Origin of the sequence: Actinomadura sp. 7K534, assembly GCF_004348575.1 — a bacterium.
Taxonomy (GTDB): Bacteria; Actinomycetota; Actinomycetes; order Streptosporangiales; family Streptosporangiaceae; genus Spirillospora; species Spirillospora livida.
The window spans coordinates 1-46,007 of sequence record NZ_SMKB01000034.1; the positions used below are offsets into that span (position 1 = coordinate 1).

Consider the following 46,007-nt stretch of genomic DNA (forward strand, 5'->3'; position numbering starts at 1 on the left):
GCCCCCGCTACCGGACAAGGTCTGGATCAACCCGCCACCCCAACCCCAGACCGACAACAAGCCACAAACCACCCACGTGGCCTGACGTCTCATCCGGTTTGACAGGTTCCGGAGTGAGCGACGGCGGGGGCGGACGGCGCGACATCACCATCGCCGACAGAACCACCGCTCGCATTGTCGTCGCGCGTCTCCGTCAGCAGGGCGCGGATCGCCTCGGGCAGTTCAGCGCCGTGCAGCAGTTGTGCGGCGAGGTCGGCGCGGATCGCGCTCAGTGGCCGGGCGTCGCCATCGGCCTTGATGCCGTGCGCGGCGGCGGTAATCTTGTTGAAGATGGCGTGGGCATCCTCGGCGGCCAGGTCGCACAGGACCAGATCGCTGGTACCGGACGGGGTGTCCCACAGCTCCAGCCGCCGTAGCCGGGCCGCCTCCCGCCTGCGCTCTTCGACTGCTTCGGGTGCGAGGCGCTGCGCGATTCTCCTGATGCGGCGGCGCAGTTGTCCCGTGGTCTGCCCGGACGCAGTCTCCAGCGCCGCACGCTCCACCCGTCCGGCCACCTCTTCGGGAAGCCGGTCGGTGACATCGCAGATGACGCGGGCCTTGGCCATGTCGAGTCGTCCGGCGCCGAGCGCCTCTCCCGTCTCGGCCAGGGGGCCGGTCAGCCGCTCGGCGAGGTGGACCAGGTTGGCGGCGGTGTTGCTCGTAACGGTCAGTGCGGCGGCGACCTCTTCGGTGACCGACTCCCGGCCGGACAGGATCCGGTGGTCAGTGTCGTCGGAGTCCTCGTCGGCGGTGTGGCGGCGGGTGAGTTCGGCGATCGCGGCCAGCTCCCGCGCCTGCGCCCACGAGGTCTGCCGCCGGGCCGCCGCCGCGACCTGGAGCAGTTCTTCATCGGCCAGATCGTCCAGCCGGTTCTTCTCACCGGACAGGCAGATAGCCAGTTGCGGACCAGGCGGGAACCACTCGCGATCTTCCCATTCACGCCGGTCATTGGCGACCACGCCAACCGGTGCGAGCACCGTCACGAACATTCACCCCCAACCCGAATTCCGTCCCCCCATCATAAACGATTGCTCCACCAATACCGGCAGACAATTCAGACACGCCACATTACTGTCACCACCTTTTTCCAACCCTTCACCAAACACCAACGCCCCGAAAACAAAAACCCACCCCCTCGCCGAGGGCCTTCCGCGCGAAGCGCGGCCCAACCAGCCCCCCGCACGAACTCCGCAGATGAACACCACACCCAAACCACCACCGCAACCAAAGTGACAGCAACCGGCGACACACCGGAACAAGCGCACCCACCCACGGAAGGCACCTCAGCCGCCCACCACGGCCACCACACAAAACCGATAGAAAGCAGATCTCAGCCACGCACCGACCAAGACAGGAACGCAGCGACCAGCCAGCAGCGGAACCCCACCAGCAAAAGAGATCACCAATCGAAGCACCGAGGAAGGCGCTGCCTCCGAAAGCAGCGCCCACCCACGGCTTACGCAACAACCGCCCACGTATCGGATACACCCACCAAAGAATGACGCCCGCGCAGCCAGCCAGGCACCAGACCGGAAGGCACACCGAGCAGGGCCACATGCCTCAGTCAGCGACCAGGCGCGACCCCAATGACCCCCATCCCCCCGCCGCGTATTCGCGCTGCCGCCGGACGACATAGCGCCCCGGCGTACACCCAGAGGCACCATGCTCAGGATGCAGCAGATAGACAGGAGCAGACGCCTCGAAGACACCAATAGCAAGGCCACCGGCGTCCGACAAATGCGTAGTCCAGCGACAAGCGCCAGGATCGGCGACGAGCGTATGCGGATTACCGCCCGCCGCACCCCGGAGCAGTTCAACCCCTTCGGCCGGCACTTCCCTCCAGGTGGCATTCGGCCAGAACGACACGGACACCGAGACCTCAGAGAACGGAATGACGATCAGGTCGCCCTGAGCTTGGATCCCGTCGATAACGGGGATGCTCACCGATTGCTCAAGATGGTCGAGCACGGCGAGCCCAGTCTGTTGGGAAAGAGACGCGAGAGTTACAGTCATCGAAGTCACCTCAGGTTCGGCGGACGAGTCGTGAGTACTGATCACCGGACAGCCCGTACGTCCATCCGGCGGCGGCGACCGGGTCGTCGATCCCGCCCGGCACGGTCAGCCCGTACCGGCGGCGGTGCCCGTCGCGTTCGACGGAGCCGTTGACCGCGAGCAGCACCCGGGTCTGCTCCCGAAGGTCGTAGAGCCGCAGTTCGGAGCCGGGGTTGCCGGGGTCCGGCGCGGCGGCCACCAGCCGCAGCCCGGCCCGGTCGATGTAGTCGCCCCAGCCGATCTTCTCGATCGCGCACCGGCGGACCTCGATGTTGGTCTCCCGCGCGATCCGTTCGACGTCGGGTTCGTCGTCGATCACCCAGGACGGCACTTTCGTGCCGTGCCAGGCATGGACGTCCCAGCCGTCGGCGAACCGGAGGGCCGGGCCGTCCGGGCGATGCAGCCGCACCTGCCCTTCGTCGCCCCAGACCTCGGTATGGATCTCGACGGGCCGCTCGGATACGACGCAGACGTCTTCGCGCGGCCACCACCAGCCACACGACCGGACCGCCGCCCCCCAAAGGTCGAGCAGACAATTCTGCTCAGGCGTGAAGACGACACCGGACGTCCGGCGAATCGCGTCGTAGTGGGCGGACCAGGACGCACAGAGAGCCGCGTACCAGGAGTCGCTCCGCCAGCCCACATCCCGAACCGACCAGAGCGCCATGGCGAGCGTGCTGCGGCGGGACGCCATGAGCGGCGCTCGCACGACCTGCCCCAACAACTTGTCCAATGCACGCTGATGGCGCATAACGGAGACATCGAGCTGCGCGGTCAGTTCACTGATCAGCCTGCGGAACCGCAGCACCAGCGGCCAGTCGGCGATACGGTCCACAGACTCGGACGCCCGCAACCGCAGTCCAGGCGGAACGGTCTCCAGGGCAGCCACAGGTGAGGCGACCCAGTGGAAACGTGGAGGATCGGCCCCGATCAGCCGGTACAGCTCAGAGATGGCGGCCTCGGCGGCCGCACGGTCAGCGGGCAGGCTGGAAAGCAGATGACCAAGCCATTCCGCGCGGATCTCGGCAGCTTCCCGCTGCGCGAAGACGCTCACCGGACGAGGGCGGCGGCGCCCCTTTCGTAGATCATGGCCAGGATGGTGACAGACCAAGCCCCCACCTGTCCACCTCCTTTCCGTCCCCCCGGTAGACGACGTCCTACAGACGACGCCTGACTTCGGTCGCCCTGCGCCGAGCCACACGAGCACGAACACGACGGACCGCGCGCTCCGCCCTCCTCCTCCGTACGGCCTGGATCATCGCCGTCTCCAGCCCCAGTGCCAGCCGAATACCGTCGGCGAATTGGTAGGCGCGGTCCGCCAACCCGGCGGTCAGAAGGCTGGGCAGATACGCGAAGGAGAACCCTCGCCGGGGGTCGGCGAATGCCAGGCCGCCGGTACCGGACGGCCAGCCGAAGGCGCTCCCGTCGCCCATGTCCACAGTGCCGACGAAGTACCCCAATCCTCTGGGCGACGGCAGCCCGGTCACCCGGTCTTCCTTCATCGTGACCACCGCCGAGAGCCGACCGGTCCTGATCGGGCCGATGAGGCGAATGCCGTCCACCTCACCGATGAGCGCGGCGTACATGCGAGCGAGGGCATCGGCCGTCGCCGCACCGCCGGACGGAAGGTCCAGCACCTGACTCTCGGGCCGGTTCGTCAATGCGGCACCCACCTGCATCCATGGCGGAACTACCTCGTGGTACAGCGAACCGTCCGGGAAGTCCAGCAGGCTGTCCGATCGGTCCCCGTCCTCCAGCCGCGCAACTCGGTACAGGTGTCCGGCCGGGACGCCGAAGAACAGGTCGTCGGGGACGCCGAGCGGAGCGGCGACCTCGTCCCGCAGCACCGCCGAGACGGGCCGCCCGGTGACCCGGCGGGCGACCTCGCCGAGGATGAAACCGTAGGTCAGCCCGTGGTGCCCGCTCGTGGCGCCCGCCCGCCAGAGCGGCCGCAGGTCCGCGATCCGCGCGCACAGCCCATCCCAGTCGGCGAGGTCGTCGAGTGTGATGCCGGCCGGGGTCTGCGGTACCCCGGCGGAATGGGTGAGGACGTGTGCAAGCGTGACGTCGGTCTTGCCGTGGGCGCCGAACTCCGGCCAGTAGGCGGCGACCGGGGTGCCGTAGTCGAGCAGTCCACGCTCCGCAAGCACATGGACGACCGTCGAAATCGGCCCCGGGCCACTGGGAAAGAGCGTTCGCTCGTCGACCGGGCGGCCCGTAGTCGCATCGGCCTTACCCACGCACACGTTCACCACGGGCTCGCCGTTCAGGTAGGCGGCGACTTGGAGCCCGACCTCCTGCCCGGACGCGACGAACCGCTCGGCCAGTTCCTGCGTGCCCGCCTGGGCGTCCATCTGAGGCTCCTTCGTGGGGGTGGGCACGAATCTAAGGCGTCCTAGGGGCCCGGATAAGGCGTCGTACCGATGTGGGGGGTGGGGTCTTAGGACGAGCCTTGTACATGTCGGGCCAAGACGGGTCCGGCGGGAACAGGGAGACGGACATGAACCGTCCGGAATTCAGCAATGTGATCATCAAGGACCGCGTGCGGGCGCTGCGGGAGGAAGCCAAGAAGGCGCACCGCGTCCGCGTCGCCAAGGCGAGCAAGCGGTGACGCCCCCCGCCTGTACGCACGCCGCGCCCCCGTCCTTCCGGACGGGGGCGCTCTCGTTTACAGCGCCGCAGGCCAGCCCCCCTTCCGGCGCGGCCGGGCGTCGAACGTGTGCGGCCGGGCGTCAGACGTGCGCAGCCGGACGAATGTTCTGGTTGGCCTGGAAGAAGTTGCCCGGGTCGTACTCGGCCTTGATCCGCGCGAGTTCGTCGTAGTGGTCCCCGTACGTGGCCCGAACCCGGTCCTCCCTTTCGTCCGCCCCGATGAAGTTCACGTAGGAACCCCCCATCGAGTGCGGGTGCAGCGCCTCCCAGTAGTCCACGCACCACTGCCGGATGAGCGCGGCGTTCGCCGGATCAGGGTCGATGCCGACGTAGACGGCCGACCATAGAGCGTCCCGGTAGCTCCAGGCGGTGTCGTCGGCGCCCATCCGGTGCACCGCGCCGTCGATCGGATAGAGGTGCATGGTGGACAGCGGGGTCGGCAGCTCCGAACCGTGCTCGAGGTGCAGATCGATGGCGTCGTCACCAATGCGGTCGAAGAAGTCTCCCCGCCAGTACCACTGCAGCCCGGGCGGGAGAAGCTCGTCGAACATGCTCTGGAGCATGGGGTAAGGCATGGGCGCCGTGAACTGGAACGCAGGACGCCCGGCATCGTTCACCGACGCAATAGCGTCCTCCAGTCCGTTCGGATCGCCCGTGTAGCACCACACGACGGCGCACATCTTCTTGCCGTGAAGCTCCTCGGGGAACGGCGGCCCGGGCGGGACGGTGAGGACGGCGAAGAAGCCGCTCAGGTCCTCGGGCGCCTGAGGCAGGAACTCCCGGTACCACCTCAGAACCTCAGGGACCGCGTCGATCGGCCACGCGGTGATGCCCACCCCGACCGTGTCCACCGGGTGGAGCCGGTAGGTGAACGAGGTGACGACGCCGAAGTTCCCGCCTCCGCCGCGCAGCGCCCAGAACAGATCAGGGTCGCGCGTCTCGGACGCAGTGACCAGCGACCCATCCGCCAGAACAACGTCGGCGGCGATCAGGTTGTCCACCGTGAGGCCGTACTTGCGGGTGAGGTGCCCGTGGCCGCCGCCGAGCGTGAGCCCGCCGACCCCGGTGGTCGAGTTGATCCCGGTGGGCGTGGCCAGCCCGAAGCCGTGGGTGGCGTGGTCCAGGTCGCCCAGCAGGCTGCCTCCGCCGACCTCGGCCGTGCGCGCCTCCGGGTCGACCCGCACCCACCGCATGGGCGACAGGTCGATGGTCACGCCGCCCTCCACCAGGCACAGGCCGGCGCCGCTGTGCCCGCCGCCCCGGACGGCCGGTTCGGCGCCGATGTCGCGGATCATGCCGATGGCCTCCGCCACGTCCGCGGCGTCGGCGCACCGGACGATGGCGGCGGGACAGGTGCCGATCATCGCGTTGTAGATCGCGCGGGCCCGTTCGTAGTCCGAGTCCTGCGGTCCGAGGACCGGGCCGCGCAGCGTCGTCCGCATGGATTCCAGAACCGTGGCCTCCATCTGGGCCTCCCCCGCCGGGCCGCGGCACACCCCTGCCTCGCGCGCCCGTGCTGTCTTCGGTCCCGCCGGGTCCATCCCGGCGCGGTCACCACCAGCATCACCGCACGACAATCCCGACAAAACCAGACAAAAGGAAAATACGGCGGAGGGGCCCTAGCGCGAGGCGTTGGCCGGCTTGAGCGGCGTACGGCCGCGGATCAGGTCGGCGGCGCGCTCGGCGATCGCGATCGTCGGCGCGTTGGTGTTGCCGCGCGGGACGGCCGGCATCACCGACGCGTCCACCACCCGCAGGCCGTCGACGCCGCGGACGCGCAGCTCGGGGTCGCAGACGGAGTCGCCGCCGCCCATCGCGCAGGTGCCGACGGGGTGGAACAGGGTCGCGACCTGGCGGCGCACGTAGTCCCGGACGGCCTCGTCCGACTCGATCTGCTCGCCGGGCGCCCACTCGCCCCCGACCAGCGACGCCAGCGGCCCGGACGCCGCGATCTCCCGCGCCTGGCGGACCCCGGCGACCAGCACGTCCAGATCGGCCTTGTCCGCGAGGTAGGCGGGGTCGATCAGGGGCTTGGCGTAGGGGCTGGCGGAGCGGAGGGTGAGCGAGCCGCGGCTGGCGACGGAGATCGCGGTGACCATGACCGACAGCAGCCGCTCGGCCACCTCCACGAGCCCCTGCTCGACGAACGGCGTGGGCAGGACGTGGTACTGCAGGTCGGGGGCGGGCAGCCCCTCGACCGTCCGGACGAACCCGCCCGCCTCGGCGATGTTGGACGCGTAGGGTCCCCGCCCGAGCGCCTGGTAGAGGGCCAGGGAGCGCGCGTTCGCCAGCTCCCACAGGCTCTTGCTGCGGGGCGTGGCGAACATGACGTTCACGAACGGGTGGTCCTGGAGCCGCTGCCCGACCGGGGAGTCGGCCAGGACGTCGATCCCCACCGAGCGCAGGTGGTCGGCGGGCCCGACGCCGGAGAGCATGAGCAGCTGCGGGCTGTTCACCGCGCCGCCGGACACGATGACCTCCGCCCCGGCGCGGGCCAGCATGGTCTCACCGCGCGCCTCGTACCGGACGCCGGTGGCGCGGCCGTCCTCGATCACCACCCGGGTCGCGAGCGCGTCGGTGACGACGGTGAGGTTCGGGCGGTACTCGATCGGGTGCAGGTACCCGGCGGCGGTGGACCAGCGGCGGCCGCGCTTGTGCGTGACCTGGTAGAAGCCCACGCCGTCCTGCCGCGCGCCGTTGAAGTCGGGGTTCGCGGCCAGCCCGTACGCCTTGGCCGACTGCACCCAGGCGCGGGTCAGCGGGTGCTTGTAGCGCAGGTCCTCCACGCGCAGCGGCCCGCCGACGCCGTGGTACGGGACGTCGCCGCGCTGCTGGTCCTCGGCGCGGCGGAAGTAGGGCAGCAGGTCCTCGTAGCCCCAGCCCTCGCAGCCGTGGACGTCGCGCCAGGTGTCGTAGTCGTACCGGGAGCCGCGCACGTAGATCATCGCGTTGGTGGACGAGCTGCCGCCGAGCGTGCGCCCCCGCGGCCAGTACACGCTGCGTCCGGCGGCGTTCTCCTGCGGGACGGTGGCGTAGTCCCAGTCGAACGGGCCTTTGATCATGCCCGCCACGGCGGCCGGAATGTGGATCTCGGGCGCGTCGTCGGGCGGGCCGGCCTCCAGCAGCAGGACCGCGACCGACGGATCCTCGGTCAGCCGGGCGGCGAGAACGCACCCCGCGCTGCCCGCTCCCACGATGATGTAGTCGTACACGGCGGCCTCCGGGAGTCTTTCCGAAACCCTACCGAACGTGCTTCGATGCCCTGCGGCGCTAGGGTGCGGCTATGGCGAAGAACAGGGATAACCCCGTCGTCCTGTCGCGGATCTACACCCGGACCGGGGACGACGGCACCACCGCGCTCGGCGACGCGTCCCGCACCCGGAAGACGGACCCGCGCCTCGCCGCCTACGCCGACGTCGAGGAGGCCAACGCCGCGATCGGCACCGCCATCGCGCTCGGCGACCTGCCGGAGAACGTGGTCGCGCTGCTGACCCGCGTCCAGAACGACCTGTTCGACGTGGGCGCCGACCTGTGCGCGCCGGTCGTGCCGGACCCGCAGTACCCCCCGCTGCGCGTCGAACCGCCTTACATCGAACGCCTTGAGGCGGCCTGCGACGAGCACAACGAGACGCTCGAACCGCTCCGCAGCTTCATCCTCCCGGGCGGGACCCCGGGCGCGGCGCTGCTGCACGTCGCGCGGACGGTCACGCGGCGCGCCGAACGCTCCGCCTGGGCGGCCGTCGAGGCGCACGGCTCCGCCGCGGACGGCGACCCGGAGGCGGCCGAGGGCGGCGTCAACCCGCTGGCCGCCACCTACCTCAACCGGCTGTCCGACCTCCTGTTCATCCTCTGCCGCGTCGCCAACGCCGAGCACGGCGACGTCCTCTGGAAGCCCGGCGGAGAACGCTGACCCGGTCCGCTCCCCCGCCCGGGGTGGGGTTAGCCCCACCGCACGATGACCGGCTCCCCTCCTGGTGACGGCGTCCCGTGAAGAGCAGGCTGGTTCCGTACGGGCGCAAGGCGACAACGGGAGTGACCACGTGAAGACCCTGACGGCGACGGCGGTGCTGGCGGTCGCGGCGGCCGCGCTGACCGGCTGCGGCAACGTGAGCTTCGGCAGCGGCGAGGAGACCCGCTCCTACACGGCGCCCGCCGGCATCACCGCATTGAAGATCACCGGGGACGGGAGCCGGGTGCAGGTGACGGCCACCGACACCCCCACGATCAAGGTCAGCGAGCGGCTGCGCTGGTCCAACGAGAAGAACAAGCCGGTCGCCAAGCGGCTCACCGAGGACGACACGCTCACGCTGTCGGCCAAGTGCGCCAAGGCGACGGTGGGCTTCAGCCGATGCGGGGTCTCCTACCGCGTCCAAGTCCCCCGCGACGTGCCCGTGGAGATCGACAGCCGGGACGGGTCGATCACCGCGTCCGGCCTCGCCGGGGCGGTGAAGCTGCACTCCCACAACGGATCGATCGAGGTGACCGACCTGCGGGCGACCTCGGCGTCCATCAGTTCCAGGGACGGGTCGCTGCGCGTCTCCGGGCGCGCCACCACCGCCGACCTGGACAGCAGCAACGGCTCGGTCGTCGCGACGGGACTCACCGCCGACCGGCTGACGGCCCGCTCGCGCGACGGCCGCATCAAGCTCAGCGGCGACGTCAAGACCGCCGACCTGGACACCGCGAACGGCTCCATCGACGTCGCGGGGCTGACCGCCGAACGCGTCACCGCCAAGACGCTCGACGGCGGCGTCCGGCTCGGGTTCGCCTCCGCTCCCGCGCACGTCCGGGCCAGCAGCGCCAACGGCTCCATCCGCGTCTGGCTCCCGGGCGGCGAGGGCTACGCCATCGCCATGTCCACGGCCAACGGCTCCAGGACGATCGACCCGTCCGTGCACCAGGACTCGGCGTCCGCGCGCAGCGTCAAGCTGGACACCCGCAACGGCAGCATCCTCGTCGACTCGGCCGATCACCGAAGCTGGTAGGGGCCCTGCCAGAGCGGCCGGTAGGACGGGTCCAGCGCCACCTGCACGCGCGCCCCGCCGTTGACCGCCACCGTGGTGCGCGCCAGGTGCTGGGTGACGTGCGCGATGCCGTCGACGTTCGTGTCGAGGAACCTCAGGTGCACGTTCCTCAGCCGGTCGCACGCGGAGTGGTAGCACGGGTCGTACGCCTTGCCCGCCCTGCCGCCGAACGCCTTGGCCTCCGCGGCGGTCTTCACGCCGTCGGCGCCGGTGTCCATGCCGCCGACCGGGATGCCGTGCTCGGCGAACGGGCCGTAGTCGGAGCGCCCGTTGAGGGAGCTCTCGGTCGTCGGCAGCCTGCGGCCCTTGAAGTAGTCCCGGAACATCTTCTCGATCGCGCCCGAACCGGCGGGCGCCCGCGTCCCGGCGCGGGTGGAGTGGTCGCCGTCGTACACGCCGCGGGTGCCGTTGCGCGACCCGAGCATGTCGAAGTTCAGGTTGAGGGCGATGGCGTCGCGGTCGCGGCGGTCCAGGGACTCCACGTAGTGCGTCGAGCCGCGCAGGCCCTCCTCCTCCGCGCCCCACCAGGCGAACCGCACCCGGTTGCGCAGGTCGCCCCTGCGGAGCTTCCCGATCTTCCCGGCGATCGCGAGGAGCGCGGCGGAGCCGGTCGCGTTGTCGTTGATCCCGGGGCCGTCCTTGACGCTGTCGAGGTGCGCGCCGAGCAGCACCACGTTGTCGCCCCGGCCCCGCTCGGTGTCGGCGATGACGTTGGACGCCGACCGCTTCCCGTGGACGGTGTCGGTCTTCACGCGCAGCGTCAGGCCGCCCTTCCTCCTCGCGGCCCTGGCCAGTGCCGCGCCGAGCTCGTGGGTCGGGCCGACGACCGGGATCCTGGACGGCTTGCGGACCGTCCCGTTCACCGGCCCGTCCTCCCCCGGCACGTTGTAGATCACGGCGGCGGCGGCCCCGGCGGCGCGGGCCCGGGCGGCCTTCTTCTCGAACGTGCAGCTCCCCCGCTGCATCAGCGCGATCGAACCCTTCCGGAAGCCCCTGAAGTCGCGCCGGTCGCAGCCGCTCGTCCCGTCCTCGCCCTTCGCCGGGACGTCCACCGCGACCACGCGCGCGGTCACGTCGCCCGAGCCGGAGTAGGCGTAGGTGGCGAAGTCCTCGCCGCGCTTGTAGGACTTCTTGGACGGCTTCGTCCGCGCCAGCACCGGCCCCGACCGCTCCCGCCAGTACGGGTACCGGAACTTCTGGATCTTCGGCCGGAACCCGGCCTTCCGCAGCCGCCCGACGACGTACCGCACCGAGACGTCGTAGCCGGCGCCGCCCGCGGCGCGGTGGCCGCCGTTGTAGTCGGCGATCTCCTCGAACGCCTTCAGATGGGCCTGGACGTCCTTCAGCGTGACGAGCCGGGCGAGGGTGGGGCGGGCCGGCGCCGCGTCCGCGGGCGGCAGCACCGACGGGATCACGGCCACGGGGAGGAACGCGGCGGGCAGCGCCACGGCGGCACCGGTGAGCAGCTTCTTCTTGCGCACGTGCACTCCTGCGAACGGAGACGGAGCGGACCAGCAGCGATGATGGTCACGCGTCCCGGCCGCCTCAAGCGGCGGCGCCGCGCGCACGCCGATTCCATACCGGCGCCTTACCCGCCCATGCAGGTTCACCCGGGACCGTTCCCCCGGGCCGGTTCTCCCAACGCCGAATCTCTGGGCGCGCTCAGCAGGCTTCGTCGGGGGGGTGCAGTTCCACGGGGGTGCCCGGCGGGGCCGCCTCCAGCCAGGAGAGGAAACCGGTCAGGGCCGCCGCGCCCATCGCCAGCTCCACGGTCAGGTCGCCGTCCCTGACCTCGATGATGCTCACGTCCGGCAGCAGCCCCTCGGCCTCCTCCGGGTCCGGGACGCGCCGGTTGGATACGACGAGGCCCCGGCGGTGGATCACCTGCCGGGGCCTGCTGCGGAACTCGAACACGCGGTGCCAGTGCAGGGCGTCTCCCCTGTAGCGGCCGATGCCGAGGCGCCACACTCCCGGGGCTCCGCCCTCCGGGTCCAGCACCCGGAGGCTGCACTCCACGGCGCCGCCGCCCCGCGCGAACAGCCGGCGGCGCACCGCCATGGAGAAGAACAGCAGCGCCGCCACCAGGATGAGCGCGACGAGAACGCCGCCCGCATCCAGTGCCAGATGCCCGTCCAAGTCCCCCGCCGCCCGTCCGGAGCCGTCGTCGTCCGGCGTTAAGCCTCGATGCCTGCCGCGCGCAGCCGCGCCCGGGCCCGCCGTTCCGTGGTCGCGTCCTCGCTCTCGGCGGCGAGCGCGTCCTCCAGCGCCTGCCGCGCGTCCTGGACGTCGACCTCGTGGCCGAGCTCCGCCTGCTCGGCCAGCACCGACACCTCGTCGGCCGCGACCGAGAAGAAGCCGCTGCCGACCATCGCGACGATCGGCTCGCCGCCGTCGGCCGGCTCGACCTTCACCACACTGCCGTCGAGGAGGACGCCCAGCACCGGGGCGTGGCCCGGCAGGATGCCGAGCGAGCCCTCGATGGTCTGCGCGACCACCATCTTGGCCTCGCCGGACCAGATCTCGCGCTCCGGCGACACCAGCCCGACTCTCAGGTTTGCCACGTCTGTCTCCTCCGACTCACTGGAGCGGTATCGGCGGGACCGCCCCGGACGGCGCGTCCGGGGCGGTCCCGCCGGGGCGGACTACTTCTCCAGCTCCCGGGCCTTCTTCTCGACGTCCTCGATGCCGCCGCACATGAAGAACGCCTGCTCGGGCAGGTGGTCGTACTTGCCCTCGGAGAGCGCCTTGAACGAGGCGATCGTCTCGTCCTTCGGCACCGTCTCACCGGGCTGCCCGGTGAACTGCTCGGCCACGTACATCGGGTGCGACAGGAAGCGCTCGATGCGCCGCGCCCGCTGGACGGTGACCTTGTCCTCCTCGGACAGCTCGTCGATACCGAGGATCGCGATGATGTCCTGCAGCTCCTTGTACTTCTGCAGGATCCGGATCACTTCCTGCGCGACCTCGTAGTGCTCGTTCCCCAGGATCTGCGGGTCCATGATCCGCGAGGTGGAGTCGAGCGGGTCGACCGCCGGGAAGATGCCCTTCTCGGAGATGCCGCGGGACAGGGTCGTGGTGGCGTCCAGGTGCGCGAACGTGGTGTGCGGCGCCGGGTCGGTGATGTCGTCGGCGGGCACGTAGATCGCCTGCATCGAGGTGATCGAGTTACCGCGCGTCGAGGTGATCCGCTCCTGCAGCACGCCCATCTCGTCGGCCAGCGTCGGCTGGTACCCCACCGCGGACGGCATGCGCCCGAGCAGCGTGGAGACCTCCGAACCGGCCTGCGTGAACCGGAAGATGTTGTCGATGAACAGCAGCACGTCCTGGTTCTGCACGTCGCGGAAGTACTCCGCCATCGTCAGCGCGGACAGCGCCACGCGCAGCCGGGTGCCCGGCGGCTCGTCCATCTGGCCGAACACCATCGCGGTGTCCTTGAGGACGTCCGCCTCGGCCATCTCCACCCAGAGGTCGTTGCCCTCGCGGGTGCGCTCGCCGACGCCGGCGAACACCGAGGTGCCGCCGAAGTTGCGGGCGACGCGGCGGATCATCTCCTGGATGAGCACCGTCTTGCCGACGCCCGCGCCGCCGAACAGGCCGATCTTGCCGCCCTTGACGTACGGGCACAGCAGGTCGATGACCTTGATGCCGGTCTCCAGCATCTCCGTCTTCGACTCGAGCTGGTCGAACGCCGGCGCGCTGCGGTGGATGCCCCAGCGCTCGTTGATCTCCAGGGACGCGGTCGGGACGTCCAGCGCGTCACCGAGGGCGTTCCACACGTGGCCCTTGGTGATGTCGCCCACCGGCACCGAGATCGACTTCCCGGAGTCGAGTACCGGCGCGCCCCGGACCAGGCCGTCCGTCGGCTGCATGGAGATCGCCCTGACCATGTTGTCGCCGAGGTGCTGGGCGACCTCGAACGTCAGGGTCTTCTCCTCGCCGCCGAGCGAGATCTCCGCATTGAGGGCGTTGTAGATCTCCGGGATGGCGTCGGCGGGGAACTCCACGTCGACGACCGGGCCGATGACACGGGCGACGCGCCCGGTCGCGGTCGCCGTCTCTACCTGAGCAGTCATTGTCACTCCCCGCCAGACTCGGCGAGCGCGTCAGCGCCACCGACGATCTCGCTGATTTCCTGGGTGATCGCGGCCTGCCGCGCCTGGTTCATCTGGCGCGTGTAGACCCCGAGCAGTTCGTTGGCATTGTCGGTCGCCGACTTCATCGCCCGCCGGACCGCGGCCTGGAACGCCGCCGCCGACTGGAGCAGCATGTGGAAGATGCGGCTCTCGACGTAGTTGGGCAGCAGCAGGTCGAGCGCGGCCGCCGCGGACGGCTCGAACTCGTACGCCGGCGGGACCTTGGAGGACTCGGCCTCCTCGATCTCCAGCGGCATGAGCCGGGTGACCCGCACCTGCTGGGTGAGCATCGAGACGAACTCGGTGTAGACCACGTGGATCTCACCGACCCCGCCCTCGGCGTCGGTCTTGAGGAAGTCTTCGGTGAGCCGGCGGCCGATCTCCTCCGCGCTGCCGAAGGTCGGACGGTCGCTGAACCCGTGCCAGGTCTCGGCGACGTCCCGGTCCCGGAACCGGTACCAGGTGATGCCCTTGTTGCCGACGACGTACGGGACCGGCTCGCGTCCCTCGTCCCGCAGCGCCTTGATCAGGGACTCGGCCTCGCGGATCACATTGGCGTTGTAGGCGCCGCAGAACCCGCGATCGCTCGTGATGATCAGGACCGCGCTGCGGTTGTCCGCCGGCTGCTCCTGCAGCAGCGGGTGGTCGATCCCGACGTGGTGGCTCACCAGCGCGGTCAGGGCCTGCGTGATCTGGTCGGCGTACGGCTTGGACGCCGCCACCGCCTGCTGGGCCTTGACGATCCGCGACGTGGCGATCATCTCCTGGGCACGCGTGATCTTGGCGGTCGACTTGACCGACCTGATCCGCTGCCGGAGTTGGCGAAGTTGTGCGGCCATCGCCCGTCAGTCCTTCTTGACGCGGGTGATCGTCTCCTGCTCGACGTCCTCGTCCGCGATCGCCTCGACGGGCTCGTCCGCCAGGATCTCGCCCTCGCTGGTCTGGAAGCCCTTCTTGAAGGCCGTGACGGCCCTCTGCAGGCTCGCGAGGCCGTCGTCGGAGAGCTTGCCGGTCTCCCGGATGGAGGTCAGCAGGCCGCTCTCCTCCCGCTCCATGTAGTCGAGGAACTCGCGCTCGAAGCGGCGGATGTCGGCCACGGGGACGTCGTCCAGCGCGCCGGAGGTGCCCGCCCACACGGACACGACCTCCTGCTCGACCGGGAACGGGCTGCCCTGCGGCTGCTTCAGCAGCTCGACCAGGCGGGCGCCGCGATCGAGCTGGGCGCGGGAGGCGGCGTCGAGGTCGGACGCGAACGCCGCGAACGCCTCCAGGTCGCGGAACTGCGACAGCGCGAGGCGCAGCGTACCGGCGACGGTCTTCATCGCCTTGATCTGCGCGTCGCCGCCGACCCGGGACACCGAGATGCCGACGTTGATCGCCGGGCGGACGCCCTGGTTGAACAGGTCCGTCTCCAGGAAGCACTGCCCGTCGGTGATGGAGATGACGTTCGTCGGGATGTACGCCGACACGTCGTTGCCCTTGGTCTCGATGATCGGCAGGCCGGTCATCGAGCCGCCGCCCATGTCGTCCGACAGCTTCGCGCAGCGCTCCAGCAGCCGCGAGTGCAGGTAGAAGACGTCACCGGGGTACGCCTCGCGGCCCGGCGGGCGGCGCAGCAGCAGCGACACCGCGCGGTACGCCTCGGCCTGCTTCGACAGGTCGTCGAAGACGATCAGGACGTGCTTGCCCTGGTACATCCAGTGCTGGCCGATCGCGGACCCGGTGTAGGGGGCGATGTACTTGAAGCCCGCCGGCTCGGACGCGGGGGCCGCCACGATCGTGGTGTACTCCAGCGCGCCGGCCTCCTCCAGGGAGCGGCGGACGTTGGCGATCGTGGAGCCCTTCTGCCCGATCGCGACGTAGATGCAGCGGACCTGCTTGCTCTCGTCGCCGGACTCCCAGTTCTCCTTCTGGTTGATGATGGTGTCCACGCAGACGGTCGTCTTGCCCGTCTGCCGGTCACCGATGATCAGCTGCCGCTGACCGCGGCCGATCGGCGTCATCGCGTCGATGGCCTTGATGCCCGTCTGCAGCGGCTCGTTGACCGACTGCCGCTGCACGACGGTCGGGGCCTGCAGTTCGAGCGCGCGGCGCTCGGTGGTCTCGATCGGGCCCTTGCCGTCCAGCGGGTTGCCCAGCGCGTCCACGACGCGGCCGAGGAAGCCGTCGCCGACGGGGACCGAGAGGACCTCGCCGGTCCGGCGGGCCTTCTGGCCCTCCTCGATCTTGCTGAAGTCACCAAGGACAACGGCGCCGATCTCGCGCACGTCCAGGTTCAGAGCCAGGCCACGGGTGCCGTCCTCGAACTCCACGAGTTCGTTCGCCATCGCGGAGGGCAGGCCCTCGATGTGGGCGATGCCGTCGCCGGAATCGACGACGGTGCCGACCTCTTCGCGCGCGGCGGCCTCGGGCTCGTACGACTGGACGAAGCGCTCCAGCGCGTTCCGGATCTCATCCGGACGGATCGTCAGCTCCGCCATGATTCCTCTCTTGCTCCCTCTTGGGTCAGATCCGGCCCGAGGGGGGACGACCCCCCACGACCCCCCGACCGACTTCGTCGGAATCGGTCCGCCGGCCTACAGTCGGCTCTTCCCGCCGGCCTCAGCCGGCGCCGAGCCGCCGGCGGACGTCGTCCAGCCGTCCGGCGATCGTGCCGTCGATGATCTCGTCCCCGATCTCGATCGACAGGCCGCCGATCGACGCGGGGTCGATTTCGATGTTCAGGTGTACGTCGTGGCCGTAGGCGGTGGCGAGCACCGCGGCGAGCCGCGTCCGCTGCGCCTCCGACAGTTCGACCGGCGTGCGGACCAGCGCGACCAGCCGCTGCCGCCGCTGGGCGACCAGCCTGCCGTACTCGGCCAGCCCGCTCTCCAGGCTACGTCCTCGCGGACGCAGCACGAGTTCGGTGACCAGCGTCATCGTCGCCGGGGTGACCTTGCCGTCCAGCAGCGCGCCGACCAGGCCGAGCTTGCGGTCGTCCGGCAGGCCCGGCCCGGCGAGGGCGCCGCGCAGTTCCGGCTCGCGCTCGACGACCCGGGAGAACCGGAACAGCTCGTCCTCCAGGTCGTCGATCCGCCGGTCGGCCTCGGCGCGGGCGGCCTCGGCGGTGACCGCGAGGGTCTCCACCGCGTCCGACAGCTCCGACGGCTTGGACCAGCGCAGCCGGACGACGTCGGCGACCAGCCCGAGAGCGGCCGGCGACACCTTGCCCTCCAGCAGGATCCGGACGAGCTGTGCCTTGTCGGCACCGTCCCGCGCGGGGTCGGAGACCGCCCGCCGCAGGCCGTGCTCGCGGTCGATCAGGTGCAGCACCGCGAACAGGTCGCCGCCGAGCTCGGCCAGGTCGGCCGTGTCAGTCTGAGGGGACGACCCCCCAGACCCCCCGGCAACGGCAGTAGCGGAGATGACCGCCTCAAGCCGCTCCCTGGCCTCGGCCAGCGACGCCCTGCTCACCGCTCCCGTGATGGTCATGATGTGATCTGCTCCTGCGTGCGAGCACGCTCCTCGAGCTCCTCGAGGAACCGGTCGACGACCCGGCTCTGCCGCGCGCTGTCCTCAAGGGACTCGCCCACGACCCGCCCGGCCAGCTCGACCGACAGGGCGCCGATCTCGGCACGCAGCGACTGCAGCGCCTGCTGCCGCTCCGCCTCGATCTGCGCCTTGGCGTTGTCGACGATGCGGCGCGCCTCGACCTGGGCCTGCTCCTTGGCCTGGGCGATGATCTGCGCGCCCTGCTCCTCGGCCTTGCGGCGCTCGTTGGACGCCTCGACCGCGGCCGCCTTCTGCTGGGCCTTGTGCTGATCGAGGACCTGCTGCGCCTCCTTCTGCGCCTGCTCGGCCCGCTCCAGCCCGCCCTCGATCGCCTGGGTCCGCTCCTCCAGCACCTTCTGCAGTCGCGGAGTCAGGATCTTGCCCAGGACGATCATCACGACGAGGAACGAGAAGACCCCGACGACGAGCTCGTACGCGTGCGGGACGAGAGGGTTGTTCTCCTCCGCCGCTAGGACGGAAGCTGCTCCGATCATGTCTGCAGCCCTTCCTCAGATGAGACCCGTGCTCAGATGCCCTGGAAGATGAACGGCGCGACCAGGCCGATCAGCGCCAGCGCCTCGGTGAGCACGAAGCCCAGCATCATGTTGGTGCGGATGACGCCGGTCAGCTCCGGCTGGCGGGCGATCGCGTTCACGCCCTGACCGAAGATGATGCCGACGCCGATGCCCGGGCCGATGGCCGCGAGACCGTATCCGATCGAGGTGACGTTACCGCTGACCTCGGCGAGGACTCCCATTGATCTTTCCTTTTCTGTCGGCCGGCGGAGACTCCGCCGGTCTGGGCTGAACGTTGTTGCTCGGACGGGGGCGCCGCGCCGGGGAGGCGCCGCGGATACCCCGAGGGCTCAGTGCTCGGCTTCCAGGCCGCTCTGGATGTACATGGCGGCGAGCATCGCGAACAGGAACGCCTGCAGGAACTGGATCAGCAGCTCGAACGCGGTCATCACGATCGTGATGAGCACGCCGATGATGCCGACCCCGAACCCGGCCAAGGTGGGCTTCTCGAACAGGAACCAGAAGCCGACGAGGCTGAAGAACGCGAGGATCGTGTGGCCGGCGAACATGTTCGCGAAGAGCCGGACGGCGTGCGTGAACGGCGCCAGGATCAGCGTGGACAGGTACTCGATCGGCACCAGCAGGAAGTAGACCGGCAGCGGCAGGCCGGGCGGGATCATGTTCGTGAAGTACTTCACCGGGCCCTGGTGCTTCATGCCCAGGTAGACCTTGGTGATGTAGACGATGATCGCCAGCACGGCCGGGAACGCGATGTGCGACGCGATCGGGAACTGGATGACCGGGACGACCGCGAAGATGTTCCAGATCCAGATGAGGAAGAACAGCGACATCAGCATCGGCATCCACCGGTCGGTGTTCTTGCCGAGGAACGGGCGGGCGATCTCGTCCCGCACGAACATGTAGCCGATCTCGCCGACGTTCTGCATGCCCCGCGGCACCAGCTTCGGCTTGGCGAACGCCATCCAGAACAGGGCGCAGGTGACCAGCGCACCGAAGACGGCGAAGACGACCGGCTTGGTCAGCCACTCGGGGCCGCCGGCGAACAGGGGCGGGAAGTCGAACAGTTCCGGGCCGGGTGCCTGGAACTCTCCCCCTTCGGAGGCGGCGAGGACCGTCTGCGCGTTCACGCGGCGTTCCCTTCATCAATGTGGTGATGTCTCACGGGCGCTTCCTCGGCGGCGGGGCCGCTCAGGAGGTGTGGCGACCGAACTGCAGGTAGACCAGGTACGTGGCGAGCCCGACGCCGATGACCACACCGATCGGGATCAGCCAGTCCTGCCCGGTCCAGTTGGCCAGCAGCCAGCCCAGACCGCCCCAGATGATGATTCCGGAGAGCAGGTAGCCGGGCACGGACCAAGCGACGTCGGCGAATTCCCGCTGGCCGTCCTCCGGCCGACGTTTCTGCTCGCTCATCGCGCTCCGGACGATAGCAGGCCACCCATGCGGTGGTCATATTGGAGTAGCCCGTTGGGAACGTCACCTTCCGCGACGCCTCCATCACGGACTCCGGTCCAGCGCGTTCTCGGTGTCGTCAATGTAGGGCCTCTGCTTCAGGGCGACTCGGAACTCGGCGGCGATCCAGAGCAGCGCGAGGCCGATGACCGTCCAGCCGAAGACCTTGGTGTTCCAGATCGTGACGCCGTCCATGGCCGTGACCAGCACCATCACCGCGAGGATCTTCACCAGGTAGCTCGCGAGGGCGGCCAGCATCATCGTCTGGGCGGAGATCTTGCCCGCCCAGGAGACCACCACCGCGCTGATGGAGAAGAAGGCGATCACCACGACGGCGGCCAGCGCGGCCGCGAGGGCGCCCTTGGCGCCGGCGGCCAGCAGGGCGATCAGGACGGCACCCACCCCGACGACCGCGGTCGGGATCGCGGCGCCGCGGAGCATCCGGGCGTCGTTGGATTGCATGAGGGCTCCGGCTGGTCACGTTCAGTGGTCGTTTTGCTGTTCGTGAAAGGTATCACAAGCGTCCGGATTGTCCACAATTACCCTGAAGGTAATGCGGTTTCCGGTGGTCGGCGGTTTCCGAAGTCCGCGGCGCAGTGCCCGGTTCAGGTGCGTCGCGCGCACTCCGCGTGGCCGCCCGCGACCCCTGGACAGATTGCGTCCCGCTGCGGCCGCGCACAGTCTATCCGCAGATCAGAGCCGTTGTCGGCCGGTCGTCAGACGGGGAGTCGCGGCCGTTCGGCGGCGTGGTCGCCGGGGGCGACGGGACCGTGCCGGCGCAGCCGGCGCGGCTTGTAGAGCATGAGCATGATGCCGGCGACCGCGACCAGCAGCGTGACGCCGAGGGTGATCCACGCGGCGTCGAACAGCGCGAGCCCCACCAGCCCGGACGCCAGCAGCCCCACCCAGAAGTACATGATCAGCACGGCGCGGCGGGTGGAGTGGCCGAGTTCGAGCAGCCGGTGGTGCAGGTGCTGCTTGTCCGGGGAGAACGGCGACCGGCCCTGGTTCGTGCGCCGCCACACGGCGAGCAGCATGTCGATGAACGGGACCGCGGCCACGGCCGGGATCAGCAGCACGGGCACGAAGAACGGGAACAGCCCGTTCGCGAGGATCGCCGGGTCGAACTGCCCGGTCAGCATGATCGTGGACGCGCTGAGCAGCAGGCCGATCAGCATCGAGCCGGTGTCGCCCATGAAGATCCGGGCGGGGCTGAAGTTGTGCGGCAGGAAGCCCGCGCACATCCCGAACAGGACCGCCGCGATGAGGGTCGCGCCGGTCAGCGTGGTCATCCCGTTCGCCTTCGACAGCAGGTAGGCGTAGGAGAACAGCGCCAGCGCCGCGATCCCGACGACGCCCGCGGCCAGCCCGTCGAGCCCGTCGATGAAGTTGACCGCGTTGATCGTGGCGACCACGACGAGGACGGTCAGCGGCACCCCGTAGGCGGGCGGCAGCGACAGCGACTCGCCGGTGGGCAGCGGGATCACGTAGATCTGGATCCCCTGCATGATGAAGATCCCCGCGGCGGCGACCTGCCCGGCGAACTTGGTGAGCGCGTCCACCTCCCAGCGGTCGTCCGCGATGCCGATCAGCACGATCAGGCCGCCGGACAGCAGCAGCGCCTTGCCGACGCTGATGTCGCCGTCCCCGAGGACCTTGCGCATCTCGGGGAGCCCGGTCGCCACCACCAGCGCGGCGACCATCCCGCCGAACATGGCGAGGCCGCCCAGCCGGGGCGTCGGGATGACGTGGACGTCGCGGTCGCGGGGCACGGCCTGCGCGCCGAACCAGATGGCGAACCTGCGCACCAGCGGCGTCAGCAGGTAGGCGACCAGCGCGGCGACGAGGATGCTGAGCAGGTATTCCCGCACTCCCCTGCGCCTCCTTCGCCCAGCATCGCCGGTGGTTGACTGCCCCGTGGGCGCCGTTCCGCACATCGCGGGCCCGCGCACCGCGCGGCGCCGTCACCCTGATGAGACGGCCCGCGAGGGCGATCTGTTCACGCACGTGATCGGACAACTGTAATCCTCCCGCGCGCCGCCCGCGCCGGGTTACGGGGTCCGGAGCCGGTGGACGCAGACCACCCCGGCGCCGACGATCATCAGGGCGAGCCCGGCGAGGCTGCGGTCGCCGAGCGAGAACGCCCAGAACCCGTGCGCCGCGACCTCGCCGCCCGCGTCGGCGACGACCAGCAGGGCGCCCGCCGCGGCCAGCACCGGCCCGGCCGGGCGGCGCGGCGCCGGGCGGCGGCGCAGCAGCGGCACCATCCCGAGCGACAGCGCGAGCAGCGCGGTCCCGGGCCAGTCGCCGGCCCAGCGCGGCGGGACGTGCCGCGGCGGCGGGACGGCGATCGCGCGCTTGGGCAGCTTCACCCGGATCTTCATGCCCTCCCGCGGGGCGAGGGCGCGCTGGATGAAGTCCACGGCGTAGGGGCCGTCGCGGTCGCGCAGGCACCGGGTCGTCGCGCCGGGCGCCCCGGCGCGGCAGGTCGCGTGCCGCAGCGGGACGGGCGCCTCCACCCGGACGGCCGCGTTCCTGATCGGGACGTTCCAGCTCGTGCCGATCGCGTCCCAGACCAGCTCGTCGTGCCCGGCGCGCGGGGTGAAGACCCGCGCCACGTCGTACTCGATCACGTACGCCTGCCGGCCGCGGACCTCGTGCTGCCGGGCGCCGACGCTGATCTGCACGTCGTTCAGGAGCCGCGTCGTCCGCACCCGGGAGGGGGCGCCGGTCGAGGAGCCGGCCCGGACGGCGCGCACCTCGTACAGCCGGTCGCCGCGGCGGAACGGCACCTGCCGGACGATGCCGTGCCGCCCGGACTCGTCGAAGTCGTAGGTGATCGTCTCCCGGACGCGCAGCACCCCGTCGGTGCCGATGGCGAGGACGACGTCGTAGGTGGCGATGCTCTCCGCGATGTCCCCGGCGGCGGTCTCCGGGGGCGGGACGGTTCCGGAGACGGCGGGCGCGGGACGTGCCGTCCCCCAGGGCGCACCGCGTCCGCCGGTCCCGCCGGTCCCGTCGTCCCCCGTCGGGCGGTCCTCGTCGGTGTGCGCCGCGCCGGCAGTCCCGCCGCCGTGAACCTGGGCGGCGGCTTCTGCGGGCAGCATGAGGCCGAGGGTCAGCAGCAGCGCGCCCGCTGCGGTCGCGGGCCCCCGGACACGGCCACGCACGTCAGGCATAGTTTCACCGCTGCCGTCGCTGTGTCGGCGTAACGACGGCGTTACTCACGCCAGGCTACGTGCCCCTTCCCATGGGGACAGCCGCTGTGACCTTTGTCATGGAAACGCGCCCCGGCGGGCATTCCGGCGGGCGGTTTCCGGTCCGTCCCGCCGTGCCGCAACGGCCTGCGGGGCGGACCGGACGCCTCGCGCGGACGCTTCCCGGACCATTGGACGCCACCGGACCGGCATTGGTTCGCCCCGCCGCCATTTTCGACCTGCCCTGGTCGGGGGCTAAAAAACCCGTAAAGATGATCAAGATCTTGGTGCTAGGTTATCCGCCGATAACCCCCGGAGTCCAAGATGGAGGACCTATGCGGCGATTCGCTGCGATTGCCCTGAGCGCCGGCACCCTGATGGCCGGAATGACCGCCGTGGCCGCTCCCGCCGAGGCGGCGACGAAGTGGGCGCCCTACAACAGCTACGGGAACCTCAGCGCCTGGGGCACCTACACCCGGAGCGGCGGCACGACCTACGTGAAGGGCTACCTGCGGGACAGCAAGAAGAACGGCTGGACCGCGTGCGTGCGTTTCCTCTTCACCGAGGGCACCAAGCGCTACTGGTCGCGCCACAAGATCATCGGCGTGACCTCGAACGGCACGCAGTACAACTTCGACGGCGTGGCGACCGTCAGCATCGCCGCGAAGTCGAGCTACAGCAGCCACCTGTGGGTGCAGGAGTGCGGCCGTAACAAGAAGACCGGCAAGTACTACTACGGCAAGGGCAAGAAGCTCTTCTGAGCCGATTTCCGCCGCCGATGAAGAAGGTCCCGCCCGGCCCGGCGGGGCCTTCCGCTTCTCTCAGGCCGGTTCTCTCAGGCCGGTTCTCAGGCGTTCTTCGGCTGCGATCCGCCGCCGTCCTTGGTGAGCGAGGGGCCCTCCGGGGCGGCGGAGTCCTCGGGCTGCGGGTCCGGCGCGTCCCCGGCGGCGCCCGGAGCGGGCTCAGGCTGCGCGTCCGGCGTTTCGGTCGTCTCGTCCTTGCTCAGGGAAGGCTTGCGCAGTTCGACCCGGGAAGCGGCCTCTGGAGCCTCGGCGGACCCGTCCTCGGCATTCAGCCCGTCCTGCTCATCACCGTCCGGTTCGTCCTCTTCGATCAGCAGCACGCCGACGACCGTGCGGATCTTGTACTCGGGGATGGCGCCCGCCCGCAGCAGCCGCGGGATCGACCCGGTCAGGTCCACGATCGTGGACGGGTCGCCGGGCCCCGACTCACCGGCGTCCAGGTACACCGAGACCGCGTCGCCGAGCATCTTCTCGGCGTCCGCGGCGTTGCGCGCCGCTGCCTGCCCGCTGAGGTTCGCACTGCTGACGGCCAGCGGACCGGTCTCCTTCAGCAGCTCCACCGCCAGCTCGTGCATCGGCATCCGCACCGCGACGGTCCCCCTGGTCTCACCGAGGTCCCACATGAGGTTCGGGTTGGCGCGGCACACCAGCGTCAGGGCGCCCGGCCAGAACTCGTCGATGAGGTCCTGCCCGTAGGTGCCGAGGTCGTCCACCAGCGCCGTCGCGGCCCGGACCGACCCCACCAGAACCGGCGGGGGCATCTCCCGCCCGCGCCCCTTGGCGTCCAGCAGCGCCGTCACCGCCGGCGGGGTGAAGGCGTCGGCGGCGACGCCGTACACCGTGTCGGTCGGCAGCACGATCAGCTCACCGCGCCGCACCGCCGAGACGGCCTCGGCGATTCCGCGGGTGCGCTCCATCGGGTCGGAGCAGTCATATCGTCGGCTCACGGTCGCCGTCTTCCCATCTGCGCAGCGCTCTCGGGTATGGCACGGCCAAGGATAACGGGCTACTCGGCCGCCAGCCGCGCGGTGACGAAGCGGTCCCGGTTGGTCAGGTCGCGGCGGTTGCGGACGTCCCGCCACCCCCGCTCCTCCGCGAACACCCAGTAGACGTCGTTGCCCTGCAGGTCACTGTGCTCGACCGCCGCGTAGCCGCCGGGCCGCAGCAGCCGGCGGGCGGTGTCCTCGACCACGCGGATCGCGTCCAGCCCGTCGTCCCCGCCGCCCCACAGCGCGTCCGCGGGATCGTGGTCGCGGACGTCGCGCGGCACGTACTCCCACTCGCTCATCGGGATGTACGGGGGGTTGCTGACCACGAGGTCGACGGTGCCGTCCAGCTCCTTCAGCGCGGTGGCGAAGTCGCCGAGGTGCAGCCGGACGCGCCCCCGCTCGTCCAGTTCCTCGACGTTGCGGGTGGCGTGCACGAACGCGGTCGGGTCCTTCTCCACCGCGTGGACGCGGGAGCGCGGCGCCTCCAGCGCGATCGACAGCGCGATCGCCGCCGACCCGGTGCCGAGGTCGACGACGAGCGGGTCGCGGACGTCCATGTCGCGCAGCGTCTCCAGCGCCCAGCCGACCAGCACCTCGGTCTCCGGGCGCGGGACGAACACGCCGGGCCCGACCTTCAGCTCCAGGTAGCGGAAGTACGCGCGGCCGGTGATGTGCTGCAGCGGCTCCCCCGCCTCGCGGCGCGCGACGAACTCCCAGAACCGGGCGTCGAACGCGCTGTCGGGGACGCCGTGCAGCTCGGTCCGCCGCACCCCGTGCACCGCCGCCGCGAGCTCCTCCGCGTCGGCGCGGGGCGAGGCCGCCCCGGCGTCGGCCAGCCGCGCGGTGGCCCTGGCGATCTCGTCGAGCAAGAGGTTCATGATTCTGGGCTTAAGACTTCTGAGCTTCGGAAAGGCGGCGTTCCATGTCGGCGTCGACGAGCGCCTGCGTGACGTTGTGGAGGTCGCCGTCCAGCACCTGGTCGAGGTTGTAGGCCTTGTAGCCGACCCGGTGGTCGGAGATCCGGTTCTCCGGGTAGTTGTAGGTGCGCACCCGCTCGGAGCGGTCCACCGTGCGGACCTGGCTCTTGCGCTCGGCCGCCGCGATCTCGTCGGCCTCCTCTTGCGCTATCGCCAGCAGCCGCGACCGCAGGATGCGCAGGGCCTGCTCCTTGTTCTGGAGCTGGCTCTTCTCGTTCTGGCACGAGACGACGACGCCGGTCGGCGTGTGCGTGATGCGGACCGCCGAGTCCGTGGTGTTGACGCTCTGCCCGCCGGGGCCGGACGAGCGGTACACGTCGATGCGCAGGTCGTTGGGGTCGATCTGGACGTCGACGTCCTCGGCCTCGGGGGTGACGAGCACGCCGACCGCGCTGGTGTGGATGCGTCCCTGCGACTCGGTGGCGGGGACGCGCTGCACCCGGTGGACGCCGCCCTCGTACTTGAGGCGCGTCCAGACGCCCTCGTCCTGCGAGCCCTTGGACTTCACCGCGACGGTGACGCCCTTGTAGCCGCCGAGATCCGACAGGTGGGAGTCGAGGATCTCGGTCTTCCAGCCGACGCGCTCGGCGTACCGCAGGTACATCCGCAGGAGGTCCGCGGCGAACAGCGCGGACTCCTCGCCGCCCTCGCCCGCCTTCACCTCCAGGATGACGTCCTTGCCGTCGTTCGGGTCGCGCGGCACCAGCAGCCGGTGCAACCGCTCCTCCAGCTCCTCGCGCCGCTTCTCCAGCTCACCGGCCTCCGCGGCGAACGCCGCGTCCTCCCCGGCGAGCTCGCGGGCGGTGCCGAGGTCGTCCTCCGTCGAGGTCAGCTCCCGGTGCGTCTCGACGATCGGGCGCAGCTCCGCGTAGCGCTTGCCCAGCTTGCGCGCCAGACTCTGGTCGGCATGGACGGACGGGTCCGCGAGCCGTTCCTCGATGCTCGCGTACTCGCTGATCAGATCGTCGAGATTCACGCTGTGTCCTGGCCCGTCCCGGCCCCGGCGGCCACCGGCCTCCGGGAGCCGACTCCGAACGGCCCGGGGACCCTCGCGAGGTCTCCCCGGGCCGTCCCTGGTCGCTGTGTGCGGCGCTCGGCTACTTGCCGGCCTTCTTCTTGTAGCGCTGCTCGAAGCGCGCGACCCGGCCGCCGGTGTCGAGGATCTTCTGCTTGCCCGTGTAGAACGGGTGGCAGTTCGAGCACACGTCCGCGTGGATCACGCCGTTCTCGGCGGTGCTGCGGGTCTCGAAGGTGTTGCCGCACGTACACGTCACGGTCGTGACGACGTAGTTCGGGTGGATGTCAGGCCTCATGGCTCTCCTCGCTTCTGGCGGTCGCCGGGCGTCCCGCGGGTCACATGGCCGTTCACACCCGACAGGGCCATGGGTGATACAGGAGACGTGAACCGGTACCGCAGCGGTTGCGAACCGTGCTCATCCCGATCGGGGCCCGCGGTGCCGGTCCGCCGGCGCCCCGGATGAGAACGACTCGCTCCAAGTGTGCCAGATACCTGAACGTGGCGAGGTCGTCGGGCATTCCCGAGCCCGGCCCCCGGCTCGCCCGCGGGCGGTCAGCCGCCGTCGCGGCCCAGGTAGGCCAGCACGGCCATGACGCGGCGGTGCCCGCCCTGCGCGAGCTGGAGGTCCAGTTTCATGAAGATGTTGGAGATGTGCTTCTCCACCGCGCCCTCGGTGACGACGAGGTCGGCGGCGATGGCGCCGTTCGAGCGTCCCTGCGCCATCAGCGCGAGGACCTCCCGCTCGCGCGGCGTCAGCGCGTCCAGCGGGTCGCCGGTGCGGCGGCGGCCCAGCAGCTGGCCGATCACCTCCGGGTCGATGACCGTCCCGCCGGCGGCGATGCGGCGGACCGCGTCGATGAACTCGGCGACGTCCGCGACCCGCTCCTTCAGCAGGTAGCCGACGCCCTCGGCGCCGCCGCCGATCAGGTCGGTCGCGTACCGCTCCTCCACGTACTGCGACAGCACGAGGATCGGGGTGCCGGGCAGGCGCCCCCGGACGGCGATCGCCGCGCGCAGCCCCTCGTCGGTGAACGACGGCGGCATCCGGACGTCGACGATGGCGAGGTCGGGCCGGTGCTCCTCGACGATCCCGAGCAGGCCCGGGCCGTCGCCGACCGTCGCGACCGTCTCGATCCCCGCGTCGGCGAGCAGCCGGACGAGCCCTTCCCGCAACAGCACCGAGTCCTCGGCGATCACTACCCGCATCAGTCCATTATCGGGGCGGACGCGACCGGGCCGGGCCGTCTCGGACGACCCGGCCCACGGCCCCGCACCGCCTACCAGGTGCAAGGGAGGTCGGCGCGGATGATCGTGGGGCCGCCGGGCGGGCTGTCCACGAGGAGCATCCCGTCGATGGTGGCCGCGCGGTCCGCCAGGCCCGCCAGGCCGCCCTCCGGCCGCGCGACCGCGCCGCCGACGCCGTTGTCGGTCACCTCGACCACCACCCAGCGGTCCTCGCGCGCCACCCGGACGGACGCGCGGGTCGCGCGGGCGTACTTGGCGATGTTCGCCAGCGACTCGGCCACGATGAAGTAGGCGATGCTCTCCACCGCCGCCGGCGGGCGCTCCGGCAGGTCGACCTCCACCTCCACGGGCACCGGGGCACGGCCCGCCAGCCCCGACAGCGCCGGGTCCAGGCCGCGGTCGGTGAGGATCGCCGGGTAGATGCCGCGGGCCAGGTCGCGCAGCTCCGCGATGGCCTCCTTGGTGCCCGAGTGGGCCTGCTCGATCAGCGCCCGCGCGCCCTCGGGGTCGTCGTCCAGCTTGGCGCGGGCCCGCCCGATGTCCATCGCCACCGACAGCAGCCGCTGCTGCGCGCCGTCGTGCAGGTCCCGCTCGATGCGGCGGCGCTCGAACTCGGCCGCGTCCACCCCGCGGGCGCGGCTGGCCCGCAGGTGCTCGGTCCGCTGGCGCAGTTCCAGGTTCTCGGTCTGGGCGAGGCTCGGGCCCAGCATCAGCCGCGCCCACGCGGAGTGGCCGATCGCCATCACCCGCGTCACGTACATCGCCAGCACGAGGCACAGCACGCCGACCGCCGTCAGCGGCAGCGCCGCCACCGGGTTCCCGGCCCAGTACGAGACGAACCCGAGGCCCACCTCGACGCCGCCGTCCACCGCCACGATGACCGGCATGGCCAGCAGCATCCCCGTCGCGGACCAGACCGCCACCGACACGACGAACTCCAGCAGCGTGACGGGGAACAGCAGCGCGAGGTAGAGCAGGTCCTTCCAGGTGGCGGGATCGGACGCCATCGCCTTCAGCTTGGTGAGCGGGTTGCGTCCCGGCGGCAGCCGCCGGTACGGGCTCGGTACGCGCACGCCGAAGGCGGCCCGGACGAACTGGCGCTCCAGTACCGCGGCGCACCGCCACGCGACCATCATGAGCGCCAGCATCGGCAGGCCCACCCAGATGATCAGCAGTCCGAGCGACAGCGCGAGCCCGACGGTCAGCCCGATGAAGCAGCCGAGCCCGAAGGCCAGGCTGACGCCGAGATAGATCGCCGAACGCCAGGTCAGCGACGACTTCGCCATGGCGACCGGGGTCCACGGACTGTTCGCGACGGTCGCCGCCGTCTCCCCGCCGACCCGCACCACCGCGGCCCATCGCGCCGCCGCCCAGCGCGCCGCGGCGCCGGTCGCGTTCCCCTCACCGGGGGGCCTGCTCAGCTCGCCCACGTCGTCCCTCCGTGCCCGTTCCAACCTATGGTCCAAGCCTGCCGACCGGCGGGCCGGGCGACCATGACGTGCGCCTGCCATTCGGGGGTGGGGCTAACCCGAAGGTCCGGGGAGCGGGACGCCTCCGGGCGGGGACGCGGACGCCCCCGCCCGGGTCCGGGCGGGGGCGTTCGCGGTGCTCGGTCAGCGGTCGTCGGAGACCGTGGTCTTCTGGACCTGGAGCAGGAACTCGGCGTTGGACTTGGTCTCCTTCATCTTCTCGATGAGGAGTTCCAGCGCCTGCTGCGTGTCGAGCGCGTGCAGCACGCGGCGGAGCTGCCAGACGACCCGCAGCTCCTCGGGGGCCATGAGGATCTCCTCCTTGCGGGTGCTGGACGCGTCGACGTCCACCGCCGGGAAGATCCGCTTGTCGGCCAGGGACCGGTTGAGCTTCAGCTCCATGTTGCCGGTGCCCTTGAACTCCTCGAAGATGACCTCGTCCATCCGGGACCCGGTCTCCACCAGCGCGGTCGCGAGAATGGTCAGCGAGCCGCCGTTCTCGATGTTGCGCGCGGCGCCGAAGAACCGCTTGGGCGGGTACAGCGCCGTCGAGTCGACACCGCCGGACAGGATGCGGCCGGACGCGGGCGCCGCCAGGTTGTAGGCCCGGCCCAGGCGGGTGATCGAGTCGAGCAGCACGACGACGTCGTGGCCCAGCTCGACGAGCCGCTTGGCGCGCTCGATCGCCAGCTCGGCGACCGTGGTGTGGTCCTCGGCGGGACGGTCGAAGGTCGAGTGGATGACCTCGCCCTTCACCGTCCGCTGCATGTCGGTGACCTCTTCCGGACGCTCGTCCACCAGGACGACCATCAGGTGGCACTCCGGGTTGTTCTTGGTGATCGCGTTCGCGATCGCCTGGAGCACCATCGTCTTGCCGGCCTTGGGCGGCGACACGATGAGACCGCGCTGGCCCTTGCCGATCGGCGACACCAGGTCGATGATCCGCGTGGTCAGGATGCCCGGGTCGGTCTCCAGCCGCAGGCGCTCCTGCGGGTACAGCGGGGTCAGCTTGCTGAAGTCGACGCGGGCCTTGGCCTGCTCGGGCTCCATCCCGTTGACCGTGTCGAGGCGCACCAGCGCGTTGAACTTCTCGCGCCGCTCGCCCTCGCGGGGCTGGCGCACCGCGCCGGTGATGACGTCGCCCTTGCGCAGCCCGTTCTTGCGGACCTGCGCCAGCGAGACGTACACGTCGTTCGGGCCCGCCAGGTAGCCGGTCGTGCGGACGAACGCGTAGTTGTCGAGGATGTCGAGGATGCCCGCGACCGGGATCAGGACGTCGTCCTCGGTGATCACCGGCTCCTCGTAGCGCTCGCGGCCGCGGCCGCGGTTGCGCTCCCGGAACCGGCGGCCGCGCCGGCCCCGGCCGCTGCCGTCGTCATCGTCGTGCTGGCCGTGCTGACCGCCCTGGCCACCGCCGCCCTGGTTCTGGCCCCGCTGCCGGCCGCCACCGCCGCCGCCCTGGTCGCCGCGGTCGCCGCGGTCGCCGCGGTCGCCGCGCTGGTCACCGCGCTCCCGGCCGCCGCGCTGGCGCTGGCGCCCGCCGCCATCGCGGCCCTCGCGCCCGTCCCGGCCGTCGCGCCCGCCCTGGGACTCGCCGTCCTCGGAGTTCTGCTCGCGGCCCTGGTCGCGGTCGCGGCCCTGCCGCTCGCCGCGCTCGCCGCGCCCCTCGGAGCCCCCGCGGTCCTGCCTGTCGCCCCGCTGCCGACCGTTCTGCCGGTCGGAGCGGTCCTGCCGCCCCTCGGACTTCTCGGCGGACTTCTCGGCGGTCTTGGCGGCCTGCCGGCCGGACTGGTCGTCCGCCGGGGCCTGCTCGTCGCGGCCGGTCTGCTGCTCGGCGGCCTGCCGGTCGGCGGCCGGCTGCTCGCCGCCCTTGCCGGACTGCTCGCCGGCCGGCTCGGCGTCGCCGATGGTGATCTGCTCGTCGGACGTCTCGCTCTTGGCCGCGGGGGTGCGGGTGCGGCGGGGACGCTCGGTCTTCGTCCCGGCGGACCCGGCCTCGGCTCCGGCCACGGCAGCGGCTCCCTGCTCGCCCCCGGCCGAGCCCTGCCCCTGGCCGCCCTGCTTCTCCTGGATGGCGGCGATGAGCTGGCTCTTGCGCATCCCGGTCACACCGGTGATGCCGAGGCTGGACGCGAGCGCCTTGAGCTCGGGGAGCACCATCGCCGACAGGCCGGTGCCAGACCGGCGGCGCCGGGGGGTGGCGGGCTCCGCGCCGGCCGGTGCGGCGTCGGCGGGTCCCGTGCTCGATGCGTCCGTAAGGAGTTCGCTGGATTCGCTCACTAAGGGTCCTTCCCAGGGAGCGGGCGTTGGCCGGTGCCCGGCCAGTCGACCCGGTAATGCGGTCCGGCGGGGGCGCCGGAACGGGCTCCGCTGATCACGGTGGGGCCGGGATCTGCGTGTTCTGGGCACAGCCAGATGGTGGACGGGACGGTTCGCTCGTGCGTGTTCCCGGTACCGCCACGTCCGAAGTTTCGCTGGGATGCCGGACAACGGATTGTCACGGTGTCGGGAAGCCTGGTACGCGGGACCGACACGGCCGAAGGGCCGATCCGGCGACGCGCGGCTGACGAGCACGCTGCCCCGAACGGGGCATCTGGTGCGGCATTCAGCCTAACATCACCAGGCCGCACTGCTATTCCCCAGAGGTCGATGTGTTCGCATTTTACCTAGCGGGCTCAGGCCGGGACCTGCACCGGCCGGACGCCGCGACGGCCCCCGCCCCCGGGCGCCGCGGTCAGGGCCGGGACTCCGCTCGTCCGGTCATGACGCGTGCGCCGCGGGTCGCGACGTCCAATGGGTGCTTGAGCCACCCATTACCCACTCCGGAAGCCATCGAATCAACTTGTGATGCGGTTGTGAAGGCCAGGACAGTGGGTCCCGCCCCGGAAATCACGGCCGGGACGCCCGCGGCGCGCAGCGCCCTGACCAGTGCGGCGGACGCCGGCATCGCGGGAGCGCGGTAGTCCTGGTGCAGCCGGTCGTCCGTCGCGTCCAGCAGGATCTCCCGGTCCAGTCCGCCGGTGAGCGCCGCGATGAGGAGGGCGGCGCGTCCGGCGTTGGCCGCGGCGTCCTCGTGCGGGACGGTCTCCGGCAGCAGCCCGCGGGCCCGCTCGGTCGCCAGCCGCTGCTCCGGAACGAACGCCACGACCTGCGTGACCTGCGACTCCAGCCGGACGAGCCGCGGCCCGGCCGGTGCCGTCCAGGCGACGGTCAGCCCGCCGGCGAGGCACGGCGCCACGTTGTCGGGATGCCCCTCGATCTCGGTCGCGAGGCGGAGCGCGGCGTCGTCGTCGAACAGCTTCCCGCCGGGGTGCAGCGCGCGGGCCGCGACGATCGCGGCGATGGTCGCCGCGGAGGACGAGCCGAGGCCGCGGCTGTGCGGGATCCGGTTTCGGCAGCGCAGCCGCAGCCCGGGCGGCCGGCCGAGTCCGGATCCGGCCAGCTCGTCCAGCAGCCCGAAGGTGCGGTGCATGACCTCGACGATGAGGTGCCGCTCGCCGCGGCCGGCGACCTCGGCGCCCTCGCCGTCCACCTCGATGGACAGCCCGCCGCCGGTCACCTCCACCTCGACGTCGTCGTACAGGGACAGCGCGAGACCGAGCGAGTCGAACCCCGGGCCCAGGTTGGCGCTGGTCGCCGGTGCCCGCACGAGCACCGGTCCTTCGGTCCAGCCCACGTCAGGTGAGACCGAGCTCGGACGCGGCGGCATGCGCGTCGACCTTGATGACGGTCGGCGCGGGCGCACCGGAGATCGCCCAGTCGGGATCCTTGAGCCCGTTGCCCGTGACCGTGCAGACGACCTTGGACCCGGGCTTGACGACGCCCTGCTCGCTCGCCTGCAGCAGGCCCGCGACGCTCGCCGCCGAGGCGGGCTCCACGAACACGCCCTCCTCGCGGGCGAGCAGCCGGTAGGCGGCCAGGATCTGCCGGTCGGTGACCGAGTCGATCGCGCCGCCGGACTCGTCCCGCGCGGCGATGGCGAGGTCCCACGAGGCGGGGTTGCCGATCCTGATCGCGGTGGCGATGGTCTGCGGCTTCGCGACGGGCTCGCCCTTCACGAACGGCGCGGCCCCGCTCGCCTGGAAGCCGAGCATGCGCGGCGTCCGCGACGCCGTCTTGTCCTCGGCGTACTCCTTGTAGCCCATCCAGTACGCGGAGATGTTGCCGGCGTTGCCGACGGGCAGGCAGTGGACGTCGGGCGCGTCGCCGAGCGCGTCCACGATCTCGAACGCCGCCGTCTTCTGGCCGAGCAGCCGGAACCTGTTGACCGAGTTGACGAGGGCGACGGGGTAGTCGACCGCCAGCTTCTGCGCCAGCTCGAGGCAGTCGTCGAAGTTGCCGTCCACCTGGAGCAGCCGCGCCCCGTGCACCAGCGCCTGGGCCAGCTTCCCCATCGCGATCTTGCCGTTGGGGACGAGGACCGCGCAGGTCATCCCGGCGCGCACCGCGTACGCCGCGGCGGACGCCGAGGTGTTCCCGGTGGACGCGCAGATCACCGCCTTCGCGCCGTCCTCGGCGGCCTTGCTGATCGCCATCGTCATGCCGCGGTCCTTGAACGACCCGGTCGGGTTGGCGCCTTCGACCTTGAGGTGCACCTCGCAGCCGGTCAGCTGGGACAGCCGTACCGCCGGCACCAGCGGCGTGCCGCCCTCCAGCAGCGTGACGACCGGCGTCGCCTCCGTCACCGGAAGCCGGTCGCGGTACTCCTCGATAAGGCCACGCCACGCGCGGGCGTTCGCGTTCAAGTCGGTCTCCTCGATGACCTGCGATGTTGTCCGAATTCTATCGGTCGTGGCCGAATCGTGTTCCGGACACTCACTCTTCGCCTTCGACACGCATGACGCTGGCCACCTCACGGACGATGTCCAGCCCTCGCAGGCCCTCCACCGTCGCCGACAGCGCCGCGTCAGGCGCCCTGTGGGTCACCACTACGAGCTGCGCCTCTTCGCCCAGCCCGACCTGCCGGACGGCCTGGATCGACACCCCGTGCCTGGCGAACTCCTCGGCGACCGTGGCGAGAACACCGGCCTCGTCGGTCACGTCCAGCTGGATGTAGTAGCGCGTGACCGTCTCGCCCATCGGCAGGACGGGGAGCTTGGCGTAGGTGACCTCGACCGGTCCGGGCGTACCGCCGACCACGTTGCGCGCCACCGCCACCAGGTCGCCGAGGATCGCCGACGCCGTCGGTGCGCCGCCGGCGCCCGCGCCGTAGAACATCAGCGAACCGGCCGACTCCGCCTCGACGAACACCGCGTTGTACGCCTCGCGGACGCTCGCCAGCGGATGGGACCGCGGGATCATCGCCGGATAGACGCGAACGGACACGCCGCGGCCGTTCCGGCCGTCCTCCGAAGGGACGCGCTCGCAGATCGCCAGCAGCTTGACGACGCAGTCCATGCCCTTGGCGCCCGCCACGTCCGCGGCGCTCACCTCGGTGATCCCCTCGCGGTGGACGTCCGCGGCCGTCACCGGCGTGTGGAACGCGAGCTGCGCCAGGATCGCGGCCTTCGCCGCGGCGTCGAAACCCTCGACGTCGGCCGTGGGATCGGCCTCCGCGTAGCCCAGCGACTGCGCCTCTTCCAACGCATCGTTGAAGCCCGCGCCGTACGTGTCCATCTGGTCGAGGACGTAGTTCGTGGTGCCGTTCACGATGCCCAGCACCCGGTGCACGTGGTCGCCGACGAGGGACTCCCGCAGCGGCCGGAGCAGCGGGATCGCGCCCGCCACGGACGCCTCGTAGTACAGGTCGGCGCCGTACTCCCGCGCCGCCGCGAACAGCGTCGCCCCGTCCTCGGCCAGCAGCGCCTTGTTCGCCGTGATGACCGACTTGCCGGACTTCATCGCCTCCAGCATCAGCGTCCGGGCCGGCTCGATGCCGCCGATCACCTCGACGACGATGTCGACGTCGTCCCTGGTCACCAGCGCGTGCGCGTCCGTCGTCAGGAGCTCGGGGTCGACGCCCTCGCGGGGGCGGTCGGGCCGCCGCACCGCGATCCCCGCGACCTCCAGCGGAGCCCCGATCCGCGCGGCGAGGTCCTCCGCCTGCTCGCGCAGCAGCCGGACGACTTCCGTACCGACCACGCCGCATCCGAGGAGCGCCACGCGCAGTCCGGGTTTCACGCTTCGACCTCCGCATCGAGCCGCAGCAGGTCCTCGGCGCTCTCCCGGCGGATGATCACGCGCGACCTGCCGTCCCGCACCGCCACCACGGCCGGCTTCGGGACGAAGTTGTAGTTACTGGCCATCGACCGACAGTACGCACCGGTCGCGGCGACCGCCACCAGGTCCCCGGCCGCAAGATCTTCGGGAAACCACACGTCGCGCACAACGATGTCGCCGCTTTCGCAGTGCTTGCCGACAAGCCTACTGAGCATGGGCGATGCCTCGGACGACCGGCTCGCCAGCGCCGCGGTGTACTCGGCGCCGTACAGGGCCGTGCGCAGGTTGTCGCTCATGCCGCCGTCCACCGACACGTAGGTGCGGAGGCCCTCGACGTCCTTGACGGTCCCGACCTCGTAGACCGTGACGCCGCCCGGCCCCACGATCGCGCGGCCGGGCTCCACCGTCAGCCGCGGCATCGTCAGCTCGTACGCCCGGCACTCGCGCGCCACGATCTCCCGCAGCCCGTCCGCGATGGCCTTCGGGTCGTGCGGCTGCTCCCCCGGCACGTAGGCGATCCCGTACCCGCCGCCGAGGTCCAGCTCCGGCAGCTCGATCCCGTGCTCGTCCCGGATCGCGACCAGCAGCTCCGCCAGCCGGTGCGCCGCCACCTCGAACCCGTCGACCTCGAAGATCTGCGACCCGATGTGGCTGTGCAGCCCCACCAGCTCGAGCTGCTTCAACTCCAGCACCCGCCGCACCGCCTCAAGGGCGGCCCCGGAACTCCTGGAGAACCCGAACTTCTGGTCGTCGTGAGCGGTCGCGATGAACTCATGGGTGTGCGCCTCCACTCCCGTGGTGACGCGCACCATCACCTTGGGCCGGACGCCCTTCTCATGGGCCAGATACCCCACCCGGGCGATCTCTTCGTAGGAGTCCAGCACGATCCGCCCGACCCCGACCTCCAGCGCCTTCGCGATCTCCGCCGACGACTTGTTGCTCCCATGCAACGTGATCCGCTCCGTGGGGAAGCCAGCCGCCAGAGCAACGGCCAACTCGCCCCCACTGCACACGTCCAGGCCGAGCCCCTCCTCGTTCAGCCACTTCGCAAGGGCCGTACAGAGAAACGCCTTGCCCGCGTAGTGCACGCTCCCGTCATGGAACGCCGCCGCGTACTCCCTGGCCCGGCTCCGCACGTCCTCCTCGTCATAGACGTACAGAGGCGTCCCGTACTCCCGCACCAGATCCCGGACGTCGACCCCGCCAACGGTGAGGACGCCCTCCTCCCGCTTGGCGCTCCGCGGCCACACCGTGGGCTCCAACGCATTCAGATCGTCCGCCGGCCCCACCGGGTGGTCCTCCGGCAGGACGTCGGCGTGCAGGGGGCCAGCTGGATGTACTCGACTCATATCCGCTCTCTAGGGGTCTCACCGATCACGTTCAGCCCGTTGCCGAGGACGACCTGCACGGCCTCCGCCAAACCCACCCGCCCGGCATGCACCGCCCCCGGCTCCTCATCACCCTTGGGAACCGCGGGACAGCGCTCATGCACGTCGTGGTACGCCCCGGCCACTCTCTCCAAACAAAACATCAGCGGCCGAGCATCCCGTTCCCGCTCCGCCTGTTTCGCGCGCGCCTGCACGTCCCCCAGGGCCCCGACGAGAGCAAGCTCCTCAGCCGCAACGTCCTGAAGCTCCCCTGCCCCGATCCCAAGCTCCCTGGCCCAGCGCCCCACCCAACAGGCCCGCGCATAGGCGTACCGCACAGAAAACCCCGGATTCTCAAACGTCCGTGGCCACTCGCTCCACCCACCTGGGGGCACGCTCACAACCCCGGGGTCCCGCACCACGGCCTCGACGACACGTCCCACCGGAACCACAAGGCGAACGAACCCACTCCCGGTGACGACACCCCCGACCCGCCGCGCGATGACCCCCGGCTCAACCCCGAGCCTCAGCGCCACAGGACTCTCATAAACCCCAGGCCCCCGGCTGAAAACAGTCACACCCAGCGGCACGGGAACATCGATCTCACCGTCCGCCACAGCGTCGCGCACGGCCCGCACAAGGGCACCGCCAACGTCGCCTGGAGTCACTCTGGTGAGACTATCTGACCACTATCTGGACACCGCCGCGAGTTTCCGCACCGTCTGGATCAGCTGGTTCGGGTCGAACGGCTTGGTCACGTAGGCGTCCACCCCGATCTCGTTCCCCCGCCGCACATCATGCTCCTGCGCCCGAGCCGTGATCATCACGACCCGGATGTGCGCCGTCACGGGCTCCTCCCGCAGCCTGATGGCGGTGACCCACCCGTCCAGCCGCGGCATCATCACGTCCAGCGTGATCACGTCCGGCCGGACCTCCGCCACCTTCTCCAGGCAGTCCTGGCCGTCCACCGCGGTCGCCACCTCGAACCCCTCCAACTGCAGGTTCACGGCGATGAGCTGGCGGATCACCTCGTCGTCGTCAACGACCAGAACGCGTCCCAGTGGCTCGGTCACGGCCTCGAAGTTAGCCCACACGCACGGCGAACGCACGGCGAACGCCCACGCGCGCGTCACCCCGCCAACCCTGGTAACCTTCTACCGCGCCGCCCAAGGGGCGCAGGGCCCCCTTAGCTCAGGGGATAGAGCAACGGCCTCCGGAGCCGTGTGCGCAGGTTCGAATCCTGCAGGGGGCACCCCAAAACGATCAGCCGGTTTCCGCGCTTGACCTGCGGAAACCGGCTCTTCTCGTTCATGGCCCATGTGACATCAGATGCCACCACAGGACGCCGTATGCCACGGCGCGTGTTCCATTTGTGTTCCAGCGCCTAGCCGCCGAGGGCATCGTCTATGCGCGCCTCCCACACGTGGTCGTGACCGGCGATGACCTTGGCGTAGATCTTCAGCAGCACCTCCACACTGTGGCCTGCCCACTCGGCGACCTGGGTGGGCGGGACGCCGGCGTTGAGCCTTAGGGAGACGCCTGCGTGCCGTAGGTCGTACGGGCGCCGGGCGAGGTCGGACGCCTCCTCGGCGGGCGTCAGGGCGAGCGTGCGCGCCTTGTGCCACGTGCGCCCGTAGCCGGACGGGAGGAGCACTCCCCCGCGCTCCGTGCGGAACAGGCGGCCGTCCGGGGCGACGCCATAGCGGTTGATGTGATCCCGCAGGATCCTGACGAGTTCCGGCGGGATCGGAACGGGACGCTTGGCCCTACGGTTCCGCCCTTTGAGCCCGCGGTCGTCGTGGTACTCCCCCGAATCAGTCCACTCGGTTCCGACCGATGGCTTGGAGCTGGCGAGCATCAGCCGTCCCCATCCCGTCGCGGGCAACTCGCAGTCGGTTTCGCGCAGAGAGACGACCTCGCCGGGCCGCATCATCGCGTAGTAGACGCATGCGAAGAACGCGACCATTCGAGGACCTCGCCGAGGTCCGGCGTAGCTGACCGCCGTGAGGAGTTCCGTCATTTGGCGCGGCGAAGGGACGACGGCCGGGTCTACCTCTTCCCACACGCCATCTTCTTCGGTCGGCTTCCAGTCGAGACCGTCGATGGGATTCGATGCGAGGCGCTTCCGCTGAACGGCGTACTTGAGCACGTTGTAGAGAACGCGGCGGCGCCGGGTGTAGTAGCTCGCCGCGGCCGGGGTCCCGTCGAGCTTTCGGGCACACGCGCCGAGGGCGAGCGTGATGCCCTCAAACTCGGCGAGGTCGGCCAGCGGTACGGATGCCTTGCGGACCCAGTTGAGCGCGGCCGCCACCTCGGCGGGCTGGTCGGCCTCGCGCCGGTTCTTGTTGTACTCCCAGCGGCGAAGCGCATTCCGCAGCGTCTCCGAGTCGGGCGCACCCTTGTGGTTTGCCGTGAGGGCGACTGTGACGGCGGTGAGCGTTTCAGCGATGGAGATTCGTTGTTTGGCTGACACCTTGCCCCATCGGTCGTCTACGTAGTCCCGCGCGTGTTGGTACCAGCTCACGGACAGGGCCGCGCGAATCATGGATTCGGGTAGCCCGCTCTCGATGTCGAATGCCTCGCCGCGCCGCGCGGCTTGAATGAGTTCCGACTTGTAGCTGTTGGCAAGTTCCTGCGTGGTGAACGGCTTGGTCTGGACCTTGCCACCCACTCGCCACCTAAGGGCGTAGGGCCGTTTCCTGCCCTTCTTTACCGTGACGTTCCAGAACCGGACGTCGTAACTCTTGTTCACGCGGCCCTCTCTTCAAGGCTGGAAAGCCAGTTCTCGAAGTCGACTCGGCGGATTCGAAGCTTCCGGTTGGGCAGGACGGTGCAGGGCGGCGTCTTGCCGAGGGCGCGCCACCGTTGCCAGGTTCGACGTGTGATGTCGAGTTCTTCGAGGATTTCGGGGACCGTGATCCACTTGCTTGACCTCTTGGCCATAGCGGGAATGCACCTCCGCGGAGCGGCGTGAGTGGGTGGGATGACCTCCACCGGCGGCGGGCTTGGTGGCTTGTGCGCCGGTGGAGGCGTGGCGGTGGTGGGAGGGGTAGCCGTACCAGCCGTACCAGCCTCGTTTTTGCTGGTCAGGTGCGGTACGGCTTGGCGGGTGGTACGGCTTGAGCCGTACCAGGGGGCGGGCGTTGGTACGGCTTGAGCCGTACCAGTCGGGCAAGCCTCATTGGGTCTGACCTGCGGTGTTGAGGCTGGTACGGCTGGTACGGCCTACCCCCGGCAGGGGTAGGACGGTGGCCGGGCCGGTGTCGCCGGGCGGGGTGTCGTCGGTGGGGCAGTAGCGCGCCCATGCGTCGGTGAAGTCGGCGCGGCGGTAGCCCTTGGCCTGTCCGGTCTGGAATCGGATGGTGTCGGATCGGATCTCGTATTCGCGCAGGATGGTGCCGAGTTTCATGGCGGTGAGCCCGTTGGGGCCGTAGTCGCCCCAGGGCGCTTCCGGTTCGGCTTTGAGCCGGTCGAGTAGGACGGCGGTCGGTAGGGCGGTGTCGGTGCCGAATGCGGTCCGGCAGTCGGTGAGCAACCGCAGCCGGGTGGACATCTCGCCGTTGTCGTCGGCGTCGGCGGTGAGGGCGAGAACGGCGGCGCGGGCGCGGTCGGGCCAACGTCCGCCGGCGTGGTCGGCGACGGCCACGAGGGGTTCCCAGGTGTCGGCGGCGCGGTCTTCGACGGGCATGGGCGGTTCGGCCGCTTCGAGGGTGGCGAGGTCGGCGCGCAGCCACGCGGCGAGGTCGGCGGCGAGCTGGCGGAGCGGTGGGCGGTCGCGGCGGTGCCGGAACGGCGCGACGGTTTCGCCGGGGCCGCGGCGCCGCATGCGGATGACGACGGCGCGGTCCTCGATGGTGTCGGGCATGGCACCGATACCGGCGAGCGCGGCCATGGCGAATGTCGGGATGGACTCGACTCGGTTGGCGTTGGCGTCGTACCGCTTGGCCGGGCGGTTGCGCTGGTGTCCGGCGTTCAGCAGCCCGCGCAGGTCCTCGTTGCCCTCGGCCTTGGGGCCGAAGATGGTGTCGGCTTCGTCCACGAGCAGGGTCGGCGGGTCGTCGGTGATGGACCGGTAGACCGCGGCCGGGGAGGAGTTCACGGTGATGAACGGGGCGTGGCACGTGGCCTCCACCACGTCCAGCAGCCGGGACTTTCCGCACCGCTTTTCCGGGGCGCGGATGACCAGCCGCGGGGCGTGCGGCCAGGCGGGTTGCGCGTGCGTGGCAGCGATCCACAGCGTGACCGCGTCGGCGGCCTGCGAACCCGGCAGGATCACGTACCGGGTGAGGGCGGCGCGCAGCGAATCGAGCAGCGCGGCGCCGTCTACCAGTTGACCGTCCGGGGTGGCGGGGTTGGGTGTGGTCATGCTGCGTTCCCCCTGGTGATGGTGCGCGGGTTGCGGGCGCCGGCGGCGAGCGCGGAGCGGATGGTGGCGCGGGCGTCGGCGGGTGTGAAGGCGTTGGGGCCAGTGCAAAAGTGGACGGCTGCGGCCTCGTACAGCACCGATCCGGCGAGGTCGGCGTCAAGGGCGTCGGCACCGGCGAGGCGGCCGAGGTTGTACGCGGCTTTGTTGAGCGCGTGATTGCGGCCACCGGTCACCGCGTCGGCGACCCGTTCGGCTTCCCCCTTGAGTGCCGCTTGGACGTAGGCGGGCAAGTCGGCGACCGTCCCGGCAACGCACGGGGCACCCAAGAGGGGCGCGGGCGGCGTGGTGAGCAGGTGGGCCAGCCACGGCGGGAGCGGGCTGGGCGGCGTGTCGTTGGTGATGCGATAGGCGCCGGCGCCGTCCGGTAGGTCCACGTAGCTGCCGGGCGCCACGACGTAGCCACCGGCGGCGCGGGTGTCGATGAGCCATCCCAGACCGGTGCGGTACCGGCCGGAGGTGTTGCGCAGCCGGACGCCGGACGGCGCGGTGAAGTACAGGTGCGTGCCGCCGCGGCGGGTGGTCACGGTGAAGGTGTCGAGCGGGAACTCCTCGCCGTGCCGTTCGGCGAGGACGGCGAGCACGTCGGCGCCCTCGTTGACTCCCGGCATGTCCCACTCCGGCGGCGGGGTCTCGCCGGGCTTGGGCATGTCGAGGTCGACCACCACCAGCCCGGACGGGCCGCACGCAACCGCGACGTTGAACGCCGGGTCGCGGCTCCAGAACGCGCGGATCCGAGCCGGGTCGGTGGTGGCGTGCGTCTCCCAGTCGGTGAACCGAGGCAGGGGCTGCTTGTCACGAGGGCGCAGCGGGAACACGTGCCAGCCACGCGCCGCGCACGCCAGCGCGGCGTCGGAGCGAGTGGTGGTCATGCGGCCCTCCCATCGGACAGTGGGCGGTCGGTGGTGAGGCGGGTGAGGAGCGCGGCCAGGGCGGCAGCGCCCTGCTGCCAGACAACGCCGTTCCCGAGCGCCGTGAGCTGCTGGTTGCGGGTGAGGCCAGGCACGGCGGTGACCCATCCGGTGGGAAGGCCCATGAGCCACTCCGTGAAGGCCGGCGTCAGGCGTGGCTGGCTGTTCAGTCCTGGCTCAGTGGGAGCGGGAGCTGGGCGGCCGAGGAGCTCTTCCCATCGATGGATCGCGGCAGTGTAGGGGCCCCAGTCCAGAACACGTCCAGAAGCGTCCGGCTCGTGGTGGTCGTGGTCGGCTTGGGGTTGGTGCGGTGTGCGGTTGAGCAGCGCGCCCAGTGCACCGCGGTCGGTGTCGGCAGCAGCGTCACGGCCGTCCGCAGGTCCAAGCCGCCAGCGCCATGTCGCCCCGCGCCGTTGGTGTCGGAAGTCCGGGGGGTCGGCAGCAGGCCACGCGAGGACGAAGACGCGTTCCCGCTCGTGGGCGGCGCCGACATCGGACGCTCGTAGGCTCGTCCACTCCGCATCGAACCCGAGGGCGGCCAGGTCTCCGAGTACTCGGTCGAACCCCAGAGACCGGTGGCCGGCCACGTTTTCCAGGATGAGGAGTCCTGGTCGTAGGTGGCGAACAGCCCTCGCGATGTGGGGCCAGAGGTGCCGGACATCGGCGGTTCCCTTCCGTTTCCCGGAGTGGCTGAACGGCTGGCACGGGTAACCCGCGGCGAGGATGTCGACGCGGACGACGTCTTTCCAGTCCACGGCGGTGATGTCGCCGATGTTGGCGACGTCCGGCATGTGGTGGGCGAGGATCGCAGCGGCGCCCGGGTCGGGGTCGGCGACCCATGCGGGGGCGACGTCCAGGACGGTGGACACGGCCAGGTCCAGCCCGCCGTATCCGGTGCACATCGACCCGAGGGACAGCGGTTGCGGGGTGGTCATGCGGCCTCGCCGTCCCGCGGGTCGCGTCGGGTGCGCGGCCAGATCGGCGCCCAGTCCGACACGTCCTCGTTGCCGGGCGTGATGACGATCCCCTCGGGGGTGAGTACGAACTTGTGGCCGTACTCGCACGTCCACAGGTCGCCGAAGGCGTCGGGGGCGAGCGCGGCCCAGCACGTCACCTCGGTTCCGCAGTACGGGCAGTCGGGGCCGTCGAGGACGGGCCAGCAAACGGCGGGGATGGAGAAGTCGGCGGAGCAGGCGCGGCAGCGCCACACGTTGACCTCGGCGCCGGTCGCCATGGTGGCCGGGCCGATCCATGCCACGTCGGCGGGCCGCTGGCAGGTGGGGCAGTCGGGCGCGGCCAGCAGCGGCCATTGCTCGACCGGCGGGAGTTCGGACGGGTTGTGCGTCATGATGGAGGTACCTCCATTTCGCGGGCCTCGTTGGGGCACGTGAGCGGTTGGGGTAAGGGCGGTCCGGCAGCGTGCTTGGTGGCTTGTGCGCCGGGCCGCCCGTTTGTCTGTCGGGCGGTCGGCGGCGCCGCCGGGGCCGGTCGGGTGGTTAACGGCGGTTGCGGTCGATGCTCTTGAGGTGGGTCCAGATGCGGCGGCCGGTGCGCAGTTGGGCGCCCTTGCCGCCGCAGCGGTTGCAGTAGCGCCAGGCGCGGCCGGACGGCGAGCGGAACCGCCCGGCGCCGTCGCATTTGCGGCACGCCCGATACGGCCAGATCACGCAGTGGAGCAGGTAGCCGATGGCGCCGAGGGTGGCGAGCAGGAGCCATGCGGTGGACGGGTGGGTGGTGTGGCTAGCGGCGGCGAGCAGGGGGCTCACAAGTGGCCTCCAGGGCTGTTTCGGTGGTTGTCGCAGGTGGCGGGTCTAGGCGCTAGATCACTGGTCAGACGGCCGATGGGTGTCTAGAGGGGCCTCTAGGTCTAGAGGTGGCGGCCTCTAGACCTAGAGGCGCAGCGGCGGTCTACCGGTCGGTGCGGCGGGTGGCGTTCAGGGCGTCGGTGACGTGGTCGCGGTGGACGCCCTTGAGGTTGCGGCCCTTGCCGGTTTCGTCCTGTCCCCAAACCTGCGGGGTGCCGATGCCGTAGGGCTTGAGCGCGGCGGCGAGCTGGCGGGCTTTGCCGGTCGGGTCGAGGTCGGTCCACGGGCCGTAGACGGCCGGGCGGAGTTCGGCGAGGCGGTCGACCAGCACTTGGGAGTGGACCTTGTCCTCGCCGGGCGCCATGACGGCGGCGAGGTCTTCCAGCAGGGACGCGCCGTCGTCGGCGGCCGGGGCGGTGTCCTCACCGATGGCGTGGCCGGTCAGGGTGCCGGCGGCCTTGCGCAGCGCGCGGGCGCGGTCGGCGATGCGGTCGGCGGAGGGGTTGTCGATGTAGTAGCCGCGGACGATCTGCGGGTCGTCGGTCTCACCGGCGAGGTAGCCGATGCCCTTGTCCTTCTTGGTGAAGGTGGTGGCGCGGATCCCGTTCTTGTACATCGAGGTGCCCAGGATCATGTCGTTCTCGGTCTGGCCCATGACCTTCAGGCAGAACCGCAGCCCCACGTTCGCCGAGACACCGGTGGGAAGCGAGTCCTTGTCGGGGCGCTGGGTGGCCAGCAGCAGGATCACGCCGAGGGCGCGGCCGAGTTTGATGATGTCGATGGCCAGCCGGGCGGCCTCGTCACCGAAGTCGGGGTGGGCGAACAGGTTTTGGCACTCGTCCAGGATGAACACCGACGGGAACAGGCCCAGCGACCGCTTGGCGGCCAATTCTGGAGTGACCTTGTTCTCGGGGCAGATGTCCTTGGGCAGCTTGCGGATCGCCTTGGCGCGCCGCTCCAGGTCCTTGCGCAGTTCGCGCAGCGCGGCCAGGCACTCGGCGAGGGTGTCGTCATCCTGCCCGGATCCGTACTGGTGGGCGACCTTTTCCAGGGCCGACAGGTCACCGGTGCCCTTGAGTTCGTAGACGCGCAGTTCGGCGGACGGGTCGAGCGCGGCGGCCAGGGCCAGCACGCGCATCGCGAACGTCTTGCCCATGCCGGGCATCGCGCCGATCAGGGCGTTGGCGTACATCAGTTCCACGGTGACGGGGCGTCCGCGCTGGTCGGTGCCGAACGGGACCGGCTTGAATAGGTCCACACGGGTAGCAGTCTTGGCCAGCGGGCCGGCGATCGGCTTGACCTGGTTCATGTCCTGGTCACCGACCCACAGCACCAGCCGCCCGGCGTGCTGGTCGTGCGCGGGTTCGGGCCACACGCACCCCAGGGGGCGGCGCAGGCCGGAGGCGAGGCGGTCGCGGCGCTCCATGATGTCGGTTGCCGTCACCCCGTACGGCAGGTCGACCTCGGCGCGCCAGCCGGGCCCGTCACGGGTGATCGGGGCCGGGAAGGTGATACCGCTCCCGCCCTTGCCGACCGCCTTGTTGATCTCGGCGTTGCCGAGCGAGGCCAGCGCCCGCACCACGATTTCCGAGGTGAGCTTGGGCGCCTTGGTCGACACGACGGCGGTGTCCAGGATCCGCCGGTCGGTGGGCGTGCCGATCCAGCCCAACAGCAGTACCAGCGCGGCCAGCACGGCGGTTTGGGTGACGCCACCGGCAGCGGCCACCGACATGGCGGCCAGCCCGCCACCGGCGAGGCCGGCGCCGGTGACGAGCATGCGGGCGCGGACACGGTCGTTGCGCTCGCTCATCAGTTTCAGGTACGCGTCGTCGTTGCGGCGGTCGATGGCGTGCGTGCGCAGCGGCCGAGACTCGATATCGAACGTCCACCGCCACGTACCGGCCACCACCCGGAACAGCCCACGCGGGGACCGTCCGGCAAGCCGCAGGCTGTAGAGCGGGACGCGGGCGGCGTGGTAGCCGGTGACGTGTCCGGCGTAGCCGACCGCCCACCGGATCGTGGCCTTGGCCTCGGCGCGGTCGCGCAGCCATGGCGCGATGATCGGGCGGCGCTGCGCACGCTCGCCGGACATCCGACGGGCGCGCACGTCCGGCCGGAACGTGTCCGGACGGTCGACCAGCACGCGGCCCTCAAGCGCCTCGCCCTCGTCAGCGGCCGGGACCGGCGCGGGCGGGGCGGTCGGCGGGGCGCCCTCGCCGTCGCCG

General features: G+C 70.8%; 44 protein-coding genes and 1 tRNA gene. 4 read left to right on the plus strand and 41 right to left on the minus strand.

Features of this window, described 5'->3' with window-relative positions; translation table 11 throughout:
• Positions 1 to 89: 89 nt before the first annotated feature.
• The 6 genes from E1266_RS10030 to E1266_RS10055 all read right to left on the minus strand — a co-directional run bounded on the left by E1266_RS10030 (position 90) and on the right by E1266_RS10055 (position 7,955).
• Positions 90 to 1,022, minus strand: coding sequence for a DUF222 domain-containing protein (locus E1266_RS10030; protein WP_165966013.1), 933 nt, complete (start codon positions 1,020 to 1,022; stop codon positions 90 to 92).
• Between the two features lie 577 nt (positions 1,023 to 1,599).
• Positions 1,600 to 2,052, minus strand: a complete 453-nt coding sequence (locus tag E1266_RS10035) for a hypothetical protein (protein WP_132046039.1) — start codon at positions 2,050 to 2,052, stop codon at positions 1,600 to 1,602.
• A gap of 10 nt (positions 2,053 to 2,062) precedes the next feature.
• Entirely contained in the window at positions 2,063 to 3,145 is a 1,083-nt protein-coding gene (locus E1266_RS10040) for a DUF6745 domain-containing protein (protein WP_132046040.1), read from the minus strand.
• Positions 3,146 to 3,248: 103 nt separating this feature from the next.
• Positions 3,249 to 4,445, minus strand: coding sequence for a serine hydrolase domain-containing protein (locus E1266_RS10045; protein ID WP_132046041.1), 1,197 nt, complete (start codon positions 4,443 to 4,445; stop codon positions 3,249 to 3,251).
• A gap of 378 nt (positions 4,446 to 4,823) precedes the next feature.
• Positions 4,824 to 6,209, minus strand: a complete 1,386-nt coding sequence (locus tag E1266_RS10050) for an FAD-binding oxidoreductase (protein WP_132046042.1) — start codon at positions 6,207 to 6,209, stop codon at positions 4,824 to 4,826.
• 153 nt (positions 6,210 to 6,362) lie between these two features.
• Complete coding sequence (locus E1266_RS10055; protein WP_132046043.1) at positions 6,363 to 7,955, minus strand: GMC family oxidoreductase N-terminal domain-containing protein; 1,593 nt, start codon at positions 7,953 to 7,955, stop codon at positions 6,363 to 6,365.
• A gap of 71 nt (positions 7,956 to 8,026) precedes the next feature.
• Between E1266_RS10055 and E1266_RS10060 the strand changes: the two genes are divergently transcribed.
• Both E1266_RS10060 and E1266_RS10065 read left to right on the plus strand, forming a co-directional pair.
• Positions 8,027 to 8,653, plus strand: coding sequence for a cob(I)yrinic acid a,c-diamide adenosyltransferase (locus E1266_RS10060; protein ID WP_132046044.1), 627 nt, complete (start codon positions 8,027 to 8,029; stop codon positions 8,651 to 8,653).
• 130 nt (positions 8,654 to 8,783) lie between these two features.
• Positions 8,784 to 9,728, plus strand: coding sequence for a DUF4097 family beta strand repeat-containing protein (locus tag E1266_RS10065; RefSeq protein ID WP_165966014.1), 945 nt, complete (start codon positions 8,784 to 8,786; stop codon positions 9,726 to 9,728).
• Here E1266_RS10065 and E1266_RS10070 read toward each other — a convergent pair.
• The 14 genes from E1266_RS10070 to E1266_RS10135 form a co-directional block, all read right to left on the minus strand.
• Positions 9,713 to 11,248 (minus strand): M28 family peptidase, encoded by a 1,536-nt coding sequence (locus E1266_RS10070; protein WP_132046046.1) that lies wholly within the window; start codon positions 11,246 to 11,248, stop codon positions 9,713 to 9,715. The genes E1266_RS10065 and E1266_RS10070 overlap by 16 nt on opposite strands.
• 181 nt (positions 11,249 to 11,429) lie before the next feature.
• Entirely contained in the window at positions 11,430 to 11,903 is a 474-nt protein-coding gene (locus E1266_RS10075; RefSeq protein WP_132046047.1) for a DUF2550 domain-containing protein, read from the minus strand.
• Positions 11,904 to 11,941: 38 nt separating this feature from the next.
• Positions 11,942 to 12,328, minus strand: a complete 387-nt coding sequence (locus E1266_RS10080) for a F0F1 ATP synthase subunit epsilon (protein WP_132046048.1) — start codon at positions 12,326 to 12,328, stop codon at positions 11,942 to 11,944.
• Positions 12,329 to 12,409: 81 nt separating this feature from the next.
• Positions 12,410 to 13,840, minus strand: coding sequence for a F0F1 ATP synthase subunit beta (atpD, locus tag E1266_RS10085; protein WP_132046049.1), 1,431 nt, complete (start codon positions 13,838 to 13,840; stop codon positions 12,410 to 12,412).
• 2 nt (positions 13,841 to 13,842) lie between these two features.
• Complete coding sequence (locus E1266_RS10090; RefSeq protein ID WP_132046050.1) at positions 13,843 to 14,739, minus strand: F0F1 ATP synthase subunit gamma; 897 nt, start codon at positions 14,737 to 14,739, stop codon at positions 13,843 to 13,845.
• Positions 14,740 to 14,745: 6 nt separating this feature from the next.
• Positions 14,746 to 16,380, minus strand: coding sequence for a F0F1 ATP synthase subunit alpha (gene atpA / locus E1266_RS10095; RefSeq protein ID WP_132046051.1), 1,635 nt, complete (start codon positions 16,378 to 16,380; stop codon positions 14,746 to 14,748).
• Between the two features lie 121 nt (positions 16,381 to 16,501).
• On the minus strand, positions 16,502 to 17,371 hold the full coding sequence (locus tag E1266_RS10100) for a F0F1 ATP synthase subunit delta (RefSeq protein WP_132046052.1): 870 nt from the start codon (positions 17,369 to 17,371) through the stop codon (positions 16,502 to 16,504).
• The gene (locus E1266_RS10105) at positions 17,368 to 17,925 is read right to left on the minus strand and encodes a F0F1 ATP synthase subunit B (RefSeq protein ID WP_131954123.1); all 558 of its coding nucleotides are present in this window, start codon (positions 17,923 to 17,925) and stop codon (positions 17,368 to 17,370) included. Before E1266_RS10105 ends, E1266_RS10100 begins: the two co-directional genes overlap by 4 nt.
• Positions 17,926 to 17,957: 32 nt before the next feature.
• Positions 17,958 to 18,188: an ATP synthase F0 subunit C gene (gene atpE / locus E1266_RS10110; protein ID WP_131878293.1), complete on the minus strand. Its 231-nt coding sequence runs from the start codon at positions 18,186 to 18,188 to the stop codon at positions 17,958 to 17,960.
• A gap of 108 nt (positions 18,189 to 18,296) precedes the next feature.
• On the minus strand, positions 18,297 to 19,094 hold the full coding sequence (gene atpB / locus E1266_RS10115) for a F0F1 ATP synthase subunit A (protein ID WP_132046053.1): 798 nt from the start codon (positions 19,092 to 19,094) through the stop codon (positions 18,297 to 18,299).
• A gap of 61 nt (positions 19,095 to 19,155) precedes the next feature.
• Positions 19,156 to 19,380, minus strand: a complete 225-nt coding sequence (locus E1266_RS10120) for a hypothetical protein (protein ID WP_132046054.1) — start codon at positions 19,378 to 19,380, stop codon at positions 19,156 to 19,158.
• A gap of 84 nt (positions 19,381 to 19,464) precedes the next feature.
• Positions 19,465 to 19,881, minus strand: coding sequence for a hypothetical protein (locus E1266_RS10125; protein WP_132046055.1), 417 nt, complete (start codon positions 19,879 to 19,881; stop codon positions 19,465 to 19,467).
• Positions 19,882 to 20,135: 254 nt separating this feature from the next.
• A complete protein-coding gene (locus E1266_RS10130; RefSeq protein WP_132046056.1) occupies positions 20,136 to 21,290 on the minus strand; it encodes an MraY family glycosyltransferase in 1,155 nt (384 codons plus the stop codon).
• A gap of 180 nt (positions 21,291 to 21,470) precedes the next feature.
• Positions 21,471 to 22,598 carry a DUF2207 domain-containing protein gene (locus E1266_RS10135; RefSeq protein WP_132046057.1) on the minus strand — a complete coding sequence of 376 codons (1,128 nt, stop codon included), beginning with the start codon at positions 22,596 to 22,598 and terminating at the stop codon, positions 21,471 to 21,473.
• 353 nt (positions 22,599 to 22,951) lie between these two features.
• Here E1266_RS10135 and E1266_RS10140 point away from each other — a divergent pair, with 353 nt between their 5' ends.
• Positions 22,952 to 23,377 carry a hypothetical protein gene (locus tag E1266_RS10140; protein WP_132046058.1) on the plus strand — a complete coding sequence of 142 codons (426 nt, stop codon included), beginning with the start codon at positions 22,952 to 22,954 and terminating at the stop codon, positions 23,375 to 23,377.
• 86 nt (positions 23,378 to 23,463) lie between these two features.
• Here the strand turns inward: E1266_RS10140 and E1266_RS10145 are convergent, their stop codons facing one another.
• From E1266_RS10145 to E1266_RS10205, 13 genes are all read right to left on the minus strand, one after another.
• Entirely contained in the window at positions 23,464 to 24,366 is a 903-nt protein-coding gene (locus tag E1266_RS10145) for an L-threonylcarbamoyladenylate synthase (protein WP_132046059.1), read from the minus strand.
• Positions 24,367 to 24,425: 59 nt separating this feature from the next.
• Positions 24,426 to 25,286 carry a peptide chain release factor N(5)-glutamine methyltransferase gene (prmC, locus tag E1266_RS10150; protein WP_132046060.1) on the minus strand — a complete coding sequence of 287 codons (861 nt, stop codon included), beginning with the start codon at positions 25,284 to 25,286 and terminating at the stop codon, positions 24,426 to 24,428.
• A 10-nt stretch (positions 25,287 to 25,296) separates the two neighbouring features.
• Positions 25,297 to 26,361: a peptide chain release factor 1 gene (prfA, locus tag E1266_RS10155; RefSeq protein WP_132046061.1), complete on the minus strand. Its 1,065-nt coding sequence runs from the start codon at positions 26,359 to 26,361 to the stop codon at positions 25,297 to 25,299.
• A gap of 121 nt (positions 26,362 to 26,482) precedes the next feature.
• Positions 26,483 to 26,698, minus strand: coding sequence for a 50S ribosomal protein L31 (gene rpmE, locus E1266_RS10160; protein ID WP_132046062.1), 216 nt, complete (start codon positions 26,696 to 26,698; stop codon positions 26,483 to 26,485).
• Between the two features lie 257 nt (positions 26,699 to 26,955).
• A complete protein-coding gene (locus tag E1266_RS10165; RefSeq protein ID WP_132046063.1) occupies positions 26,956 to 27,609 on the minus strand; it encodes a response regulator transcription factor in 654 nt (217 codons plus the stop codon).
• Between the two features lie 71 nt (positions 27,610 to 27,680).
• Entirely contained in the window at positions 27,681 to 29,078 is a 1,398-nt protein-coding gene (locus tag E1266_RS10170; RefSeq protein ID WP_243718340.1) for a sensor domain-containing protein, read from the minus strand.
• A gap of 183 nt (positions 29,079 to 29,261) precedes the next feature.
• Complete coding sequence (gene rho, locus E1266_RS10175) at positions 29,262 to 31,397, minus strand: transcription termination factor Rho (protein ID WP_132046064.1); 2,136 nt, start codon at positions 31,395 to 31,397, stop codon at positions 29,262 to 29,264.
• A gap of 454 nt (positions 31,398 to 31,851) precedes the next feature.
• The gene (gene thrB / locus E1266_RS10180) at positions 31,852 to 32,766 is read right to left on the minus strand and encodes a homoserine kinase (RefSeq protein ID WP_347876710.1); all 915 of its coding nucleotides are present in this window, start codon (positions 32,764 to 32,766) and stop codon (positions 31,852 to 31,854) included.
• A gap of 28 nt (positions 32,767 to 32,794) precedes the next feature.
• On the minus strand, positions 32,795 to 33,862 hold the full coding sequence (thrC, locus tag E1266_RS10185; protein ID WP_132046066.1) for a threonine synthase: 1,068 nt from the start codon (positions 33,860 to 33,862) through the stop codon (positions 32,795 to 32,797).
• A 70-nt stretch (positions 33,863 to 33,932) separates the two neighbouring features.
• Positions 33,933 to 35,237, minus strand: coding sequence for a homoserine dehydrogenase (locus E1266_RS10190; RefSeq protein ID WP_132046067.1), 1,305 nt, complete (start codon positions 35,235 to 35,237; stop codon positions 33,933 to 33,935).
• Positions 35,234 to 36,625: a diaminopimelate decarboxylase gene (gene lysA, locus E1266_RS10195; RefSeq protein ID WP_132046068.1), complete on the minus strand. Its 1,392-nt coding sequence runs from the start codon at positions 36,623 to 36,625 to the stop codon at positions 35,234 to 35,236. The genes E1266_RS10190 and lysA overlap by 4 nt, the downstream gene beginning before the upstream one ends.
• Positions 36,622 to 37,311: a DALR anticodon-binding domain-containing protein gene (locus E1266_RS10200; protein WP_132046069.1), complete on the minus strand. Its 690-nt coding sequence runs from the start codon at positions 37,309 to 37,311 to the stop codon at positions 36,622 to 36,624. Before E1266_RS10200 ends, lysA begins: the two co-directional genes overlap by 4 nt.
• 21 nt (positions 37,312 to 37,332) lie before the next feature.
• Positions 37,333 to 37,716, minus strand: coding sequence for a response regulator (locus E1266_RS10205; RefSeq protein ID WP_243718342.1), 384 nt, complete (start codon positions 37,714 to 37,716; stop codon positions 37,333 to 37,335).
• Positions 37,717 to 37,823: 107 nt separating this feature from the next.
• Between E1266_RS10205 and E1266_RS10210 the strand changes: the two genes are divergently transcribed.
• Positions 37,824 to 37,895 (plus strand) — tRNA-Arg (locus tag E1266_RS10210).
• A 132-nt stretch (positions 37,896 to 38,027) separates the two neighbouring features.
• Here E1266_RS10210 and E1266_RS10215 read toward each other — a convergent pair.
• The 8 genes from E1266_RS10215 to E1266_RS10250 form a co-directional block, all read right to left on the minus strand.
• Positions 38,028 to 39,395 carry a site-specific integrase gene (locus E1266_RS10215; protein ID WP_132046070.1) on the minus strand — a complete coding sequence of 456 codons (1,368 nt, stop codon included), beginning with the start codon at positions 39,393 to 39,395 and terminating at the stop codon, positions 38,028 to 38,030.
• Positions 39,392 to 39,586 carry a helix-turn-helix domain-containing protein gene (locus tag E1266_RS10220; protein ID WP_132046071.1) on the minus strand — a complete coding sequence of 65 codons (195 nt, stop codon included), beginning with the start codon at positions 39,584 to 39,586 and terminating at the stop codon, positions 39,392 to 39,394. Before E1266_RS10220 ends, E1266_RS10215 begins: the two co-directional genes overlap by 4 nt.
• A gap of 235 nt (positions 39,587 to 39,821) precedes the next feature.
• A complete protein-coding gene (locus E1266_RS10225; protein ID WP_132046072.1) occupies positions 39,822 to 41,009 on the minus strand; it encodes a DUF3631 domain-containing protein in 1,188 nt (395 codons plus the stop codon).
• Positions 41,006 to 41,938 carry a bifunctional DNA primase/polymerase gene (locus tag E1266_RS10230; protein ID WP_132046073.1) on the minus strand — a complete coding sequence of 311 codons (933 nt, stop codon included), beginning with the start codon at positions 41,936 to 41,938 and terminating at the stop codon, positions 41,006 to 41,008. The genes E1266_RS10225 and E1266_RS10230 overlap by 4 nt, the downstream gene beginning before the upstream one ends.
• Positions 41,935 to 42,912 (minus strand): DNA cytosine methyltransferase, encoded by a 978-nt coding sequence (locus E1266_RS10235; protein ID WP_132046074.1) that lies wholly within the window; start codon positions 42,910 to 42,912, stop codon positions 41,935 to 41,937. Before E1266_RS10235 ends, E1266_RS10230 begins: the two co-directional genes overlap by 4 nt.
• Entirely contained in the window at positions 42,909 to 43,325 is a 417-nt protein-coding gene (locus E1266_RS10240) for a hypothetical protein (protein ID WP_132046075.1), read from the minus strand. The genes E1266_RS10235 and E1266_RS10240 overlap by 4 nt, the downstream gene beginning before the upstream one ends.
• Positions 43,326 to 43,473: 148 nt before the next feature.
• Positions 43,474 to 43,743 (minus strand): hypothetical protein, encoded by a 270-nt coding sequence (locus E1266_RS10245; protein WP_132046076.1) that lies wholly within the window; start codon positions 43,741 to 43,743, stop codon positions 43,474 to 43,476.
• A 142-nt stretch (positions 43,744 to 43,885) separates the two neighbouring features.
• On the minus strand, positions 43,886 to 46,007 hold a 2,122-nt coding region (locus E1266_RS10250), incomplete at its 5' end, for an FtsK/SpoIIIE domain-containing protein (protein ID WP_132046077.1).

Coding starts and splice junctions, on each gene's coding strand:
- E1266_RS10035 (WP_132046039.1), bottom strand. CDS start 2,052: ATGACTGTAACTCTCGCGTCTCTTTCCCAACAGACTGGGCTCGCCGTG.
- E1266_RS10045 (WP_132046041.1), bottom strand. CDS start 4,445: ATGGACGCCCAGGCGGGCACGCAGGAACTGGCCGAGCGGTTCGTCGCG.
- E1266_RS10050 (WP_132046042.1), bottom strand. CDS start 6,209: ATGGAGGCCACGGTTCTGGAATCCATGCGGACGACGCTGCGCGGCCCG.
- E1266_RS10060 (WP_132046044.1), top strand. CDS start 8,027: ATGGCGAAGAACAGGGATAACCCCGTCGTCCTGTCGCGGATCTACACC.
- atpD (WP_132046049.1), bottom strand. CDS start 13,840: ATGACTGCTCAGGTAGAGACGGCGACCGCGACCGGGCGCGTCGCCCGT.
- E1266_RS10090 (WP_132046050.1), bottom strand. CDS start 14,739: ATGGCCGCACAACTTCGCCAACTCCGGCAGCGGATCAGGTCGGTCAAG.
- atpA (WP_132046051.1), bottom strand. CDS start 16,380: ATGGCGGAGCTGACGATCCGTCCGGATGAGATCCGGAACGCGCTGGAG.
- E1266_RS10100 (WP_132046052.1), bottom strand. CDS start 17,371: ATGACCATCACGGGAGCGGTGAGCAGGGCGTCGCTGGCCGAGGCCAGG.
- E1266_RS10105 (WP_131954123.1), bottom strand. CDS start 17,925: ATGATCGGAGCAGCTTCCGTCCTAGCGGCGGAGGAGAACAACCCTCTC.
- atpE (WP_131878293.1), bottom strand. CDS start 18,188: ATGGGAGTCCTCGCCGAGGTCAGCGGTAACGTCACCTCGATCGGATAC.
- E1266_RS10120 (WP_132046054.1), bottom strand. CDS start 19,380: ATGAGCGAGCAGAAACGTCGGCCGGAGGACGGCCAGCGGGAATTCGCC.
- E1266_RS10125 (WP_132046055.1), bottom strand. CDS start 19,881: ATGCAATCCAACGACGCCCGGATGCTCCGCGGCGCCGCGATCCCGACC.
- E1266_RS10135 (WP_132046057.1), bottom strand. CDS start 22,598: ATGCCTGACGTGCGTGGCCGTGTCCGGGGGCCCGCGACCGCAGCGGGC.
- E1266_RS10140 (WP_132046058.1), top strand. CDS start 22,952: ATGCGGCGATTCGCTGCGATTGCCCTGAGCGCCGGCACCCTGATGGCC.
- prmC (WP_132046060.1), bottom strand. CDS start 25,286: ATGAACCTCTTGCTCGACGAGATCGCCAGGGCCACCGCGCGGCTGGCC.
- rpmE (WP_132046062.1), bottom strand. CDS start 26,698: ATGAGGCCTGACATCCACCCGAACTACGTCGTCACGACCGTGACGTGT.
- E1266_RS10165 (WP_132046063.1), bottom strand. CDS start 27,609: ATGCGGGTAGTGATCGCCGAGGACTCGGTGCTGTTGCGGGAAGGGCTC.
- lysA (WP_132046068.1), bottom strand. CDS start 36,625: ATGAGTCGAGTACATCCAGCTGGCCCCCTGCACGCCGACGTCCTGCCG.
- E1266_RS10220 (WP_132046071.1), bottom strand. CDS start 39,586: ATGGCCAAGAGGTCAAGCAAGTGGATCACGGTCCCCGAAATCCTCGAA.
- E1266_RS10225 (WP_132046072.1), bottom strand. CDS start 41,009: ATGACCACACCCAACCCCGCCACCCCGGACGGTCAACTGGTAGACGGC.
- E1266_RS10230 (WP_132046073.1), bottom strand. CDS start 41,938: ATGACCACCACTCGCTCCGACGCCGCGCTGGCGTGCGCGGCGCGTGGC.
- E1266_RS10235 (WP_132046074.1), bottom strand. CDS start 42,912: ATGACCACCCCGCAACCGCTGTCCCTCGGGTCGATGTGCACCGGATAC.
- E1266_RS10240 (WP_132046075.1), bottom strand. CDS start 43,325: ATGACGCACAACCCGTCCGAACTCCCGCCGGTCGAGCAATGGCCGCTG.